Genomic DNA, 57,671 nt, shown 5'->3' with positions numbered 1-57,671 from the left:
TTATGAGTATCCGGGCATCTTCTATTCGGACAATGTCTCGTTGGTTGCATTCAGTGGCTTCACCAATAGCACCTCTAATATTGCCTTTTATGAAGAACAAAACTGGATCACGGCAGTGGGTGTGAACTGGGAGTTCTAATCACCTGACCAATCATTCACCACTCCACTATAAACAAGATAAATCAATGGTTTAGAATTAACAATCTAAGCCATTTTTTATTTTATAAATGTGACTAAAATCAATGGTAAATACCAACGAACGGCGTAATCTTAGCCCCCTTTGAACCGACCAGATCCCATATATGCCTCGCTCACACTGGATGATTATCGCCTTCATATCCTCAACCCTAACTATTCCAACTTATGCTGCACTGCGAGATACCTCAGGCTTTAGCGGTGAACTTTCTTTGAGCAACGCGATCATAGGAGAGAAGTCGAACCTTGTTGCCAGTAATGACCCGGCAATAACGTCAACGACCGAGGCTCATGATGAATTCTGGCTTCCTTTAGGGACATTACGGTATACCTACGGCACTCAATTAGACAAAGAATGGTTTATTGGTAGCTCACGGAATGACATCGCGGTGGGCACGTTCATCCTCGAAGGCGGATATCGGCAACAATTGCCAGACACTAGTGTCATGACGTTTTCTTATCTCCCAACCGTTATCGGAGAACCCATCTGGAGTAACCCTTATGTGGAGTCGAGCCAATTAAAAGCGGCAGAGGCCACTGGTGATGCATTTCGCTTTCAGTATGAAAATATTGCCGGCACCCCTTTCACTCTAGATATGGCCTATGGCAATCGAGTTATCGATGAAGAACGATCCGCCTATAACCTTACAAATGTGTACGCAAAAGACTTCAATCGGAACAGCGACCTTTACTATGCAAAGGGCTCTTATACCCTATCAGCCACGGAGCAGTGGACACTGTTTCCATCGTTGATTTACCTCAATGATGACAGTCAAGGTTCATCCTTAAGGAATCAAGGGGTTGGGACCGAGCTCACCACACTGTTTATTTATGATCAGCATAGTTTTGCTGCCACATTAAGCTACATGAATCACGAATATAAAGGTCAAAACACTATCTTCGAGCAATCAAGGCGAATCGATGAAAAGTACAGCGGGTTTTTCGCATACGAGTATTTATCATTGTGGAATATCGATACCCTTTCGCTCATTTCATTGTCTGGCTACAATGCGACAGACTCCTCGATCGCCTTTTATGATTCATCAGATTGGATCACCTCAATAGGTATGAACTTCTCTTTTTAACGTGTTAATTTTTAAATTAATAAACAAAAAAGACGATGTCTATTTTATACCGCTTGTGCCGTCAGTTGTTTTAATAGTCGGTCCATCGCTCGATACCCCAACGCTTCGGCTAAATGAGCCCGTTGAATATCCGGTTCATTCGATAGGTCAGCGATGGTTCGAGCGACTTTAATGATTCGATGATAGGCGCGAATAGACAATCCTAAACGGTGTAATGCATTTTCCAAAAACTCAGCGTCTGACTTGGCAAGATGACAGTAGCGTTCAATCTCTCGGCTTTGTAATAAGGCATTGGCTTTGCCAGAGCGAGTCACCATCTTAGTTCTGGCTTCCATCACTCGTGCTTTTACTTGTGTGGTTGATTCTCCCCGATCGCCCCCCTCCGCCAACACACCCTTGGGCAATAAGGGGATCTCAATCGACATATCAAAACGATCCAATAAGGGGCCGGATAATCGCCCTAAATAACGAAGTATTGCTTGCGGTGCCACCCTAGCTTGATTCTCATCGTAGTAGCCAGTTGGACTGGGGTTTAATGCCCCCACTAACTGAAAGCGAGCGGGAAAGCGAGTCTTCCCCTGCGCTCGGGAAATAACAATTTCACCCGATTCCAAAGGCTCTCGCAAGGAATCCAGCACCTTACGCTCAAACTCTGGCATTTCATCAAGAAACAACAACCCATTGTGTGCTAAAGATATTTCTCCTGGTCTTGGTATGGTTCCCCCGCCCACCAGCGCGGCCATTGAACTAGAGTGGTGTGGCGATCGGAAAGGCCTTTGCTTCCAATTATCCTCATTGATTTCTTGCTGAGTAAGAGAGCCAACAGAGGCCGTCTCGATCGCTTCTTCATCACTCATCATCGGCAATAAATCACGCAGTCGAGAAGCAAGCATCGTTTTACCTGTCCCTGGCGGTCCAAGAAACAATAGGTTGTGATTTCCTGCCGCCGCAATCTCCAGCGCCCGTTTACCTTGCTGCTGCCCAATAATGTCTTGTAGATCGCGTATATCCTCCGACTGCGTCTTGAGTGGCGGCGAAGTGGCCAGCGTCAAGGCTTGTTGTCCCATTAAATGAGCGCACACCTCTAGTAACCCGGACGCCGATTTATGCTTGTCTTTACCAACCAAAGCAGCTTGATTGGCATTCCCTTCCGGTACGATAAGTTGGCGAGCTGATTTATCCGAGGCCAATGCTGCAGGTAACACGCCTTTAACGGACCGCAACGAGCCCGACAATGCCAACTCACCAATAAACTCATGCTGTTGCAACAAGGTCTTGGGCAATTGATCCGAAGCAGCCAAAATACCCAATGCAATCGGCAGATCAAAACGCCCCCCTTCTTTGGGCAGATCAGCCGGCGCTAAATTAACGGTGATCCGTTTTGCAGGGAATTCAAAACGAGAATTAATAATGGCGCTACGAACCCTGTCTTTAGACTCTTTTACTGTTGTCTCAGGCAACCCAACCAAGGTAAAACCTGGCATACCATTACTGATATGCACCTCTACCGTTACTAGCGGTGCTTCCACCCCAACACTGGCACGGCTGTAAATAATCGATAATCCCATGAATTTCCTTTTTTCACCTAAATTAGTCAGTTAAACCCATCAAAAAGCAGAGTTTTATAAATAGAACATGTTATATAGCCTGATTTGATGCTGATTAAATGTGAAAAAAGAATGAGGTTTTGCTTGTCAGGTAACAGAAATATGTGATACCACTAAGGACGCAGACATTTTCGTTCAACATAAAGCAAACGATTAGATATTAGAAATGACTTTTAGTGCTTACGCTCACACTCTGATTACCCTGATTATTGTGGTCCTGATTAGGAACACACGGGGGAATATGGGCGGAAAATAGCCGCAAGATTCTAAAAACCCCCGCACTGAAAAGTCCGGGGGTTTTTTTACAAGTTGTAAAACAAAAATTTGATGACGATCACGAAAGCGAGTCCAGTCTCGTAAAGATGATAAAAACGGAAGAATATGGGGGCACACTATGTGCAGTCGAACGATAAAAAACCGCTACTCATTATGCGGTCTACAAGGAGGAAGCAATGACAGGAGCTGAATTAGTTGTTGCAGCGCTAGCGCAACAAGGTATTAAGACTGTGTTTGGTTATCCCGGTGGGGCAATAATGCCCATCTACGATGCGCTTTATGATGGCGGTGTAGAACACATTCTTTGCCGACACGAGCAAGGCGCAGCCATGGCAGCCATCGGAATGGCTAGAGCGACTAAGGATGTCGCTGTATGTATGGCCACTTCAGGCCCAGGCGCCACTAACCTCGTTACCGGCCTTGCCGATGCTTTCCTTGACTCCGTCCCTCTCGTCGCCATAACTGGCCAAGTAGCCAGCTCTCATATTGGTACCGATGCTTTCCAAGAAATGGATGTGATTGGTATGTCACTTTCTTGTACCAAGCATAGCTATCTAGTGACCGACATCCATGACCTTGCTCCTACACTTGCTGAAGCATTTGAGGTGGCAAAAACAGGACGACCTGGCCCGGTTATTGTTGATATAGCGAAAGATGTTCAACTTGCTCAAACGCCTGTTGATGTGCTGCCCGCTTTCACACCTCCAGCTATTCCCGTCGCAAGTCCGGAACAAATGCAACTGGCACAACAAATCCTCAACCAAAGTTCTCGTCCAGTATTGTACGTAGGCGGTGGGGTACAGTTAGCGGATGCCACAGAGTCGGTTCGTGAGTTTTTGCGCCTAAACCCGATGCCATGTGTGAGCACACTTAAAGGGTTGGGTACGGTTGAGCGACACGATCCACATTATCTAGGCATGCTCGGTATGCACGGCACCAAAGCGGCAAACCTAGTCGTACAAGAAAGCGACTTGCTTATCGTCGTCGGCGCGCGGTTTGATGATCGAGTGACAGGTAAGCTGGATACATTTGCACCACATGCTAAGGTCATTCACATCGATATCGATGCTGCTGAGTTTAATAAACTGAGAACAGCCCATGCCGCATTGCGTGGCGATATCAATGTTATTTTACTTCAGCTTGAGCTGTCGAAAGACCTGGCACCATGGGTTCACCATAGTGAAAGCCTACGCAGCGGATTTAAATGGCGCTATGACCACCCAGGCGACCTGATTTTTGCTCCACTACTTCTGAAGCAATTATCCGACATGATGCCAGAGTCTTCGATTGTCTCGACCGACGTAGGCCAACACCAGATGTGGGCTGCACAGCACATTCAGCCAAGAATGCCGGAGAACTTCATTACTTCTGCCGGGCTGGGCACCATGGGCTTTGGACTGCCAGCAGCTATGGGCGCAGCAGTAGGTCGACCTGACGATCAATCTATCCTAATCTCAGGTGATGGCTCATTCATGATGAATGTCCAAGAGCTAGGCACGCTTAAGCGTCGCCAAATCCCTGTAAAAATGGTGCTCTTGAATAACCACCGCTTGGGTATGGTAAGACAATGGCAGTCACTCTTTTTTGATGGTCGACACAGTGAAACCATCCTAGATGACAACCCTGATTTCGTGATGCTGGCTAAAGCGTTCGATATTCCAGGTAAAACCATTACTCGAAAAGAAGAAGTCGAGCCGGCATTGAAAGAAATGCTAGCAAGCAAGACCGCATACCTTCTTCATGTCCTCATCGATGAAGAAGAGAATGTATGGCCATTGGTACCACCAGGTGCCTCAAACAGCGAGATGTTGGAGAACACCTAATGAACCGATACCTACTAGACATTAAAGCCGATGATAAAAGCGTCCTACTTGAACGAGTACTGCGCGTCATTCGCCACCGCGGGTTTATCATCAAGCAAGTCGCTGCAACACAAAATCATGAAAGCAAGATTGCCAGTGTAGAGATTATCGTTGATAGTGATCGTCCTATTTCTACGCTGATTAATCAGATTGAAAAACTCTGGGATATTCGTACTGTTGACGTCACTGAGCTCAAAACTAACCAGCTGACCAATCACAACCTACAAGAACAAAGTGCATAAGGAAGAACGCTAAATGGCTACAAGTACAGCAGATTTTATTTGGTTTAATGGTGAAATGGTTCCATGGGCTGAGGCAAACGTTCACGTCCTGACTCATGCGATGCACTATGGTACGTCAGTTTTTGAAGGAGTGCGTTGTTACAACACACCGAAAGGTCCGGTTATTTTCCGTCACCCAGAGCATGCAAAGCGCCTTAAGAATTCAGCAAAAATTTACCGCTTCCCAATTCCTTATACGGAAGAAGAAATCATGGAAGCAACGCGCGAGACCGTGCGTCAGAATAAACTAGAATCAGCCTATATTCGCCCACTCGGGTTTGTTGGTAATGTCGGTTTAGGTGTCTGCCCTCCTGAAGACTCAGTGATGGAATTGATTATCGCAGCTTTCCCTTGGGGTTCTTACTTAGGTGAAGAAGCCCTAGCCAATGGCGTAGATGCTATGATCTCAAGCTGGAATCGCGCCGCGCCAAATACTATCCCAACCGCAGCAAAAGCTGGTGGTAACTACCTGTCTTCTTTACTTGTTGGTGGTGAAGCTCGTCGCCATGGTTATGATGAAGGCATCGCTCTCAGTGTCGATGGTTACCTATCTGAAGGTGCTGGCGAGAACATCTTCGTCATCAAAGATGGCATCATCATGACACCACCAGCCACCAGTGCGATCCTACCGGGTATTACACGCGACAGTATTATGACCATGGCCAAAGACATGGGCTATGACGTTCGCGAAACCAACATCGCTCGTGAAGCGCTGTATCTTGCTGATGAGATTTTCATGACCGGAACGGCGGCTGAAATTGTGCCCGTCCGCTCTGTCGATAAGATTGAGGTTGGCGAAGGCAAACGCGGTCCAATAACAAAAGTCATGCAAGACGCTTACTTTGGCCTATTCAATGGCACAACTGAAGATAAATGGGGTTGGCTTGACTACGTTTACCCTCAAGATGCCGACACCAGCAACGCAGCTGAAAAATAAGGAACGAGTACAATGCCTATCTATAGATCCGCGACCACAACACATGGACGCAACATGGCTGGTGCCCGCGCACTTTGGCGTGCCACTGGTGTAAAAGACGAAGATTTTGGCAAACCAATCATTGCCGTCGTGAACTCATTTACTCAATTTGTTCCTGGCCACGTTCACTTAAAAGACATGGGCCAACTGGTCGCCGGCGAAATTGAGAAAGCAGGCGGAATCGCCAAAGAATTCAACACGATAGCTGTCGATGACGGTATCGCGATGGGCCATGGTGGTATGTTGTATTCACTGCCATCACGTGAGCTTATTGCAGATTCTGTGGAATACATGGTGAATGCGCACTGTGCAGATGCGATGGTTTGTATCTCTAACTGCGACAAGATCACCCCAGGAATGATGATGGCGGCAATGCGCCTTAACATCCCTGTGATCTTTGTTTCCGGTGGCCCAATGGAAGCCGGTAAAACCAAGCTTTCTGATCAGATCATTAAGCTGGACCTGGTTGATGCCATGATCCAAGGTGCCGATCCAACTATTTCTGATGAGCAAAGTGAGCAAGTAGAGCGTTCTGCGTGTCCAACATGTGGATCATGCTCTGGCATGTTTACAGCCAACTCGATGAACTGTCTAACGGAAGCATTAGGCCTTTCTCAACCGGGTAACGGCTCCATGCTCGCGACTCACGCCGATCGTGAGCAGTTGTTTATCAATGCCGGTAAACGCGTCGTCGAATTGACGAAACGCTACTATGAGCAAGATGATGCCTCAGCATTGCCACGTAATATTGCGAATCGTGCTGCATTTGAAAACGCGATGGCTTTGGATATTGCCATGGGCGGTTCAAGTAATACGGTATTGCACCTGCTTGCTTCTGCTCAAGAAGGTGAGATTGCGTTCGATATGGATGATATCGATGAGATGTCTCGTCGTGTGCCTCATCTTTGTAAGGTGGCACCGTCCACACCGAAGTACCACATGGAAGATGTGCACCGTGCGGGTGGCGTGATGGCCATTCTTGGCGAACTCGATCGTGCAGGGTTATTGAACAGCGATACTCGTACCGTACTTGGTCTTTCAATGAAAGAACAACTGGCACAATACGACATCATGCAAACCGAAGATGAAGCGGTGCTTAAATTCTTCCGCGCAGGTCCTGCCGGCATTCGCACCACCAAAGCCTTTTCTCAAGATTGTCGCTGGGATCGTCTTGACGATGATCGTAAAGACGGCTGTATCCGCACCAAAGAAAATGCTTTCAGCCAAGAAGGTGGGCTGGCAGTGTTGAGCGGCAATATCGCTTTGGATGGCTGTATCGTCAAAACAGCCGGCGTGGATGAAGGAAGCTTAATATTCCGCGGTCCTGCCGTCGTATTTGAAAGCCAAGAAGATGCGGTAGACGGTATTTTAGGCGGTAAAGTCAAAGCCGGTGATGTCGTTATCATTCGCTATGAGGGACCGAAGGGTGGCCCTGGTATGCAAGAAATGTTGTATCCAACGACCTACCTAAAATCAATGGGACTAGGCAAAGAGTGTGCTTTGCTAACGGATGGACGCTTCTCAGGAGGCACATCGGGCCTTTCTATTGGTCATGCGTCACCAGAAGCCGCAAGCGGTGGCACTATTGGTCTCGTCAACGATGGCGATATCATTAATATTAATATTCCAGAACGTTCGATCACTCTGGATATTTCTGACGAAGAGCTGAGTGCTCGTCGTGCCGCTCAAGATAAGCTCGGCTGGAAGCCAGCGAATCGTGAACGTGTCGTTTCTCTCGCACTAAAAGCCTACGCAAGTATGGCTACCAGTGCAGATAAAGGCGCGGTAAGAGACAAGTCTAAGCTCGAGGGATAAGACATGAGTGAAGCCAACCATTACCCTAGCACTGGCGCAGAATACCTGCGACAAGTACTGCGGGCTCCTGTCTATGAAGTCGCGACCGTTACTCCGCTTCAAGACATGCCTCGACTCTCAGCGCGTATTAGCAACCACGTGCAGATCAAGCGAGAGGATCGCCAGCCGGTACACTCATTCAAGCTGCGTGGCGCTTACAATATGGTTGCCAACCTGACTGAGGCTCAAAAAAATGCTGGGGTGATCGCGGCTTCTGCGGGCAATCACGCACAAGGCATGGCGTTATCTGGTACAAAATTGGGCATCAGCACCACGATTGTGATGCCCAAGACCACACCCGATATTAAAGTCGATGCGGTAAGAAGCTTTGGCGGAAAAGTGGTCCTTCATGGTAACAACTTTGATGAAGCAAAAGCAGAAGCTGAACGCCTGTCGGCAGAGTATGGTTATACCTTTGTTCCTCCTTTTGATCACCCACTGGTGATTGCAGGGCAAGGAACGATTGGCATGGAAATGCTACAACAAAATGGCCACCTTGATTATATCTTTGTTCCTGTTGGAGGCGGCGGTTTAGCCGCTGGCGTTGCCGTACTCGTCAAGCAACTCATGCCAGAGATAAAGATTATTGCTGTCGAGCCGGAAGATTCAGCCTGCCTTAAAGCCGCGCTTGATGCTGGTGAGCCTGTCGCCTTGGATCGAGTGAGCATGTTTGCTGACGGTGTCGCGGTTAAAATTATTGGTCAGGAAACCTTCCGCTTATGCCAACAGTACATTGATGGCCATATCACGGTATCCAGTGATGAGATCTGCTCTGCGGTGAAGGATATTTTCGAAGATACCCGTGCCATCGCTGAGCCTTCGGGTGCCCTTGCATTAGCAGGCCTGAAAAAATTTGCTGAACAACATGCACTCAAAGATAAAAAGCTCGGCACGGTTTTATCCGGAGCTAACACCAACTTCCATGGTTTGCGTTATGTATCAGAACGTTGTGAGCTTGGTGAGAAACGTGAAGGGTTACTTGCCGTCACCATACCAGAGCGACAAGGTGCCTTCTTTGAGTTTTGTAACATCATCGGTGGCCGGGCGGTGACAGAGTTTAACTACCGCTACAATGACGACAAACTGGCAAATATCTTTGTCGGTGTGCGTCTTGCTGGGGGTCAGGAAGAACTGGCAGGCATCATTAAAGATTTAGACACTGGAGGATATCCAGTCGTCGACTTGTCTGATGATGAGATGGCGAAGCTGCATGTGCGTTATATGATTGGTGGTAAGCCTTCTAAGCCACTTAAAGAGCGATTGTATAGCTTTGAGTTCCCAGAATATCCTGGTGCGTTGCTGAAGTTTCTGAGCACACTGGGCACCCATTGGAACATCAGCCTGTTTAACTATCGCAACCACGGTGCGGACTATGGTCGAGTACTGTGTGGTTTTGAGTTGCAAGATAGCGATCTTGCGGAGTTCTCACAGCACCTCAGGGAGTTGGGCTATCAATGCAAAGATGAAACCGATAACTCATCGTATCAATTTTTCCTTTCTTAAAGGAAATAAGACCCGTTATTAGCATTGGGAATACACAAAAACGCCTCGTCTATCGAGGCGTTTTTTTATGGTTTTATCGGGCTACTGATTCTCAACCAATCCGAGCTCTGGAGACTTAAACTCATTGTACTGCTGATAATTCACCACCCTATCTCTACCTTGGTCTTTAGCTAAGTACAACGCTTTGTCGGCCATTTTAATCAATGCCTCGATATCAGAAGCGGGCTCAGGGTAGGTCGCGACACCAATAGAGACACTCAATTGCCCAAGTGATAATCCTTTATGCTCTAGGTGCATCGTTCTAATAAGGGTAACAATGTTATCGGCATATTGCGTTGCATCATTCATATCGCAATGCGGCAGTATCACCGCTAACTCTTCACCACCGAGTCGACAGGCTATTTCATCATCAGCTACGGTTCTTTTCAGTAGAGAACTGATCTCTTTAAGTACATAATCACCGGCATCATGACCGAAGTTGTCGTTAAAACGCTTAAAGTGGTCGAGATCTAACATCAATAGAGACAAAGACTCACTGCTAGTAGCTGAATTGTTGGTGTGTTCCGTTAGCTTTTGTTCGAAGAAGCGTCGGTTATACAAGCCGGTCAGTGGATCGCTCAGGGCTTGCGAGCGCAATTTTTCTTGCAAGCTCAGGTTTGCCAAGGCCAAGCCAAGGTGCTCTGCCACACTATACGCGAGCTGTGTCGTCAGCTCATCAACGCCAATGTCGCCCTGACCAAAGTACAAATGCATGATGCCAATCGTATTACCATGTGCCGTTAATGGGATGCACAGCGTCTGATTATTATCAATCGATGACATGTGTTCGCAGGAAAGATGGTGAAACTCTTCAATCGATAAATGACTGCGCCCTTTACGTAGTGACCAGCATTCATCTGGAGAAAAACTTTTGCTGCCGGGCCACGACTCCCCCCAATCGAGTTGATTCACAAGCTGGTTTCTTGATGAGCGCATCAACGAGATACTGCCATTAACCTTACCTAGAATACGCGGCACGATATCTTCTACCACCCGCTGAGCTTCAACTAGGTTATTACAAGCCGCCAGCATATTGGCTAATCGATGCATCAACTCTATCTCAAGCGTGCGCTGACGAATCCGTTCATCTTGTTTATTTTTCTCGGCTGTCACACTGAGTATAATTTGGCGGTGGCTTAGTAGCGACGTGCCAATAAGAATAGCAATACTGAGTAGCGCCAATCCAACTAAGATACTCATCAGTTGAAATGTCATACTTTTTAGGTGATGCATCGGCACGGATAACACCACAACATAGTCTTGCTGGTCGATGTTCACTTTTCGAGACGAATAAAGAAGGTCGACCGACAGTACAGAGCTGAATCGAACATCCTCTCCAGCCCCTGACTTCCATGCCTGAAGAAATTCAGGACGGTTGGCGTGACTATCAAGATCAACAAGCGCTCGGTCAGACAAAGCCGTATCCCCAACCACCACACCATCATGATTGATCACTTGTATGCGAGTATCCGTATCCGCTTGGGTCAGATCACCAATATAGTCATCAATTTGACCACTATTGGTAAAACTGGGATTGTCTTCATGGATCTCATAGATCACATCCGTCAGTAATGATTCCGTACTTCGGCTTACTGACTCATAAACTAAACGCTCTAAGGTTATACTGAACCCATATAAGCCCCCTACCATCACAACAGAGAGCGCGACAATCGGTAAAAGCTGCCATTTCCTATCGACCAACGTTGACATCTCACACCACCAACTTACAGAACACCATGTTAATAACTGACAAAGTAGCGGTATTTTTAATCAAGGGCAACTAGAATATTGAATCTATCAATACTTAAGCCAATCTGAGTGCAATTGCGATGATGAGCCGAGATAATCCAACATCCATTGGATCAGTTTATTACTCTCATCTTTACGCCAAACCAAACAACATTGACTATCTATCGAATCACCCGTTATTACGCGTTCCACCAGCAAGCCTTCGTTGATCAGCGGTACCGCGATGTGGCGAGGCATGTAACCGATACCCACTCCATTTTTAAGGCACTCTATCGCCGAATACCAGTTAGGCAATAATAATCGGCGCTGGCGATCGCTATGCCGCGTATGGCGCTTGGGTAAAACTCGCGAGGTATCATCAAGGCAAATCGCAGGAAACTGACTGGCAAACTCTTCATCTAGGTGGGTTGCCATCGCACACGGATGATTTGGTGCCATCACCAATGCCCATGTCAGGTCTCCCATCGGTCGCACGCCATACTCCCCACTAACAGGAATAGCAGAAGTCGCCCCAATAACAATATCGGCTCTTTGCTCTGATATCGCCTCCCATGAGCCATTGTAAACCTCCATATTGATCTGCAGTTCAGCTGACTCAAATTCTGCGTAAAAGTCTTCGATTAGCTCAGAGAGCTTGTCAACTTTCACGATGTTGTCCAAGGTCAGCTTTAACCGCTTTTGCCAGCCAGAAGCTGCACGACGGGTATGATGGGTCAACTCATCCATTTGCCGTAACAACCGCCTTGCTTCGGCGATAAACACCTCTCCTGCAGGCGTCAATTCAACGCGACGAGGAAGCCGTCTAAACAGCGGAGTGCCAATCTCTTGCTCTATCTGGCGTACACTGTAGCTGATCGCTGAAGGGACTTTATGAAGGGCGACAGCCGCCGCACTAAAGCTTCCAAGCCGAGCGATCATATCTAACATTTCGAGTGAGGGGCGAGAGTACACAACTTACCTTTCAAAAATTTTGATTCATAACCACAAAATATAGCGTTTTATTTTTAATTATTCCAAAAATAGAATACAGCACATAAACAGTATGGGCTGTATACAGCTCATTCCTGTGAAAATATTTCAAAGGAATAGTCATGAAAATCTCTAAGCTGCAACTTATCTACCTGTCGATCCTGTCTATGTTGGGCTTTATTGCCACTGATATGTATCTACCTGCCTTTAAATTAATTGAGCAGGATTTTTCAACAGGCCCAGAACAAATCGCCTTGTCTTTGACCGTATTCTTAGTCGGTATGGGATTAGGGCAATTCGTTTGGGGATTGGCCAGCGATCGCTTTGGTCACAGAAAAACCTTGTTTGCTGGTTTAGCGATTTTCTCCATCGCCTCTATCGGCCTTGCTTGGAGTCAAGAGGTGTGGCAACTATTGTCACTAAGAATGCTGCAAGCCGTAGGCGTATGTGCGCCAGCCGTGATTTGGCAATCGATGGTTATCGATAAATTTGATAAAAAAACCAGCCAACAAATATTCGCGACCATCATGCCACTCGTCGCGTTGTCTCCTGCGCTAGCACCGCAGCTGGGCGTACTGTTAACCGAGCTTTGGGGTTGGCACAGTATTTTTGTGGTACTGGCGATTACAGGCGCACTGCTTGCTGCTGTGACACTATCAATAAAAGATCACACCTCAACAAAGAAAAAATCAACCTCTGTATCAGCGGATCTTAAAAGCTTAATAGGATCAAGAGACTACGTGGGTAACGTCTTAATGTATGCGGTTGCATCTGCGGCATTCTTTGCATACCTAACAGGGATGCCTGAGATAATGAGTCAATTAGGCTACTCAGGTAAAGAGATTGGCTTAAGCTTTATCCCACAAACAATCGCCTTTATGGTGGGTGGTTATATGGGCAAGAAGCTGGTGGCGAAGCTTGGTGATGAAACAGTATTAAAGCAGTTACTTGGCCTAGAAACCGTTGCAATCTTACTTGTTTTTGTCGCTTGTCAGTGGCAACTCACCACTGTTTGGCCAATCCTAGCGCCATTTTGTTTACTTGCTGTTGCCAATGGTGCCCTGTATCCAATCGTTGTTAACCGAGCACTGTCAAGCGCCCCCCATTGCTCGGCAACAGCCGCTGGTCTGCAAAACAGTATTCAGATCGGTATTAGCAGCCTAGCGAGTGCTCTTGTTGCGACTTTTGCTATCGTGGCACAAACGGCCGTTGGCTATGTCATCTTAGGTTGCCTAGCGCTAATGTGGCTAGGGTACCTCATAGCAACGCCAGCTCTAACTAATGAGCTAACAATTCCTGATAACTCACGTGTCGTGAATGACGAGTAAATAAAAAAAGGGCGATAATATCGCCCTTTTTACTCTTGTTTCCTAAAGACTTTTCAAGCCCCACTTTTCTGCAGTTTCGTCAAAAAATCCTTGTGTCTTTTTCAACTCAACCCAATGGTTAACATAGTTTATCCACACCTGATCGGTTTGCGGCAATAACATCGAAATAGGCGTGGGTTTACGTGGCTCTTTTACCGGAACAATAGCCAGCTGCTTAAATTTAGTCACAAGTGTCGCCGCTTCGACATTAGAGGTTACGGACACATCCGCTCGGCGAGAGAGAAGTTCTTGGAAATCACGGGCAGGCGCTTCAATAACAATGTGCTCAGCGTTAGGGAAGAAATCCTTTACCATTTTTTCTTGTACCGTACCGAGCGTTGCTGCGACTTTGACATCAGGTTTATTAAAATCAGCCCAGTCTGAATATTTCTCAACATCTTTTTTCTGAACAACCGGCACGAATGCCAAATAAAAATACGGCTGGCTATAACCCGCGACTTTAGCTCGAGACATGTTTAGTGACGCACTACCGGTAATATCATATTTATTCGCGGTGATCCCGTTCACCAATGTTTTCCAATCTGTCGCAACGTACTCCACCTTCACGCCGAGATCCTTGGCAAGTTCAGTAGTCACATCAATATCAAACCCTTTGTATGAGTTAGTTGCTGGATCCTTCATTGTCATGGGGTTCCAATCACCCGTGGTACCCACGCGCAATACACCCGTGTCCAAAATAGCTTGTAACCGGCTGGTTTGCGCTGAAACCTGACCGATAGATAAAACGGCAATAACAACACCCAGTATCCACTTCTTCATTAAATCATCCCTAAATTTATTAAACACAAATGCTTCATCCTTGATAACATAGCAGTAACAGATGGATTTTTCAGGATATTTTAAGGACGATTGTGAGCTATCGAATACTTGTTATGGTGCTGTGCTTACCGTTGCTGTCAGGCTGTTCCGATTACGAATGGGGTTGGTATGTATTGAACCCGACCACCGAACAGGGTCAGATAAACATAAAATTCTTACTGGCTGGTTTTAAGGATACGATTTATGTTTCCTTACTCAGTATGCTCTTCGCGATGACGATTGGTCTACTGGTGGCCTTTCCCGCCTTGTCCAATAACACTTGGTTAAAATCCATTAATCGAGTGTATGTAGAAGTGGTACGTTCCATTCCAGTACTGGTGTTACTACTGTGGGTTTATTATGGTTTGCCGACACTGATGGATATCTCTCTCAATCATTTCTGGGCTGGCGTCATCGCCCTTACGATTGCAGAGAGTGCCTTTATGGCAGAGGTTTTTCGCGGCGGGATTCAAGCGATTAGTCGAGGTCAACATGAAGCTTCAGAGTCTCTTGGTCTTAATTATTGGCAAAAAATGCGCTTGGTGATATTGCCACAAGCTCTTCGGCAAATACTGCCGCCGCTAGGTAATCAGTTTGTCTATATATTGAAGATGTCGTCACTCGTCAGTGTTATCGGACTCAGTGACCTCACCCGCCGTGCCAATGAGCTGGTGGTAAATGAGTACTTACCTTTGGAAATTTATACCTTCCTTGTACTCGAATACCTAGTGTTGATCTTACTGGTATCTCAATCCGTGCGCTGGTTAGAAAAACGCATTGCGATCCCTAGTCATTAACGCTCATCAAGCCTTGCTCGTAAGGGATAAGTAAAAAAAATGGCCTCATAATGAGGCCATTTTTTACGATTAAGGAACGCTATTTCTTCTTAACTGGACGCAGCCAATTAGCAATTCTACGCTCTTTTGCGCGAGTGATGACTAACTCACCTTTTTCTACGTCTTTCGTTACCGTTGCTCCAGCACCGACCGTCGCACCCTCGGCGATCGTAACAGGTGCAATCAACTGAGCGTCAGAGCCCACAAATACGTCATCACCAATGATGGTCTTGAACTTATTTGCCCCATCATAGTTGCAGGTAATCACGCCAGCACCAACGTTTACGCGTTGGCCAATTTCAGCATCACCAAGATACGTCAAATGGTTGGCTTTAGAGCCCTCGCCTAGACAGGTATTCTTCACCTCAACAAAGTTACCCACATGAGCGTCATTACGTAAATCAGCACCCGGACGAAGGCGACTGAACGGACCGACAGTACATGCTTCACCCACCGTCGCACCTTCAATCACACTGTATGGACGGACGACTGTATTATCATCAATTTCACAGTCTTTTAAGACACAACCCGCGCCGATCACAACATTATCACCTAAGGAAACCGAGCCCTCGATAATCACATTAACGTCAATCTCCACATCCATACCACATTGAAGCTGACCGCGCAGGTCAAAGCGACTCGGGTCACGCAGCATCACGCCTTGTTCTAGTAAGGTTTGCGCTTGCATGGATTGGAATGCACGCTCTAGTCTAGCCAATTGTGCTCTGTCATTCACGCCTTCGACTTCAATCGGGTTAGCAGGGTGTACCGCTTCAACAGCACGCCCTTCTTCGTGTGCAGCGGCAATGACGTCAGTTAAGTAATACTCACCCTGAGCGTTTTCATTGCTTAAGCCCGATAACCAGCGCTTCAGATCCCCACCCGTTGCGACCATGACACCGGTGTTGATCTCTTTAATTAACTTCTGTTCTTCCGTTGCATCTTTTTGCTCAACAATGGCGACGACAGGGCCATTTTTACGCACAATACGTCCGTAGCCCATCGGATTATCAAGTACGACCGTGAGCAAGGCAATACCGCCTGTAGGCTGTGCATCAAGCAGGTTTTCAACCGTTTGCTCTGAGATCAACGGCACATCACCATACAAGACAAGGACTTTTTCATCGTCTTCAAAGTGCGGAGAAGCCTGATCAACCGCATGACCGGTACCAAGTTGATCGGCTTGTAGTACCCAGTTTACCGACTCTTCACGAAGCGTACTTTGCATAAGTTCGCCGCCATGCCCGTAAACCAAATGGACATTTTGTGACCCCAAATTCTGACAGGTATCGATGACATGTTTCACCATCGGTTTTCCCGCAAGGGTATGTAATACTTTTGGTTTGTTTGAATACATACGGGTACCTTTACCCGCCGCAAGCACAACTGCACTAAATTTCATTATTATTGACCATCTGACGTTAATTTAAGCTGAATCCATTCTAACGATGATTGAGCTGAATGTTAATTTTGTTGCGATACATTTTTGCTTTAAGTATTAAAACTAGTCATATAACGTAGTTGAATACGCAAAACAACAATGTATATAAGAAAGTGCTTATATAGCAGCCGCATACAAGGTCGTTGCATATAAAGCAAAAAGGCGACCAATCGGTCGCCTTTCTCATCGTGGCTAATCGAAATTAGCGACGTCTTTTTGTCAGTTCGATCACTCGAAGCTGAGCAATGGCCTTAGCCAATTCACTGGCCGCTTGTGCGAAGTCCATGTCGCCATGCTGATTAGAAATACTCTCTTCAGCTTTGCGTTTGGCTTCTTCTGCCTTTGCTGCGTCTAGCTCTTCAGCACGAATTGCAGTATCAGCCAGTACAGTCGCTGTACCAGGCTGAACTTCAACAATACCACCCGAGACATAAATGAACTCTTCGTGGCCGTGCTGTTTAACGATACGCACCATACCAGGCTGAATAGCGGTCAGCAGCGGCGTATGACCATGGAAAATACCAAGCTCACCTTCGCTACCGGACACCTGAAATGTCTCAACACGACCTGAGAAAAGCTTTTTCTCAGCGCTGACTACATCTAGGTGAAAGGTTATTGCTGCCATATCGCCTCCTATTTAGCCTTATAGCTTCTTAGCATTCTCGATAGCATCGTCGATAGTACCGCAGTACATAAACGCTTGCTCTGGAATGTCATCGTAGTCACCAGCTAGTAAGCCCTTGAATCCACGCAACGTCTCTGTAAGAGGTACATAGATGCCAGGGTCGCCAGTAAATACTTCAGCTACGTGATAAGGCTGAGTTAGGAAACGTTCAATCTTACGAGCACGAGATACAAGTTGCTTATCTTCTTCAGAAAGCTCGTCCATACCAAGAATCGCAATGATATCTTTCAGCTCTTTATAACGCTGAAGCGTTTGCTGAACACCACGAGCCACATCATAGTGCTCTTGACCAACAACAAGTGGGTCAAGTTGACGAGATGAAGAATCAAGTGGGTCGATTGCAGGGTACAAACCCATTGCAGCAATACTACGGTTAAGCGTAACTGTCGCATCCAAGTGAGCAAACGTTGTTGCTGGTGATGGATCCGTCAAGTCATCCGCTGGTACGTATACCGCTTGAATCGAAGTGATCGAGCCTGATTTCGTTGATGCAATACGCTCTTGTAGTACACCCATCTCTTCTGCAAGAGTTGGCTGATAACCTACCGCTGATGGCATACGACCTAGAAGTGCCGATACTTCTGTTCCCGCAAGGGTATAACGATAAATGTTATCGATAAACAGTAGTACATCACGACCTTCATCACGGAATCGCTCAGCCATTGTCAAACCAGTCAGGGCAACACGTAAACGGTTTCCTGGTGGCTCGTTCATTTGGCCGTAAACCATTGCTACTTTAGATTCTTCAGGGTTTTCAACGTTTACAACGCCTGCTTCCTGCATCTCAAAGTAGAAATCGTTACCTTCACGAGTACGCTCACCTACACCAGCAAATACTGATAAGCCTGAGTGTTGTAGTGCGATGTTGTTGATAAGTTCCATCATGTTGACGGTCTTACCTACACCAGCACCACCAAACAAACCAACTTTACCACCCTTCGCGAATGGGCAGATCAAGTCGATGACTTTTACACCCGTTTCGAGAAGCGAAGTTTCGCTAGATTGCTCTTCATAGCTTGGTGCACTACGGTGAATTGCATAACTTTCTTCTGCACCGATCTCGCCACACTCATCAATCGCGTCACCAAGGACGTTCATGATACGACCTAGGGTCTTAGTACCGACTGGAACTGAGATTGGAGCGCCAGAATTCTCAACTGTCAAACCACGACGTAAACCATCAGAGCTACCCATTACGATACAACGAACTACGCCACCGCCTAGCTGTTGCTGAACTTCAAGAACAAGACGTTCTTTTGATTCATTTACGTTCAGAGCGTCATATATATTAGGAACATCGCTCTGTGGGAACTCTACGTCGACTACCGCACCGATGATCTGTACGATCTTACCTGTAGCCATCGTTAATCCTCTATCTATTTCGTTTTACCTAAGCTAAACCGCAGATGCACCTGAAACGATTTCTGACAGCTCTTGTGTAATAGCCGCTTGACGCGCCTTGTTGTACACAAGCTCTAAGTCATCTATCAGGTTGCTCGCATTGTCTGTTGCAGCTTTCATTGCAATCATTCGAGCCGCTTGCTCACAGGCAAGGTTCTCTACCACACCTTGATACACTTGAGATTCGATATAACGAAGCAATAGTGCATCTAGTAATGGTTTAGGCTCTGGCTCATAAATGTAGCCCCAAGAATGTTCACGCTGCATTTCTTCGCTGTCTGATTTAGGCAAAGGTAGCAATTGATCGATCGTTGGTTCCTGTACCATAGTGTTAACAAAATGGTTATACACTACATACAGGCGATCTAATTCGCCGTCGTCATATTTCTTCAGCATAACGCCAACCGTACCGATTAGTTCTTCTAAGCTTGGGCTATCGCCCAGACCAGAGACCTGTGCCGCTACTTTTGCGCCGCTGTTATTGAAAAATGCTGTTGCTTTTGAGCCTATTACTGCCAGCTCAATCTCAGCACCTTTCTCTTTCCAATCCTTAAGTTCAAGGACGGTTTTTTTGAACAAGTTAATGTTCAAACCGCCACACAAACCACGGTCGGTAGAAATAATGACGTAACCAACACGCTTGGCTTCACGCTCTTCTAGGTACGGATGTTGGTACTCTAGATTTGCGTTTGCCAAATGACCGATCACTTTACGCATAGTTTCAGCGTATGGACGAGAAGCTTCGCGCAGTTCTTGCGAACGACGCATTTTTGAAGCTGCTACCATTTCCATCGCTTTCGTAATTTTCTGAGTGCTCTTCACACTACCGATTTTATTACGTATCTCTTTTGCGCCGGCCATCGTTACTCTCCATAAGCGGTGACCAAAAGGTCACCCACTAATTACCAAGTCTGGGTTGCTTTGAAATCGTCCGTCAGCGTTTTCAGCTGCGCTTCGATTTCTTTATTGTAAGCACCCGTTGTGTTGATCTCTGTAATAAGATCAGCATACTGGATTTGAGCGTACGATAGTAACGCAGCTTCGAAGTCTAGAATCTTATTGATTTCTACATCTTCCAAGTAACCACGTTCCGCCGCAAAGATCACTAGCGCTTGGTCAAATACTGACATAGGAGCGTATTGCTTCTGCTTCATTAGCTCAGTAACTTTTTGACCGTGGTTTAGCTGACGCTTAGTTGCTTCATCTAGATCAGATGAGAACTGAGCAAACGCCGCTAGCTCACGATAAGCCGCTAGTGCAGTACGAATACCACCCGATAGCTTCTTGATAATCTTAGTCTGAGCTGCACCACCTACACGAGAAACTGAAATACCAGGGTCAACGGCAGGGCGTACGCCCGAGTTGAATGCTTCAGTTTGTAGGAAGATCTGACCATCAGTAATCGAGATTACGTTTGTCGGTACGAATGCAGATACATCACCAGCTTGGGTTTCGATAATAGGAAGAGCGGTCAAAGAACCAGTCTTACCTTTTACTTCACCGTTTGTGAAACGCTCTACGTACTCTTCGCTTACACGAGCTGCACGCTCTAGAAGACGAGAGTGAAGGTAGAATACATCACCAGGGAAAGCCTCACGGCCAGGTGGACGTTTCAATAGTAGAGAGATCTGACGGTAAGCGACGGCTTGCTTAGATAAGTCATCATAAACAATCAGTGCATCTTCACCACGGTCACGGAAGTACTCACCCATTGCACAACCTGAGTATGGAGCCAGGTATTGAAGTGCTGCAGATTCAGATGCCGACGCAACAACCACAACTGTGTTTGCTAGCGCGCCATGCTCTTCCAGTTTGCGTACTACGTTTGCAATTGTTGATGCCTTTTGGCCAATCGCTACATAGATAGAGAAGATACCAGAATCTTTCTGGTTAATGATTGAGTCGATCGCCAGTGCTGTTTTACCAATCTGACGGTCACCGATAATAAGTTCACGTTGACCACGACCGATTGGGATCATTGAGTCAACAGACTTATAGCCGGTTTGTACTGGTTGATCGACCGATTTACGGTCGATTACGCCAGGTGCAATCACTTCTACTGGTGACGTAAGCTTCGCTTCAATTGGACCTTTACCGTCAATCGGCTCACCTAGTGTGTTAACAACACGACCAAGCATTTCAGGACCAACTGGTACTTCAAGAATACGACCAGTTCCGGTTACTTTCATGCCTTCTCTAAGGTTGGCATATGGTCCCATTACTACCGCACCAACCGAGTCACGCTCGAGGTTAAGTGCAAGTGCGTAACAGCCACCCGGTAGTTCAATCATTTCGCCTTGCATCACGTCCGCTAGGCCGTGGATGCGAATGATACCATCGCTTACCGAAACGATAGTACCTTCATTACGAGCTTCACTTACAACGTCGAACGATTCGATACGTTGCTTGATTAGGTCGCTAATTTCTGTGGAATTAAGTTGCATGCTCCATCCCCATCAAGACTGCATTGCATCACTCAGGCGGTTCAAACGACCGCGTGCTGAGTTATCAATTACAAGATCTCCGGCTCGAATAATAACCCCACCAAGTAGGGTCTCATCTACACTGCAATTCAGCTTAACTTTACGCTCAAAGCGTGTTTCAAGTTTGCTGCTGATCTCTGCGGTTTGCTCGTTGGTTAGCTCGCTTGCAGACACAACATCTACATCGATGAGTTTTTCGTGCTGTTTTTTCAGCACAACAAACTCAACTAACACAGCAGGCAATACTGCTAATCGACCATTTTCAGCCATCACTTTTACTAAGTTTTGGCCAAATTCATCAAACTGTTCACCGCCAACAGTGATAAAAATATCTGCAATTTTATTCGCAGTCACAGAACCTGACAGCAGGTCTGCAATATTTTCATTACTCGCGATTTCAGCGGCGAAAGTTAGCATATCGACCCATTGGTCTAGTGCATTCTTTTCCACCGCAAAGTCAAAGGCTGCTTTAGCATAGGGGCGTGCAATTGTTGTCAGTTCAGACATGTTCGCCCCTCGCTCTAAAGTTTTGCAGTAATGTTATCAAGAATATCTTTTTGCGCATCTTTATCGATACTGCGCTCAAGGATTTTCTCAGCACCAGCTACAGCCAGAGTTGCAACTTGTTTGCGCAGCTCATCGCGGGCACGGTTACGTTCAGCTTCAATTTCTGCATCGGCTTGCGTCAAGATGTTCTGACGTTCAGTCAGAGCTTCTTCACGAGCTTCATCAACAATTTGTGCTTTACGCTTATTTGCCTGCTCAATGATCTCAGTTGCAGTGCGCTTCGCTTCTTTCATTTGGTCAGAAGCGTTGGCTTGAGCTAGATCCAAGTCCTTTGCAGCTCTTTCAGCTGCCATAAGACCGTCAGCAATTTTTTTCTGACGCTCTTCAATCGCATTCATAATTGGTGGCCATACATATTTCATGCAGAACCAAACAAACATGGCGAATGAGATTGCTTGACCTAGCAGAGTTGCGTTCATATTCACAACAGCTACCCCTCTAAAGTTTCATTGACGAGCTAAAATTAATCAGGTGACAAGTCCAAAACCTGTCTGAGAAAAGCTGATTAACCTAGCTGACCAACGAATGGGTTCGCGAATGTGAATAGCAGTGCGATAACCACACCGATCATAGGAACCGCATCAAGTAGACCAGCGATGATAAACATCTTAACTTGAAGCATCGGAGCCATTTCAGGTTGACGAGCTGCGCCCTCAAGGAATTTACCACCCAAAAGACCGAAGCCGATCGCCGTACCAAATGCTGCCATACCGATCATGATACCTACGGCGATTGCAGAAAAGCTCAGTAAAGTTTCCATTACTATCTCCAATTTATAGTTGTTGGCTTAAAGTTGGCCAAATAAAAAGCGTTAATTAAATAATTAGTGATCACTGTCTTCGTGAGCCATTGATAGATAAACAATTGTTAACATCATGAACACGAAAGCTTGGATCAGAATAACTAGAATATGGAATATTGCCCATGGTAATGAGCCCATCCATTGTAAATACCACGGTAGCATTGCAGCACAAAGAATGAAGACAACCTCACCCGCAAACATGTTACCAAACAAACGCATACCTAGTGATAGTGGCTTCGAAAGCAAAGACACAACCTCGATAAGCATGTTAAATGGAATCATGATTGGATTGTTAAATGGGTGTAGCGTCAATTCCTTGATGAACGTTACTGGTCCTTTTACTTTGATGCTGTAATAAATCATCAGAGCAAAAACACCTAACGCCATAGCCATGGTGATATTGACATCTGCAGAAGGAACCACTTTCATATAAGGGATGCCCATCTGCTCTGCTGTGTATGGTAAGAAGTCAATTGGAACTAAATCCATGACGTTCATTAAAAATACCCAACAGAAGATAGTTAGTGCTAAAGGTGCTATAAGCGCATTGCGTCCATGAAACGTTTCTTTGACGTTTTCGTCAACGAATTCAACGACCATTTCAACAAAACACTGCAGCTTGCCCGGCACACCAGCTGTTGCTTTCTTAGCAACTGAGCGAAATACTCCTAAGAATATAAGTCCAGTCAACACAGAAAAAAACAGGCTATCGATATGTACGTTCCAGAAACTCGTCTCCTCCACTAAGCCTAAACTTCCTAACGAAAGGTTAGTTAAGTGGTGAGATATGTATCCGGCCGATGTTAGCGCTTCACCTGGCGCAGCCATAACTCATCCTATTTTTTGTTGTTAACGACAATTACTGGTGCCATAAGGTTAATTAAGAGAGCCAGTAAAAATGTGAAATTCAAGGGAAGTACTTCCACCTGAATATACATGTAAGCGATTGAAAATAGAGCCGCCGTAATGAGGATTTTCAATGCAGCTCCTGCATAGAACGACGCGGCTACCTTTTGAGCAGCACGAGCCCCACTAAACAGAAATGCACAAAACGCAAATGTTGCATTGGCGATAACAAAAATGCCACCTCCAATCAGCGCTGAAATTCCCCACTCAGCATTTACGGCAACTGTCATTCCAACAGCTACAAACGTAACCGCGCACACTTGAATCAGCAACAATCGCTTTGCGAGCTCTCGTCCTGGTTTAGCTAGCACTGCTACCATGTATTCTTTACCTTTATTATATTCGCAACACGCAATAGATATTGCGCCGCGAGATTCGCAAAAATTATACGTTCCAACAAAGTATTTGCAATCAAAGTGCATCAAAAAAACGCACTTTATTCACAAAAGCATAACTTTCGCACAAAAAACCAATTGTAATACAAATAACTTTCGCATAAAATCAATTGTCATACAATTGATCGATATCAAATATCTTTCATAAAAAATAACAGTAAGATATTTGATGTATATCAATTATCTCATTTAGCTTTCAAGCTTGGCAATAAGTTGCTCTAATTTGTGAGGCTCATCAAGACTTATCGTTACTTTCGCTTTTCCACTTGCATTTCTAGTCAAAAGTACCTTTGCTCCAAGCTTTTCACTCAAACGCAGCGATATTTCTTGTGCTGCGCTATCTTCTGACTGTTTATCATCTGAAACGTTCGGTTTTAAGCATTTTTTAACTAAAGCTTCTGTCTGACGCACTGTCAGATTCTTCTTTGCGACCGTATCCGCAGCTTCACATTGCACTTCACCTTCAAGAGCCAATAGCGCCCTCGCGTGTCCCATATCAATGTGTTTATTCTCTACTAGCGCTTTAACCGGCTGTTCGAGTTGATTAAGTCGCAATAAATTCGTTACGGCAGTACGAGATTTACCGATAACCTCTGCGACTTGTTGATGCGTCAGTTCAAACTCATCTTGAAGGCGCTCTAGTGCTTGAGCTTCTTCAATGGCATTTAAGTCTTCACGTTGAATATTCTCAATCAACGCCATGGCTATCGCGGCTTTGTCTTGCACATTTTTAATAATGCAAGGCACGCGCTTTAGTCCCGCTTGTCTGGCTGCCCGCCAGCGCCGTTCACCGGCAATAATCTCATACTGTTCGTGATCGACCTGACGCACCACGATAGGCTGAATAATACCTTGAGATTGAATCGATGCTGCAAGCTCTTCGAGTGCTTCAGGCGCCATGTCTTTGCGAGGCTGATAAACACCTGGCTTCAGACTATTAATGGGTAAATCCGTTAGATCACCATCAGAAGAAAGTGATTGGCTTTGACTGGCGACTTGCTGTTTTTCTCTTGCCATAGAGCTCGTTGACAGCAGTGCATCGAGTCCTTTTCCTAAACCACGTTTAGACATTCAATCAAATTCCCTTAAGAGTGTTATACCAGTGTTTCTTCACGTCTCAGCATCTCGCCCGCCAGGGCGAGGTAAGCCTTAGCTCCAGCCGAATACTTATCGTAATACATTGCTGGCTTACCATGACTAGGGGCTTCTGCGAGTCGAACATTCCTAGGGATGACAGTCCGGTACACTTTATCACCGAAGTGTTTTTTTAATTGATCGGACACCTCATTCGATAATCGATTGCGTGGGTCATACATGGTTCTCAGTAAACCTTCAATTTTGAGGTTTTCATTCACCACGGCTGCTAACTTACTAATGGTATCCATTAGTGCGGTTAGGCCCTCTAACGCAAAATACTCACATTGCATCGGTACCAGAACTGAATCTGCCGCTGCCATCGCGTTAATTGTAAGTAGGTTGAGAGAGGGAGGACAATCGATAAAGATGAAATCATAGTTATCGCGGATTGGTGCAAGTGCATGTTTTAGACGCACTTCTCTAGCAAATACTTCCATCAATTTGATTTCAGCCGCGGTAACGTCACCATTAGCCGCAATCAAGTCGTACTGGCCGGATGTGTGCTTACAGACTACTTGTTCAAAAGGAAGCTCATCAACTAACAAATCGTAAGCAGTTGTTTCGATTTGGTACTTGTCTACGCCACTCGCCATTGTAGCATTGCCTTGAGGATCTAAGTCGATCACCAACACTTTGCGCTTAGTGGCAGCCATTGATGCCGCCAGATTAATACATGTAGTTGTTTTTCCTACGCCACCTTTTTGGTTAGCGATAGCGACAATTTTTCCCACGACAACTTCTCCATCATCCCTGTTTGGACAAGATTACAAGATGACGGTCACCTTCTAACTCAGGAACTTGCAAAGGTTTGATATCGGTCACAGAACACCACTCAGGTAGGTCAGAAACTTCTTGTTCATGTACCTGACCTTTAAGCGCATAGAAGCGTCCTGACGTCTCTTTGGGCAAATGTTCACACCAATTAACCATATCGGTCATTGAAGCAAACGCTCGACTTAACACGCCGTCGAACCCACCTTCAGGGTCAAACTCTTCTACGCGAGACTGTACAGCGGTGACGTTTTTGATACCTAACTCATGAACGACCTGTTTGATGAAACGAATCCGTTTCCCCAAACTATCAAGTAAAACAAACGTTTTGTTAGGGTGCATGATGGCAAGAGGGACACCTGGCAGTCCAGGTCCCGTACCGACATCAATAAAGCGCTCACCTACAATATGCTCACCAACCACGATACTATCTAAGATATGTTTCACTAACATATCTTCAGGTTGACGAACCGAGGTTAGGTTATATGCCTTATTCCATTTATGCAGTAGTTCAACATAAGCGACAAGTTGTTTTTTTTGAATATCAGAAACTTGCAAAGATGTTTCTGATATTAATTGTTCTAATTTAGTTAGTAATGCGCTCACGCCGCTTCGCCTTTTTTAAGTAAGCCTTGCTTCTTGAGGTAAACAAGAATAATTGAGATTGCCGCCGGAGTAATACCTGAAATGCGTGAAGCAATGCCAACCGTTTCAGGTTTAGCTTCTGTCAATTTCGCCACCACTTCGTTAGATAAACCACTCACATCGCTGTAATCAATGTTATCTGGAATCACGGTATTTTCATGGCGCATAGCTTTGGTGATCTCATCTTGCTGCCTTTGAATATACCCCTCGTACTTCACTTGGATCTCAACTTGCTCTGCGGCTTGTTGATCTTCAATGGCTGGTGAGAACGCGTCAAGCGATGTCAGCAACGAATAGGTGATCTCAGGTCTTCTCAACAGATCTTCACCGCTTGCTTCTCGAGATATTGGCGACTTCAACAAGTTATTTAACGCATCAATACCTTCAGATTTTGGGTTAACCCAAGTTTCTTTCAAGCGCTGACGTTCTGTGGTGAGGTTTTCCATTTTTTCATTAAAACGCTGCCAACGATTGTCGTCGACAAGGCCTAGATTTCTTGCTTGCTCCGTGAGGCGCATATCGGCATTGTCTTCACGCAACAACAAACGATATTCCGCACGAGACGTAAACATACGGTAGGGTTCTTTCGTGCCCATTGTTGATAAATCATCAATCAATACGCCCATATAGGCTTGGTCACGACGAGGGCTCCAACCTTCTTTGCCTTGGCTAAATAAACTGGCATTGAGGCCGGCCATTAAACCTTGTGCGGCCGCTTCTTCATAACCGGTTGTGCCATTAATTTGTCCTGCAAAGAACAAACCTTGGATAAATTTGGTTTCGTAGGTTTGCTTTAAATCTCTAGGATCAAAGAAATCATACTCAATGGCATAGCCAGGGCGCACAATATGAGCATTTTCAAAACCTTTCATTGAACGCACAATCTGGATTTGTACATCAAACGGCAAACTTGTAGAAATGCCATTTGGGTATAATTCATGCGTCGTCAGTCCTTCAGGCTCGATGAAGATTTGATGGCTATTTTTATCAGCAAAACGCATGACTTTATCTTCAATCGAAGGACAGTAACGCGGTCCAATACCTTCAATCACACCAGCATACATAGGGCTGCGGTCAAGGTTAGCTCGAATAACATCATGTGTTTTTTCATTGGTATGCGTAATAAAACATGGTATTTGAGTCGGATGCTGTTCACGCTTACCAACAAATGAAAATACAGGTGTTGGGTTATCACCGTGTTGAGTTTCTAGCGTAGATAAGTCAACGCTACGAGCATCAATTCGAGGAGGAGTGCCGGTTTTAAGGCGATCGACTCTGAATGGCAAATCACGCAATCGATCCGCGAGCGCGATGGAAGGTTGATCCCCCATACGGCCACCAGATGAGCTTTCCATTCCAATGTGGATCTTACCGCCGAGGAATGTACCAACGGTTAATACGACCGCTTGAGAATGAAACTTCAAACCCATTTCAGTCACAACGCCACGTATTTGATCATTTTCGACAATTAAGTCATCCACCGACTGTTGAAACAACGTCAAATTCGGTGTGTTTTCGAGAGCGCTACGAACATAAGCTTTGTAAAGAGCGCGATCCGCTTGAGCCCTTGTAGCTCTAACCGCTGGGCCCTTTGAAGCGTTTAAGGTTCGAAATTGAATACCTGAATGATCAATAGCATTTGCCATCAAACCACCCATAGCATCGACCTCTTTGACTAAGTGTCCCTTACCAATACCGCCAATTGCGGGGTTACATGACATCTGCCCCAAGGTATCGATATTGTGAGTCAGTAAAAGAGTTTTTTGCCCTGTGCGGGCAGATGCGAGTGCGGCTTCCGTTCCTGCATGTCCGCCACCGACAATGATGACATCAAATGTTTCGTGATAAAGCATGAACCGACCTCAGTATTCAATCGACAAAGTAGACTTTCCAAAAGGAGACGTATTCTACCGCTTTTCTTGTGGCGAGGACATCGCTTTTCACAATTTTCGGATCAAAGGAATAAGTACTATTAAATAAGGATCTATATATATGATCTTTTATTAGATCTATTATTAGGATCGACCATTTCTGTGGATAAGTGGAAAATGATCAACAAAACCATGGATCTTTTTAAGATCGATTCTTGTGATCTTTCGTTGATCTGGTTCTGTATTAGCTGGGATCAAAATGGCTACTTATGCACAGGGCGATCCTGGCGATAAAGTTACTATTTGGATAAATATAGGTTTTACACTGGAAAGATCATGTTTTATCCACAGAAGTTTTTTGTTATTTGCTGCGAAAATGGATAAATAAAGAAGGGAAGTTATACACAATTAGAGAAAAAGCGGCCAAGGCCGCTTCTTTTTATTGGAATTTATTGAGGTTTTGGTTGAGCCAGGCTTCGGCAGTGTCTTCAGGAACTTGATCGCTTAGGATATCGATTTCTAAGCAATCGGTGATCGGTGTTGCGCCAATGTCTTCGAGTAGCTCAAACGCATGTTTACCAGCGGCGCAGAAAGTATCGTAACTGGAGTCTCCAATAGCAATGACCGCGTATTTTACTGATGACATGCGTGGTGGCGTATTTTGTAATCCGGCAATAAAGGGCTGAATATTATCCGGGTAATCTCCTGCTCCATGCGTCGAAGTGATGATGAGCCAAATATCATTGGCTTCTATTTCTGCTATTTGTGGCTGATTATGGATCGTGGTTTGTAGCCCTTTTTCTTGGAGTAGGTCGCTTAGGTGATCGCCGACATACTCTGCGCCGCCAAGTGTACTGCCTGTGATGATGTGGATCATTTGATGTCCTTATTTACCAATACAAAATGATGAGAAAATACGACCGAGCAGGTCATCTGAATTGAACTCACCAGTAATCTCATTAAGGTGTTGTTGGGTGATTCTGAGCTCTTCCGCTAAAATTTCGCCAGCCATATAGCCTTCAAGTTGCTGTTGACCAATATCCAAATGTTCTGCGGCGCGTTCCAATGCATCAAGATGGCGACGGCGAGCCATAAAGCCACCCTCGTTTGCGCCAGAAAAGCCCATGATAGACTTTAAGTGGTCTCGTAAAGCGTTAACCCCTTCACCCGTTCGTGCAGAAAGACGAATAAGGGTAGGGGCATTGACGTGGCAAATGCCGAGCGCTTCATTGGTTTCATCGACTTTATTGCGAATGACGGTAATACCAATAGACGCAGGGAGTCGGTCGATAAAGTCAGGCCAAATTTCTTTTGGGTCGGTAGCATCCGTCGTCGTGCCATCGACCATAAAGAGTACTCTGTCGGCTTGGGTTATCTCTTCCCATGCTCGTTCTATACCAATCTTCTCTACCTCATCTGAGGCTTCGCGTAGGCCTGCAGTATCAATGATATGCAGGGGCATTCCATCGATATGAATATGCTCTCTAAGTACATCTCTTGTTGTGCCGGCGATGTCGGTGACAATCGCAGATTGCTTACCTGACAAGGCATTGAGCAGGCTTGATTTGCCGGCATTTGGACGACCTGCGATCACCACTTTCATGCCTTCTCGCATGATGGCACCTTGGTTTGCCTCTTTGCGTACCGCTTCTAGGTTATCGATAATAGCTTGTAGCGCTTTCGATACTTTACCATCGGCGAGAAAGTCGATTTCTTCTTCTGGAAAATCAATCGCAGCCTCAACATAAATACGGAGGTGGATGAGTGAATCCACCAGCACATTAATACGTTTAGAAAACTCGCCCTGAAGCGATTGCAAGGCTGATTTCGCGGCTTCTTCAGAGCTGGCATCAATGAGATCAGCAATGGCCTCTGCTTGTGTCAGATCCATCTTGTCGTTCATAAAGGCGCGTTCAGAAAACTCACCGGGTCTTGCTGGTCGAACGCCGGGTATTAACAAGATTCGCTTTATCAACATATCCATGACGACTGGGCCACCGTGGCCTTGTAGCTCAAGTACGTCTTCGCCAGTAAACGAGTGCGGATTGGGGAAATAAAGCGCGATACCTTGATCGAGCTCGGTGCCATCGTCAGACTTGAATGCCAGGTATTCAGCGTAACGTGGCTTTAATGCTCGGCCCGTAACCTCAAGAGCGACTTGAGAGGCATTGGGGCCTGATACGCGGATTATACCGACGCCACCACGGCCGGGTGCAGTGGCTTGTGCCACGATAGTGTCTGTTGTCATTGGTTTTGCCTTAATCGCAATACGTTAGCCAAATTGTAATCATGGAGACGAAAAAAGGCGACCCTTAAGGTCGCCTTTTATTTGAATTGCTTCGTTCAGATTACTTAGTGTGTAATCCTTTCTTTTCCAGAGCACGATAAATCAGTGTTTGCTGGATAAGCGTAACAATGTTTGATACCAACCAGTAAAGAACAAGACCGGATGGGAACCAAAGGAAGAAGAAGGTAAACATAACCGGCATAAAGGTCATGATCTTCTGCTGCATTGGGTCAGTAACCGTTGTTGGGCTCATTTTTTGAATCATGAACATACTTGCACCCATCAATAGAGGAAGGATGTAGTACGGGTCTTGAGCTGAAAGGTCAGTGATCCAGCCAAAAAATGGCGAGTGACGTAGCTCAACAGATTCCATTAGTGCCCAATACAATGAAATGAAGATCGGCATCTGTAAGATAATCGGAAGACAACCACCAAGTGGGTTAACTTTCTCTTTCTTATAGAGCTCCATCATTTCTTGGCTCATACGTTGACGATCGTCGCCAATACGCTCACGCATTGCTTGCAGCTTAGGCTGTAGCATGCGCATTTTTGCCATTGATGTGTATTGTGCTTTCGTTAGTGGATACATTGCACCACGAACAATGAAGGTTAAGCAGATGATCGCTAGACCCCAGTTCACGACAATACCTTGAATAAACGAAAGTAATGTGTGAAGCGGTTTTGCGATAAACCATAACCAACCGTAATCCACTACAAGGTCAAGGTTTGGCGCGGTTGCTGCCATTTGGTCTTGAAGTTTTGGACCTGCCCAAAGCGTTGCTTTAAGCGTTGCGGTTTGGCCGTTTCCGATGGTTTGATTTGGCATACGAACGCCAATATCACCTAGGTTGCCAATCACACGAGTATAGAGGTTAGTCCCCGGTGCTTCACGTGGGATCCACGCTGCTGCGAAGTAATGCTGGATCATTGCTGCCCAACCTTGACCGTCGGTCAGGTTTAGAGACAAGTTGCGATCTTGCATGTCATCGAAGCTGTATTTTTTGTAGCGAGTATCTTGAGTTGAGTACGCACCGCCATTATAAGTTGGCATTGTGATGCTGCCGCCTTTGTCCTGAACATTTTGTCTCAGGTGAGCGTACATACCAAATGTGGCGTTTTGACCAGATTGGTTATCAACGTCGTATTCAACATCAACAGCGTAGCTACCGCGCTTAAGGACGAAGGTCTTAACATAGTTAATACCATTGGCAGTAAACGTCATAGGGATACGGAGTTCGTCTTGGCCATCTTGCAGCGTAAAGTTTTCTGTTGAAACATTATACGCCGGACGATCGGTACTACTTAGATCGATACCTTGAGGCCCAACAAGACCGCTTTGTGCGATAAATTGATGACCTTGGTCATCTTTTAGTAGTTCAAACGAATCGGCAGAATCTTGCTCAATCGCATATTCATTAAGATTTGCGGTTACTACATCGCCACCGATCGTATTGATGCCAAGTGTTAGCACATCAGTTTTCACTGTGATGATTTTCTCTGCAGCTGCAGTATGACCAGGTGCTGGATCATGCTCGTCAGCGAAAGACGGTGCAGGTAGGTTAGTACCTTGAGTCTGCTGTGTCGGAACTGGTGCTGGGTTCTTGTATGATTGCCATTGGTTAAATAGCAAAAAAGAAACTAACGCCAAGCCGATTAACAGAATATTACGTTGAGAATCCATCGTTATTTATCTCTGTCTTGTTTTTGGGCTGGTGGAATGGGGTCGTATCCCCCTTCATTCAAAGGATGACATCTTAATAGACGTTTGCCAGATAACCAACACCCTTTTACAAAACCGTGAGCTTGTAGAGCTTCTATGGCGTAACGGGAACACGTTGGAGTAAACCGACAGCGAGGTCCGATTAGGGGACTAATGGTCCATCTATAAAGATAGACAAGTCCGATAGCTAACCACGTGAAGGGCGAGACAGGCGATGCCATAGTTTATCGAGAAGTTGGAACATTTCATCATTGCTTAGAGTTTGAGCACTCTTCTTAGCAATTACAACAAAATCTTTATTTGGAAGCTCATGTTGTTTGTTACGAAAGCTTTCACGAGCAAGTCGTTTAAAGTGGTTTCTAGCGACAGCTGTTTTTATCTGCTTTTTAGGAACCGCAAGACCGAGACGAGGGTGTGAAAGAGAGTTTTTACGAGCAATGATGGTGAAATGAGGGGAGCCGGCTCGATGAGCTTGCTTAAATACGTTTTGATAATGCTCGGGAGTTAACAAACGTAACTCCCGAATAAAGGCGTGCTTCTTAGTCAAAATAGTCAATTATTTTGATAGACGCGCACGGCCTTTTGCACGACGTGCATTAATTGTTTTACGACCGTTCTTAGTCGCCATGCGTGCACGGAAACCGTGGGTACGCTTGCGCTTTAGAACTGAAGGTTGAAAAGTGCGTTTAGACATGGTTATTACCTTTACTGATCAGTAGTTTTAGGTTCTCGTTGAACCCGGCGTGGGAGAAATACCCTTCTCTATAAATAAAGAGGAAATCCGACGCCTCTCAACAAAGAGGCGGAATTGTAATCACTGTGACTCAAAGAGTCAATAATCAGTTCAATTTCAATTCCGGTCGGCGGATTATACGTTTTGTGAGCCAGAGCGCAAGGATCCTTATTCGATCCCGACCTGATTTAAGAATTTTTTTAACTGTATATCCTGTGGATCGTTAAAAATTTGCTCTGGGGGGCCTTGTTCTATGATGTGACCATCGGCCATAAAGATCACTTTATCAGCGACTTCGCGGGCAAATTGCATTTCGTGAGTGACCACTAACATGGTTTGATGTTGAGTGGCGAGTTTTTTCATTAAACTTAATACTTCGTTAACCCATTCTGGATCCAGCGCCGAGGTTGGCTCATCGAACAGCAATAATTCTGGCTGCAATGCCATCGCTCGACCAATACCCACTCGCTGTTGTTGGCCACCAGAGAGGGAGGCGGGGTATTGCTCACCCTTATCACCCAGACCAATATCATCCAATATTTGTTGGGCGCGTTGCAGTGCCTTGTCTTTTTTCCAACCTTTGACTGTAATTAGGCCTTCAGCAATATTCTGCCTAGCTGTCATGTGTGCAAACAAAGCGTAGTTTTGGAAAACAAAGCCTGTTTTGCGTCTAAGTGCGAGCACTTCGGCTTTGGTATGATTTTGACAATTAACCGTCACGTCATCGATGGTAATAATGCCTTGGTCAGCTTCTTCAAGAAAGTTAACGCAGCGTAATAGCGTTGACTTGCCTGTGCCGCTGGAACCGATGACCACAATAATCTCACCTTGTTTGATGTCGATATCGATGCCTTTCAATACCTCTGTATCACCAAAGCTTTTATGTATATTGTTGAGTTTAATCATCGTTGATATGCCTTATTAAGTCTTTTCTCCGCCCATACTTGAACACGAGTGAGTACTAACACTACGCCCCAATAGATGAGCGCGACAGCTAAGAAGGCTTCGAAAAATCGAAAACTTGATGAGGCCTCCATTTGTGCTTTTGCCATGATCTCTGCTACCCCTAACGTGAAAGCGAGCGATGTGGATTTGATCATATCGATGAAGTAGTTCATCAACGACGGCAGCGCGACTCGAGTCGCTTGTGGCAAGATGATACGACGCATCGCTTGGCTTTTCGTCATACCGACCGACAAGCTTGCTTCCATCTGACTGCGATCAATACCAATAATGGCAGCGCGAATACTCTCGGCCATATAAGCGGCAAAATGTAATGTGAGACCAATAACGGCGGCGCTAAACGCATTGAGACCCACCATCCATGGGAACACCTGAGGGAGCCCATAATAGAGTAGGAATAGTTGTACTAAGAGTGGTGTGCCGCGAAAAAAGCTGATGTATAACTGACTAAGTTGATCGAGCACCGGGATTTTAAATACACGGATATTGGCCAGTATGACTGACAGAATCAGTGAAAAAAACAAGCCCCATATTGCCATTTCCATCGTGGTACCGAGGTACTTAAATAGTATCGGCAATAGGTCTAGCATGTATTGAAAATCAAATCCCATAACGTATCCAAAACTTAAAAAAATAAACGCCCACTACTGATAAGAGTAGTGGGCGCATTAATAGTGATCACTTACTTTTTAGTGATATCGGCACCAAACCACTTTTCAGAGATTGAAGCTAATGTGCCATCAGCGCGCATTGCCGCCAATGCTGTGTTCACATCTTGTTGAAGCACTAATCCTTTTTCGTTATTGACGAAAGGCCAAGCGTTTTCGATGGTTTCAAACGGTTCGCCTGCTAATTGTAGAGGGAGACCTGTTTTTTTAATTAACTCGAGTGCAGATAGGCGGTCCATGACAAATGCGTCAGCGCGACCGAGAGCAACATCATGTTCGATTCCAGTGTCGTAGGTTTTGATGTTGATTTTTTCATCTTTATCGTAGCTACGAAGCAACTGTTCAAAGTTTGAGCCTAGGTTAACGGCAACCGTTTTGCCTGCTAAATCGTCAATACCTTGAATGCTATCATTACCTTTGCGAACCGTAATCTGAGCACCATCAACGACATACGGGTCTGCAAATAGGAATTTGGCTTTTCGCTCATCGGTAATGGTTATTTGGTTTGAAATGGTATCGATGCGGCCGGTATCTAATAACCCAAAGAGGCCGGAAAAACTGGCGGTTACGTATTCGACATTATAATCGTTACGTCGCGCAATCTCGTCCCATAAATCGACTTCAAAACCTTGCAGTTTATCTTGTTTAACAAAAGTAAAAGGGAAGTAGCGACCAGACATACCGACTTTAACTTCTTGGGTTGCAGCATAAGCTGCTTGAGATACTGTTGCAGAAAGCGCTAAGGCGGTCAATGCGCCTTTAATCCAGTTTTTCATTTTACTACTCCTTATATTTATAGAGTGAGATGTTACTGGTAAAGCTGTCGATAAGTTAAATAACTAGTTGTTATTAACCATAACAAACTCGTGGTTGAACGGTGAAGCCTTCGCCATTGTCTGGTTTTTGATTATTAAGCTGATGACAGATTGATCACTGATCTATACACAACTTAGATCATAGTGAGAAATTGTGGGTAGATCCTCACTTTGTGCATGACTGTGTGAGTAAAATAAGGGCAAATTGTGTGGATCCGCGGAAAAGAAGCCGAAAAAGTGTGAATAACTTCGATCTTATTCACTGGAAGCTCGATCAATTACTGGCGATCTTGGTTATCAACAGGTAAAATTAGCAGTCTTTTCCAATTCAAATAAATAGAGTGAGCGCAACGTGTCATCTTCGCTTTGGTTGCAATGCATGCAACAACTACAAGAAGAGCTACCAGCTACCGAATTCAGCATGTGGGTTAGACCACTGCAAGCTGAGCTTAATGACAACACTTTAACTCTATTTGCCCCAAATCGTTTTGTACTCGATTGGGTCAAAGACCGATATCTCAATAGCATTAATCGCTTACTGCAGGAATATTGTGGTAATGACGTGCCGACATTGCGTTTGGAGGTTGGAAGTCGCCGAGTATCTGCGCCACCACCACCCAAGCCAGTCAAAACCGCCGCCGATGTGGCTGCTGAGTCTTCTGCTCCAGCGCGAATGCAGGCAAGAAGACCGGTTCACAAAGTATGGGACAACGAGGTTGAAGTTGCTGATATCAACCATCGCTCGAATGTGAACATCAAACATAAGTTCAATAATTTTGTTGAGGGTAAGTCGAACCAACTTGGTTTGGCTGCCGCTCGTCAAGTCGCGGATAATCCAGGTGCTGCGTATAATCCACTGTTCCTTTATGGTGGCACGGGCCTTGGTAAAACGCACTTACTGCACGCCGTTGGTAACGCAATCATAGACAACAAGCCGGATGCAAAAGTGATTTATATGCATTCGGAACGTTTTGTTCAAGATATGGTGAAAGCGTTACAAAATAACGCCATTGAAGAGTTTAAGCGCTATTACCGCAGCGTTGATGCCTTGCTCATTGATGATATTCAATTTTTTGCCAACAAAGAGCGCTCGCAAGAAGAGTTCTTCCATACCTTTAATGCACTGCTCGAAGGTAACCAGCAGATCATCCTGACATCAGATCGTTATCCTAAAGAGATTAATGGGGTAGAAGATCGACTTAAGTCTCGGTTTGGTTGGGGTTTGACGGTAGCAATTGAGCCACCGGAACTTGAGACTCGTGTTGCGATCTTAATGAAGAAGGCAGAAGACCATCAAATTCACCTTGCGGATGAAGTGGCGTTCTTTATTGCTAAGCGTCTTCGCTCCAATGTTCGTGAGCTTGAAGGGGCGCTGAATCGAGTTATCGCCAATGCCAACTTTACTGGTCGTCCAATCACCATCGATTTTGTTCGTGAAGCTTTGCGTGATCTACTGGCACTTCAAGAGAAGTTGGTCACGATCGATAACATTCAAAAAACAGTGGCTGAGTATTACAAAATTAAGGTAGCGGACTTACTGTCTAAGCGTCGCTCTCGTTCGGTTGCACGCCCGCGTCAACTTGCGATGGCCTTGGCTAAAGAGCTCACGAACCATAGCTTGCCAGAAATCGGTGATGCGTTTGGTGGCCGTGACCACACGACGGTCCTTCATGCCTGTCGTAAAATTGCCCAGCTTCGAGAAGAAAGCCACGATATTAAGGAAGATTACTCTAACTTAATTCGTACACTTTCTTCCTAATAGTGTCAGAATCACTATAATTAGCATCAAACTATTGTATTTCGAATATAAGTGGCATGGATTGCCATCTTTACGAAGAGTTATCTATGAAATTTACTATCGAGCGTAACCACCTCCTCAAGCCCTTGCAGCAAGTCTCCGGTGCATTGGGTGGTAGACCCACTTTGCCTATTTTAGGTAACTTACTGCTAAAAGTCGCAGATGGCGTGCTTTCTATTACCGCCACCGACCTCGAAGTCGAGCTGATAAGCAAAGTAACGTTAGAAAGTGATTTTGAAGCAGGTAGCGTCACGGTTCCTTCTCGAAAGTTCCTTGATATCTGTCGTGGTCTTCCTGATGATGCAATGATTACGATTGTATTAGAAGGTGATCGCGTTCAATTACGTTCAGGACGCAGCCGTTTTTCATTGACGACATTGCCTGCGAGCGATTTTCCTAATATCGAAGACTGGCAGCAAGAAGTGGCGGTAACCGTTACTCAGGCTGAGCTTAAATCTTTGATTGAGAAAACACAGTTCTCAATGGCAAACCAAGATGTGCGCTATTATCTTAACGGTATGCTGTTTGAACTCGACGATACGACATTGCGTTCTGTCGCGACTGACGGTCACCGTATGGCCGTAGCGACCGTGGGTTTAGAGGGCAGTTTTGAAAATCAACAGATTATTGTTCCTCGTAAAGGCGTTCAAGAATTATCTAAGCTACTTGATGCTCCTGAACAACCCGTGACATTGCAAATTGGCAGTTCAAATATTAGAGCTGAAGTGAACAACTTTGTGTTCACATCGAAACTTGTCGATGGTCGATTCCCTGATTATCGTCGTGTTTTACCACAAAATACCGATAAGACACTCGAGGCTGATTGTAGCGAGTTGCGCCAAGCCTTCTCGCGTGCGGCTATTTTGTCGAACGAAAAGTTTAGAGGGGTTCGTGTCAATCTTGAAGGCGGTGAAATGCGAATTACCGCCAATAACCCTGAGCAAGAAGAAGCGGAAGAGGTGTTGGATGTTGAGTTTCAAGGCGATGCGCTTGAGATTGGTTTCAATGTCTCTTATGTATTAGATGTCCTAAATAGTCTTCGTTGTAATCAGATTCGTATTTCGATGTCGAACGCGAATGCGAGTGCTTTGATTGAGAACAGTGAAGATGAAAGCGCCATGTATGTGGTGATGCCAATCCGTCTCTAGCGAACACCAAACATTATTTTGTAAATTCTCAAACACAAGCCCATAATTTACATGGGCTTTTTTTGTTTTTCATGCTGAGAAGTGTAAAGTTTTTTTTGACTCATAGAGCTTATTTACTACCCTTATAAATGTAAAGTTTATAAAGTGGGAATCACGGTATGAGCGAGCTAGATCTTCAGGTCAAAACGAATGTGTTTCTGGATGGGGAAGAATACCCATTCCTGATTAATCGGGCGTCAGGTAAACCCACCTGGTATCCCACCCTGTTTGCCACTACCCAAGTGCGCAATGTCGCTAAGTCTGCCTCCACAATTAACCAAAACCTTCAAGCCATCCGGTTACTGCTGATGTGGGCGGATGCGCAGCGGCATCCTGTCGATCTCAAGCAACGTTTCCTGAAAAAAGAATGGCTGAACGAGGCCGAGCGCCACTCCCTATCTAACTTTCTGGCCACAAAGCGACCTCGAAACAAAGAGGTCGAAGAGGCTGACGACAACGTTGTCCCGATAAATAGAAGAAGCGAGGATGTCCGGCGCGGCAGGATAGCCAAAGTCAAATCTGTTTCGACCGAAACACTGGCTCAGCGATTGACCTATGTGGGTAACTACATAGGGTGGTTTGCAAAACATGTGCAGGAAGAAAGTGGGGAGCGGGTGTCAGCAAGCGATCTGAAGCAGATTGATCGCATGGTGAAATCTCTCAAGAAAATGCAAAAGCCCGCCAAAGGACGCAACCAGGAGAGAAAACGTCAGGGGTTAACTGAGGAGCAGCGTGTTGAGCTACTTGAAATCATCGAGGTTGGCCACCCCCGAAACCCATTCAGGCAAAAACGCCGGGTTAATAAGGAAGCACAAACAGGGCTGGAGATGCGTAACGAGCTGCTCATCTGGTTCGGTTATTACCTGGGCATGCGTGATGGCGAAATCCTTAGCGTCAAAATTAGCGATATTGATGGGGCGACCAAAACGATATTGGTGGCGCGACGCCCTGACGATCCTAATGACTCGCGTCAAAGAAAGGCAAAAACCAAAACCCATGACCGACGGTTACCGCTCAAATCGGTGTTTCTGGAGAAGATCTATGACTACATCACCCAGGTGAGGTCGAAGATTGGACCCGCAACACTGCATGATTTCTTGTTTGTGACTCACAAGCATGGCCCGTACTACGGTGAGCCACTGTCGATGGTCGCGGTAGAGAAAATGGTCAGACAGATCAGGGCGGCATCTCCGATCCTGAATAGCGATTTCACGATGCACGTTCTGCGGCATGACAGTAACGACCGCTTCTCCGAGACGATGGACGAGAAAGAAGTCCCTGCCGAAAAAGAGCAGAAAATGCGTTCTTACCACTATGGCTGGAAGCCAACCTCTAACACAGCGAAGGAATACACCAGACGGCATACCAGGAAGCAAGCTCACGAAGCATCCCTATTGATGCAGGAAAAACTGGAAAAAAGGAATAAAGGAATAAAGGAATAAAGAACGATGACCGATAAGACGATTCTCAGCAATCCCCGTCGTGCAGTTTCAAATGCTGGTTATGAGTTTGATGCCGATGGCTACAGATGGGTGCTATCCAGAAATACGAGTATAAGTGTTGAGTGGGTATACAAACGATTAACGCAACCCCTGAAAGAAGGCTATCTCAAAACCTTACGTTGGTATGCTGAGAATAAGTCTGATGCTCATACAAAAGCTGCAAATTATCAGTTTAGGAACTTTTGTCGTTTTAGTAAGGTTTCTTCAAAAATAACATCAAGCCAGATTCTAAATTATAGATCCAGCTTTAATGAAGAGCGGCGGTATCAAGTCGGCCGTTTTAGAACTCTGCTCAGGCACTGGGACGAATTGGGTCACCCTGGAATCCCCCAGGATGTTCTGGATTTAATGGATGAATGGAGAATAAAAGGCAACAGACAGGGCGAGGCTGTGGCAAACCGCTGTCCAATCTCTGGGCCGTTAACCCAATTCGAGTTGCAGAGTCTGTATGACGGTGCTGTTGATGCCTATGCTGCCAGCACCATTTCTCTGACTGAGTACCTATTGATCCGACTAATTGTAGCAACAGGACGCCGGCCGGCTCAGATTTCAGATCTTAAAGCGTGTGATTTTCAAAAGGTCTCCAGTAACGATGGCAAAAGCCATCAGTATTTTCTCAGTATCCCTCGTCGCAAGCAGCGTGGTATAGCGTGGCGTGGCAAGTTCAGGTGGTTCGCCATCACCCATGAGTTGGGATGTCTGATTGAGCAGCATATTCACAGCACGACTGCGGATTTCCTGAAAGCGACAGGTGGCGGGATTGGCTTCGACGCTGAAAAATTAGTCCCTCTTTTCCCTCGGTGGGATTACACAGCAAAAGAGTCCGCCGTGATTGTTACAGATTTACTGTCTACGGAGTATTACCACCTACCTAGTACTGAGGTTAGCAGGCGGTTTTCGAATGCTGCGAACAGCAAGGTACAAGCGTACTCTGAACGTACCAAGTCCCGCCTCAAGGTCACGCCACTGAGGTTGCGCAGGACTAAGGGAACATCCGCTGCCAGAGAGGGGTATGGTGTTTTGGCCATTGCCGAAATCCTGGATCACAGCGATGCTTCACATGCGCACATCTATACCGAAAACGGTCCGGAGACGGCTGCCAAGATCGACAAGAAAATCGCCGCACAGCTTGCTCCCTATGCTCAGGCATTCACTGGCAATATTGTCAAAGATGCGTCCGAAGCCCCGCGAGGCGATGATCCAGGTAGTGTGGTTCGCACCAGTTCTACACCAGTGGGCAATTGCGGAAAGTTTGGTTACTGCGGTGCTTATGCTCCCATTGCCTGCTATACCTGCCAGCGCTTCAACCCCTGGTTGTATGCCCCCCATCAAGAAGTACTAGATAGCTTGTTGAAAGACAGGGAAAAGGTGCTTCTGGATACCGGTGATGAGACCATCGCCTCCGCTAACGATAGAACCATTCTCGCGGTAACGCGGGTCATCCAGCTTTGTGAAGAGAAGAAGCAGAGTATGGAGGAGGCCGATAATGACTAAAGTCGTCAGTTTTATACCGCGTGATGAATGGGATGCCAGCCAGGCACTGAAAGCTTTCATTGATTTGGCCAAAAACGAACTAACAGTATTTGGTGATGACTTGGACTGGGATTCTAACTACTGGGAGGCCGCTGGTGTTAAGTTCGGTAAGCTTGGAGAGCGAACGGCAGGCAGACGCCAGCCCCGCACGCCTCTGTCTTCTCCCTATCTCGACTTTGCTAAGGCCTATCTGCGTTACGACCAAGCACAGAATCCTACAACAAACAAGAAAATGCAGGGTGTTAGGGCACTTGAGGCTGCATTAGTAGAGAGTAATGGCGTTGCTGATCTTAAGGATGTCACTCATACGACGTTTGATGACGCCCAGCAAAAATGCGTGGAGCTGTTGAGCAAAGATACGGCTGCACATGCAGGATATGAGCTACAAAGGTTGGCTGTGTTTTTAACCCAATATAAGCTCACCCCTTCACCGCTGGACTGGAAAACCAGTTTGAAAAAAGGGTCGTCCAAGGTTCGTACAGGCAAAAAAGCCCGGGAGACTGCCGACAAAAAAATGCCGAATACAGATGCGCTGGACGCTATGGGCGAGATCTTCTCCAAGGATTTGACTTACCCACGGGACATCCTGACTTCCTCGATAATGGCAATGCTAATGTGCGCCCCCTCGCGAATTAATGAAATCCTCAATTTGCCTGTTGATTGTGAAGTCGAGGAACCCGATGCCGATGGTGTTATGCAATATGGCTGGCGCTTCCGTGCCTTGAAAGGCGGGAATGATGAAATTAAGTGGATACCTGCCACGATGGTTGAGGTCGCCAAAAAAGCGGTATCGCGGCTCAAGACACTGGGCAAAAAAGCCCGAGAGTTGGCAGCATTCTACGAGAGCAATGACACCGATTTTTACAGGTTTGACGGTTGTCCGCAGGTTGAACAGGATGCCGAGTTAACTTGGGAGCAGGCGGCCAAAGCCCTCGGCGCGGTTTGGAGTGATGACAATGCAAATTACCGCCGCAATCCGGAAACATACTGTAGGAACCTTATGGTTCAGAAAGGCGTGGATTGCTCTAAGCCTGCCACATTGCGTTCGCTTCGCCAGTTTATTAACGAGAAACAGATGCCTAGAGGCTTTCCCGTACACAATGATGTATGGGGGATTAACTACTCGCAAGCTTTGTTCTGTTTCTTCTTCTATCAGTTTAAAGCCAATGCAGCAACTCAACCTATGCGTCTGGGGGCGCCTGTTTCACGCCAACAGTTCAACCATGACATTGTTTCCGATGCAGGGAATGACCACTGCATCTTTACTAGGCATGGTTCGATTGGTGCTGCTGGGCAGAATATTAAGCTTACCAGTCACCAGATGCGCCACTTGTTAAATACCATGGCGCAGCGCGGAGGACTGAGTCAGTACGATACTGCACGTTGGTCTGGCCGGGCGAACATTCACCAAAATAACGACTATGACCACATGGATGAGTGGGAGTTTGTCGGGATGCTCAAGTCGGTAGGTGATGGACGATTGTCGTTGTTTGGCCCTGACAAAGAGATAGCCATGAAGTTGCCAATGACGATACAAGAGTTCAACTCCCTGGTGATCCCCACCGCGCACATAACCGAGCTAGGCTTTTGCGTGCTGGACTGGACGATGCAGCCGTGCCAGAAGTTTCGTGATTGTATCAATTGTACTGATCACGTTTGCATTAAAGGAGACAAGCGCAAGGTGCGAATGGCAGAGGTGTATAAGGAAACGAAAAAGCAATTGGCACAGGCCGAGAAAGCCATTTCCGACGGTGCGTTTGGAGCGGATCGCCACTACGAACACTTGGTCGTGTCTGAAGCCAGACTGCGTGAGTTGTTGGGTATCGTGAACAACCCCACTATCGATGATGGCGCCGTGGTTAGGCTTTATAACCCCCAAGAATACAGTCCTCTGAAGAACGCGACTCAGGCCAGACTTAATCGTCCCGCCAACAAGCATGAGGAAGAGATGTTGTCAGACCTAATGAACTTGTTTGGAGATTAATATGGCCCAGCACTACACCGATAAAGAGATTGATATCGTCGTTGGCCTACTCGATGGTTGGGAGGGCAAGTTGAGTTGGAGTTTACTTTGCGAGCAGGCGCAAATAGCCCTCAACCGGGAGGTCGTTACCCGTCAAACCCTGAGTTCTTTTCCCAGAGTAAAAGATGCATTTGCAGATATGAAAGGCCGGGGCCTAGGATCCGGGAAATGGCAACCGAAGAACGGCCCAAGACCCCAATCATTGGAGAAGGCCACTAAGACCATCATCAGATTAACTGACGAAAATGAGCGACTTAAGCGTGAAGCCAGGGCGTTGCTTGAGCAGTTCGCTGTGTGGCAATACAACGCTTTTCGCTTGAGGATAAGTGGAGCCGAGTTAAATAAGCCACTACCTGCAATCGACAGAGAAACAACAAGGGACGAGGACTAGCATGACTACCTGTTTATTGGCTTAAAAACAGGTTCACGACTATCCGCTGACTCATGGACAACGTACATAAACTCATGGAAAAAAGAGCTTGGTATCGAGGGTGAGTTGCACCCACATTTGTGGAGGCATGCATTCATAACAGATAAGCTTAAAGAGCTTATCCTTGCCACTAAAGAAGTGAATGATAAGGACGACTACTTCACTCACAAACGTTTAAAATGCAGCTTCAGCAGTGGACAGGTCATACAAACCTCAGTTCTTTAGATACTTATATTGACCTCGCATTTGCAGACACTCACGGCTACACAGAGGTTTATAATGCAGTATCTCTAAGGTCGAGTGTTGACTTGGCAAGGTGTCAGATTGAGTTGTTAGAAGAACAGATAGCAAGGAAGGAGTTAACACCTACCGCAGCGCTCGGAGAGATAAAGAAGCTATTGGGAGCTTTTCAAACTGATATAGATAAAAGCATAGTACCTTCGTCACAGTAAAAGCTACAACCGCAATAGCGAGCGCTATCGGGTATGTCAGAGGCTCTCAAACTAGAAACCAAATGACGATGTATCACTAGCAGGTTTGGTAGATTGCTACTTATGACAATTTGAGAAACGTCTCTGGACAGAAATGCTCTACATCCCTTCATTTCTAACATGCCCCCTATAGCCGTCATCTTCACGAAAGTGAGGATCTCCTACCGCGTGTAGGTGACTGAAAATTGGCGACTAAGTCACGTAACTCGGCTGCAGGACGCGCTGAATGAGTTCCCCTTTTTCAGGGGATGACTGTAATTTTTGGGGATGCTGTGAACACGAAAATGGGCATATCTGGCGCTTCGGTGACCTACCCAGTCAGCACAGTTCAGGGCTGAAATGAGTCTACGACGCTTTTTTGTACACACACAAACAGTGTGGTGCGGCTGAATGAAACTATATTATTCATTAATGCTCAAAATGTGAAATCGCAGATTCACAAAAGCTACCGACTTTGTTCTGTTATTGGCAACGCGAGTATCTCGAAGTAAATTCTGAGTTTCTGAGTTTCTGAGGTGTTAAGATAATTTTCTAATATAATCAATATCTTATTCAAACTACTATCTTGTGGTGGTTGAGTGAACTGCTTTTAGTAGACAAAGCTCTTATTCAATATTGTTTAGCTATATTTGGCTAAACTGCTCGCTTCGCAGGCAGCCCCTACCAGAAAGGAGGGGATCTCGTGTTTGATAGCTGTGCTGTTTGCACATAGCGCTTCACCACGAACTGGTTGTCGTAGTGCTGACATCGTCTAACTGTTGGGTATCTTTGAGTTATAGATTTACATAAAAACGGCGCAGAGATACTAATTTACGCCAGCTGCGCCCAAAATGTGTATACACAAAAACGGCGCAGGACTACGATTGCAAAGCCACTGCGCCGAAAATATGTACTATTAACCACTTTACTTATCAGTTAAAAGCCACGGTAGTCATAATAAGCAGTGTGGTAAGAGATGAGCCAACAGGGATAGGTTTCTTACATGTCGCAAGCGCGCTTAGGGGCAGGATCTACATCATAGATGCTACGTTATAGATGCCATTCTGGATCGGGATGGCACGTCTCTGGACAAAAGTGTTTCAGGGATTTTGCTAAATTAGCGAAATACGGATTAGCTTATGGTATCGCAAAACATGTCGCTATGCCTATATATGGTATGTCAAATCAACCTTGCCTAAAGAAAGTTAAGTGTCTAGAGATTCTAGGCACTATTGTTTATAAGTATTCATTTGCTATAGCTTGCCAATTCTTTTCGCCAATAATTGTAGAAACAGTGTTAGTGAATTCCTTGGTAAGTGCAAAATGCTCACCACTTATTGACAGCAGAACAAATTCATCAAGTTGATGACCTTTTTGTTGCAATGCTAAATCGACCGACAACCAAAACGCCACGGGTTTAGTATAAAAAAGCACCATATTATGCTGCTCATTTTTGTTAACAAAAGCTTCATTTGCCGCCATTAATCCGGTTTTAGCAAAAGGTAAGTGAGTTGAAAGCTGTTGCCATTGAGCAACTGCGTCAAATGGTTCAGTCTTAGAAAGTTGCTTTACTTGCATCTGGTTAAACGACTTCTGCGCGTAATACTCCGCCAAGCCTTCACTGATCCACAAGTGGTTGATACGCGTATCTAATCCATGAATTGTTTCATGAGCCAGAATTTTCAGCATATACGGGTAAGTTTTATTACTTACCGTACCGTCTAATAATGGTACGTTTACTGTGATCGATTCAAATCCAGCTGCTCCACTAACATTACCTTGGCTCATTTCTCGTCCATAGAGAGTCATTGTCCAATCGAGATTGGCATCTTGATTAAATACGTCAAACAAATACCTCAATTGTGCTTCAAATGTTGGCAGCCAAAGTTCACGCTGATCAAGTATTATAGGGGTATCACTTTGAAGTAAAAATGAAGATCCATTAACGTCAATTTTTGTTCTTCGCATTCCCCAACTAGTTAAACTTGGTGCTTGAGTTGTAGGTAATCCCCCCTACAATTAACCCCATGCAAAAGTAGAATTTTCTCGTTTAGTTAACACAGGAGGTTCAGCATGAAAAATCACGTTACCAATCCCATTATATTTTTGGTCTTTTACTTACTGTGCTAAAACACTTAGCTTTAGGAAGGGGTCGCAGTTATTAATGGTCTAATGACAAGAGTTATGGCGACAAGATTTGTGTTTTAGTCAAACAAAAGTGATCAATCAATTATTGTGGTTGGTATTACTAAATGGGCCTACCGCAACAAAATGCATATATAGGACGGTTCAATCGCACGATGAGGTTCGGCTTAGTGAGTAAGTGTTTGTTCAATACTCTTTAAGAGAAGCAAGAGTGGACGACTCAAGGGTTATGTTTCTAAAATCCTCAATGACCAAACTTGGAAAAAGAGGTTCCCCACAACTAAAACAGCAGCATGAATTCTACGAATAAATTCAGCTATTAATGGAATGATTTCACATATGGACCGGCTTTTAAGAAGCGAATGATTGATTTTCCCTTCCTTGAAAAGCCATCACAAAACATCCCAAATACCGAAAAATCAAGGCTGATGGTGATGGCTTAAACCAATCTTAGATTAATTAAACATTAAATTAGAAGCTATTAGTCGACTATCTCAACATCGTTTAATTGCCATTCTTTAGTAAATACAGTGTTTTCGGCACCGTAGAATCTAAACAATATGTAGAACTGCTCACCAGCTTTGGTAGGTACCCAGTTATTTTCCATACCTTTTGGTGCTTTTGGTCCCATGTATAGGTCCACAGTACCATCATCATTAACTTTCATACCTTTTTCGATAGAGCTTACACCCGCTTTAGGCATATCACGAATGAAAGCAGCCGTTTTTAAGTTGTACGCTGTTAATGCCCAGAAACGCTTAGCGGGTACATCCGCTGGCACTGTCATCTTATTAGTTTTTCTACCATCGAACCAATTTCCATTTTTGTCCTGAGCAACATCAAGGTAGAAACTACCGGGTCCGTAGTGCTTGATACTGCTGAAAATGGCATAGTATAAGCTGCCACGACGATCGTAATCTAGGTGACTTGCATACTCAAAATCAAAGTGGTGTGAACCAAATGTTGGCGGTAACAAAGAACCCCATTGTTTACCTTCGTAAAATGGCGGAATCATGCCAGGGTAATGATAAGTAGTCACCATGTACTCATGTGCTGATTTTGCAGCATGTGTTAATATTTCGTCACAACGAGGGGTTGTTTTGTATTCTTGTCCCTTAGTGATGCCCATCGCTTCAAGCATGCCCATCATTGCAAGGTCTATATCTTCTAAGAATTCATCTGCTAAAATCGTATGCATTTTCTTATAAAGATCAGCATCAAACTGAACAATACCATTTACATCTTTCCCTGCAACATCAAGGTGACGAGAAGGTGTTGGTTTTTCTGTTTGACTATATGGGTAAACATGTACCTGTTTAACTAAGTCAGTTGCTTGTTGGATCGATTTTTCGCTAAGATCGCTCACTAATGGGCGCATCAACGTAAAACCTTTATTGGATTTTTGATAAAACACTTGATAACCCTCATGAGGAATATAACCGGTATACCCCGGAGGTACCATTAAGTATTTACCACCTCGCCCGCCATCAGCACCACGTACACCGTATTCTTCAATGGGGCGATGCCAAGAATCCATTAATGTACCGTATAACGCCAAACCGTTATCTGCCGTAGGAGGAATATCTACAACAACTGGCCCGTCTGCTAAATCCCAAAAGAAAAATACATACGGTGTTGTATCATTCGGTGTTGGTAATGCACGTTTCCAATCTTGCATTGTCGAATGGTAAGCGATATCACCATTGTATTCTAAGCCAACCGCTTTATTTAATGCATCGTACATCGCTTCAAAATTCATTAAAGGCTGAGCCCAAATAGCAACTTCTGTTGCTTTACGGTGTAGCGACTCTTCTGTGATATTCATATCAGCAGGTTTTTCATAGGGAGCATAAATTTCGAGTTTTGGCAGTGCTTGCTCAGCTTAAGCCGATAGCGAAGCACCAAGTAGAGCAACACCTAGTAGCTTAGATAATTTATTTTTTAACATATTGCTTCCTCATAAAAATTTAATATATGAAAACCTAGGCTTAAACAAATACGCTTAAGTCTAGGCAGAGATAGTTTCAATTGTAGTTGTTTAAGAGTGTTTAGCGAATAACAACGCGATTTGCTGATACTTTCTCGTCGAAATAACCCCAAAACTCGTTATAGGTATCGATATCACCCTTGGAGATCTTCACCTTTCCAGCTTTGAATGATGTTTCGAAGTCCACTTCATCAGCTGCAATTTCGTTGAACGCATTGCGACTAAGCTCAACGGTCAAGTCAGCATTGGTGCTGGCGCCATTATAATCAATGAGAACACCATTTCGTAATTCAAGAGTCACGTCTTGGTTTTGCTCATCAGTAATCTTATACGTTAAGGTAATATGACGGTTTTCTGCTTTTTCAGAGTTCACGCTGTAGCGATAATTTTTAAAGAAATCTTGCACCGCTACATTGCGTGGATCGATTTTTATCAACCATTCTGTCGCTTTTGCAACGTCTGCAATATCAAGTGAACCATCAAGCTCTTTAGCTGAGGTTAAGAACCAAGAGCGCCATGTTGTATTGACTTCTGCATACCCTAGTTTACGAAAAGACTCTGCTTTAAGCTTGCGAGCGTCCATATCTTGATGGTCAACTCGGATCAAGTAGGTTAGTAGCTCTGCTGCAAACTGCGGGTCATTGTCGTTAAACGATTTTTGCGCTTCTGCTAATACTTTATCGCGGCCGCCCATTAAATCGATGTGCCGTTGGGCCAATTCAACTGGCGCTGTGGGCTTGTATTCAATTGGGTCACCTTGGAAGTAACCGACATAACCGGTATACATTTGTGGTGCAATGTGTGCCAGGGTTCCGTAAAGTTCCTGCGAGTAAGGTTTGTTTTCAAACCAATCCGGCAAAGCTTGAAATTGCTCTTTGAGTTCGTTCTGAGTATAGCCTTTGTTGATGTAACGCAGCGACTGATCATGGATCCACTGCACCATATCACGGTATAAAGTAACGGTTTTGGTGATTTCTTTTTCACCTTCAATCGGCACTAAGTGTGTACCCAGCAAGTGGTCTACATCTAGATTTAGAACCGCATCCATCGCACGAACATAACCATTGGCATCACGGAATTTAGCACCGCGCAATGTGTATAGATTAGGGATAGATGGGAACATTTCATCCGCAACAACCGCTATTTTGCTCTCGGGTAGATAAAGTCCAAACTCAGAAGCCGCTTCTCCACCGGTTAAAAATGCGCGCATTTTTACACCATCAATTTCAACATCAGTATCGGTTGAGAAAGTGTGCGTCGGTGGAATGTAACCCGATTGACCGCCATATTTAGGGCCACAACAGCCGTGATGGTGGTCATCTTCTTTGGGCAGTAAGGCACCAATATAGTAACTTAAACGTGTTGCTTGGCTTGGTCCGGTTGCTCCAAACTCGTGGTCTTTACCGTGCTCAAAATTATCCCAGGCATAGATTTTTACTTTGCCCGATTTTACATCTTCAAGGCTAACCATCGCATCAGTACCGTTATAATGGTCTGGGTGATGGTGTGAATAAAATATAGTGTGGATAGGTTTATCTGAAATCTTGCGAATTTCTTTTAGGAAGGCCTTTCCGTTTTCGCGAGATATACCTGTATCGTATACAATAAGGCCCGTTTCACCTTCAATTAGGATCGTGTTCGCAGCCCAGTTATCGGTATTATTGATTGACCAAACCTTGTTATCACCAATTTTATAAACTTTGGGTTCGAAATACTTTTTGTGTTCAACAAACTCTTGAGGGAACGATCGTTGAACTTGTTCTTGCGCTGACGCGCTTGCAATTGATCCGCCTAAAATGCTCGCTATCGCGCAGCTCAGTGCAAAAGTTTTGGCCAATTTTTTAACTGTCATTGCTTACTCCGTCTCTATAATTGAAGAGGTAAAGTTATCTTTATTTCTAAACTTTATGTCTATCTGGAGTAAATTATAGGGTGGAGCGGGGTTGTTTTACTACGACTTAAAATGTATACGAGTTATGCCAAAAACGTTATAAATAAAAGTGGGCTAGATTTTATAGATGAGGTTTCTCTACCAACTATCGTGCTTCAGTAAATCTTCTATGGTTGATGTTAGCCACTTAAACACCGAACTATTCCGATTAAGGTAGTGGGTATAAACGTCAATTTCTTTGGTAGATCCCGATATCTTCGACAATATGTTGTCTGAAAGCGCAACCTTGTTCAGGTTTTGGGTGCGTTTTTGATCAATGAAAAAGGAAGTTGGGAATAGTGCATTGGTTTTTTCTGTGACATCGAGTAAGGAGCTTATCGACTCGGTTCTAAACGGAGAGGCAACATTTACTTGATTCTGATTCGCCAGCTTGGTGATGTGGGATAGTTCTTCGTTCCAGCTTGGTACAATCGCAGTGACCATTGGGTATCTCTCAAAATCAGTCATTTCGACGACTTTCCCTTCTAGGGGGTGACCTTGACGAACCAAAATTTGGAAAACATCAAAGGCAACCTGTTTTCTGGTTAGTTCTTTTGGAAAGTCATTTAGGTTGTAATTGATACCTAAATCAATTTCATTATTTACAAGTTTTTCTAGTGTTGAAGGACCCCAGGTTTCAATACTTAAGGTGATATTTGGCGCAAGCGTTAAAAGCTCTAAATAGAGTCTTGCAGGGAAGGAAATATTTAGAAAGCTGTTAATTGCAATTTTGAAATGGGCTTTATATTCGGTGGGGTTAAATTCATCAAACTCATTAAAAAGGGTCGATAAGTCGTTCATAATTGCAGGTAATCTCTCCCCCAACAATTCGCCTTTCTCGGTTGCTCTTAAACCATGGCGAGTTCGAACAAATAACTCGTCATCAAAAAAATCCCTTAAACGGGATAAGGCTCGGCTAACTGCGGGCTGAGTCATATTGAGTCGTTTGGCTGCTGTGATTGTCTTTTTCTCTTCAATAAGAACTTTAAATACTTTAAGTAAATTAAGGTCAAGTTGAGCTAAGGAGCGTTGCTGCTGCTTGCTTTTGTTAATTCCCATTGCCTCGTTCCCCTAAACCTTAGTTCTTGTAAAATCAAAATATAACAACTTTCGCTCTTAGCCCTAGCAGCATTTCGGCTTTGCTTAAACGCAACAAAAGTTGATGCTTAGCTTGATGTTCCGTACAAACGGTAAATAACGAAGCCTAATGTAAATTTCAAAAAAAGCTAATCTAAATTAAAACAAGTCATGCTATAGTTCTACTTGGATTAAGCATTTCACTATTTGTAACCAGATAGTTGCGTTTTCACCCCATCTATCTGAATTTATAGCATAAAAAAGGACGTTATTATGCAAAAAAAGTCACTACTCTCTGCTACGTCTGGTATAGCTATTGGCTTAGCCTTTAGCTCGTTACTGTCATTTTCAGCGACTGCCGATGACGGTGGGGATCTTCGATCTGCGGTACAAAACCCTATCAGCTCATTGATCAGCTTGCCTTTCAAGTTCAATTTTGATTCTGGTGCTCAAAATGGCGATGGTTACTACGTGAATATTCAACCTGTTATTCCGGTTGATATTGGTGAGTGGACTATTGTTAATCGTTTGATTGTACCGATCGGCGGAGTTGATGGCCCTTACCCAAATTCAAACAATCCAAGCCCTGGTATTGGAGATAGCAAAGGCGCAAGTGGCTTAGGCGATATAAACTATTCGGCCTTTTTGTCTCCAAATGAAGTGGGAAGTCTCATCTGGGGCGCAGGCCTATCTCTAGGTATGCCAACTGCCTCTGATGAACAACTTGGCGGCGGTCAATGGAGCGCAGGCCCAACAGCGGTCATACTTACGCAACCTAAATGGGGTTCTATGGGCTTGCTGGGTCGCCATCTTTGGTCTTTTTCTGGGGATAATAATCGAGCAGATGTAAACCAGACCTTATTAGAACCCTTTTTGAACTATAACTTAGATGATGGTTGGTTCTTAATCTCAGACATGATCCTGACCGCAAATTGGGAAGCGGATAGTTCGAATACTTGGACTGTACCTCTTGGTGGTGGTGTCGGACGAGTTTTCAAAATTGGAGAGCAGCCGATTAACTCGCGTATTGAAGCCTATTACAACGTTGTACAACCCGTTGGTGCTCCAAAATGGAACTTAGCCTGGACCATCCAATTTTTATTCCCTAAGTAAACAGCGGCGTTTTAGGGCAAACAGTGTTTTTAGACGGGCTTAAAAGTGCCTGTTCATAATATGCAATACAAACGGAGATAGTTTGAATGGAAAAATTTACTTCTTTTGTTGGTGCAATCGCACTAACTTCAATATTAAGCGCTAGTGCGTTTGCTGTTGACGACGATGGTGTTTTGCAAAGTGAAGAAGATTTTGCAAAACTTATGGCAACAACAGGAACCGTGAATACTTTTTTCGGTGATTTCGAATTAGATCATAGCTTTCCAGCCGAAGGGGAAGGCGATCGTATCTATGATATTATCGACCATCAACGTGCTTCTCAGCTTTATTTGTGGGGTTTACCTCTCGTTGCTATGCAGCGTTGGCACGAAGGCTATGCCAAACAGTTAAAAGACTATGATTACAATACGATAGTCCACGCCAGTACCTATAACGAACGCCGCGGAATTTTAACTCCGAATGAAACCGTTGAGTATTTTTGGGGCTTTACCAATACCCGCCATGAAGCGTCTGTTCTAACTGTCCCCAAAGGTATAGCTGTAGGTATGATTGCCGATATGTGGTACCAAGGGCCGAGTGATTTAGGAATTTTTGGGCCAAATAATGGTGAAGGTGGAACCTTTGTTATTGTAGGGCCAAATACACCTAAAGATACCATCCCATTCCCTACTGACGACCAACGCGTAGTTAATGTTGATACCGACCAAGCATTTGTTTTAGCACGCCTGATTGGAGAGCCCGACGAAGTTACAGCACTCAGTAAACAATTGATGTTTTATAATGCTGGTAGCGAAGCTCAAAATAAAATTGTCTCAGGCGAAGATAAATTTGTTCCCAACTTTCAACCCAGAGGGCTCGATTATTGGAAACTACTTCACCTCGCAATAAACAAAGAAACCGTTCGTGAAGTTGATCGCCACTTTATGTACTGGCTTAAAACTTTAGGCATCGAAAAAGGCAAACCATTTAACCCAACCGAGAAGCAGAAAGAGGCGTTAATCGATGGCGCTAAGATGGGCGAGCTTATGGCAAAAGCCTTCGTTTATGATGAACGCATAGAAGGTGTTTTACGCCAAAATGATTGGCGCATGGTATTGGGTGGCCCTTGGGGAGAAGGGATTAAATACGATCAAAGTGTGGGGCATTACGAAACCTTCGATCCTCGAGCACGTTATGCTTATGAGGCCTGTGTGACCTCACCTGCAATGACCATTCCTTATACGGGTAAAGCGCAAGCCTATATTGTCAAATTTAAAGATGATGACGGGAACCGCATGAAGGGTAGCAATAATTATATTGTTGATATTGCTCCTAACCCACCAGCTGAACTTTTCTGGTCAATCGTCGTTTACGATGCAGATACCCGAACCATTTTGGATAACCGCAAAGTGACCGAAGGTGGTAAAGCAACCGTTGGTAGTCGAACCCCTGGACTGCGTAAAAATGCAGACGGCTCCATTACTATGCTGGTTGGCCCAGATGCTCCGCCAAAAGGTTGGGAAGCAAATCATGTGCGTAGCCTTCCAAATCGTGGTTGGTTCCCCTACTTTCGTGGTTTTGGCGCAGGTCCCGGCTTCTTTAACGATGAATACAAACTTCCAATTGTTACGCAAGTCGAAGACTTTAGTAACGTGAAATAGTCATATTTCTTAACACAACACGGGCTCTTTTAACCTCTTGGTAAAAGGGCTCGTGTTCCTTTACATTAATTAGCTAGCAGCGGCATTTTTGATTAAATACCCACATTTTTAGAAACTAGGCCAACGAAATACAAATCTACTGAGTTAATCAAAGGAATGATATTAAACATGATTTATAGCCAGATAAAAATCGTGACCTCAGCTCACCGCTTGCCAACCCTTTTAAGTATGTTATTCGTTAATTGCCTTCTGAGTAGTTTTGCTTTAGCAGACAATGCGGCTGAAATGGCCAAAAAAATCCAAGATCCACTTGCTGATCTCGCCGCACTTCAAGTCGACTTCAATGCCAAATTTAACGTCGGTGAAAACAAAGACACCAGTTACTCCGCTATCATTCAACCGCTTTATACCATCGATACAGAGAACTACAATCTCGTAACAAGACAACTTATCCCAGCACTCTACGTCCCAGAAGTTACTGACGGCAATACTAACTATTCTTTTGAGTTAGGCGACATTGTAAGTTCAGCATTTATTTCACCAAAAACTGACAGTGATTGGAAATGGGGCCTTGGCCCTCAAGTATCGTTAAAAACGAGAACCAACGACCAATTAGCCGCAGGAGCAGGTTGGGGAGGAGGGGTGACTTCGGTAGCAACAGGTGCAGCCGGGGCTTGGTCTTTTGCCACATTTTTAAGTCATTTGTGGATTTTGAAGGTCAGTACAGTACAACTACTTTTCAACCTCTAGTCTTTTTCAATATCGATTCAATGCCAGGTGTTATGTTGAGTTATCAAGGTGAAATCACCTACGATTGGAAGACAGGTGGTGAAGACGGATTGCGTTTACCACTGGGACTTCAAACCGGAAAAATGTTCGATTTAGGCGGAGGCTGGGGAGTTCAGTTCGACTTTGGTGGCTATATTGCGCCTCAATCAGATGCAAACCAACCCATAGACTGGGAGCTCAAAGCCACAACTTTTCTTGTCATCCCGTAAGGTGTCGAGCAAAGGCTGAAAAGTCCAGGTATGGAAAAGTCTCCTAGCTTGGTCTCCAGTATTGATGGTAGAGGTCAGTATGAGCAGCTTACTAACAGTCTTCAGTAGCAATTAAGACCCTTGGTAATTCACCTTCCACTTCAGCTCTTTCATATTGGATATGACATAGAAAACTCTGGTCATGCTCACCATAATCTGCAAAATAAATTCTGGTATTCCAGTTGCGTGATATATTCAGATCATCTTCTAAAACCCATTCCGTATCATCATCAAAGCCTTGAACGAACTCTTCTAGTGTTGATGTATTAGACCACATGTAACCAAACGTTATCTTAGTACCGGGGTAACCAATTTCTTCACCATCGAGTTACGTTGTTAGATCAAAAACAGGCGGCTCGGATTAGATTGAGTACGGCTGGATCGGAGTTAACGCCCAATTAAGTAGCTGACAACGCTACCAGTACTCTCAAACTTACCACCTAAATCACTGAAGCTAAACCGAGCTAAAAATGCCAAGCGTTGACAGTTTGCTTAAATTGCTTGTTAGTTTCATTGCTGGCGGCTTAGTAACAAGCTTGCTCCAGACATAGCTAAAAAAGTTGCACAGCCTCTATTGAAGCGCTTTGCCATTTTCGGCTTCGTGAACCACTGCCTTAAATATATTCCGAATATGGAATAAATTGATATTGCACCTATTTCTAGTATTAGGAACGTAGCGCCTAAAACGAAGAACTGTTCATTTACACGAGCCGAAACATCAACGAACTGTGGGAGAAAGGCTGTAAATATTAAGATTGCCTTTGGATTACCAGCAGCTAACAAAAACTCTTGCTTAGCTAAACCTAGCCGGTTATGAGTGCTTTCTAATTCAGCGACTGGGCTTGACACCGAACGCCAAAGATTCAAGGCAATCCACAACAAGTACGCCGCCCCCACAACTTTAATGACTAGAAATAGAGTCTCAGATGCGTAGAGAACGACAGCTAAGCCTGAAGCTGCCAAAGCAATCATTACAGAGAATGCAGCTATTCGACCCAAACCAGCAATGAAAGCAGACTTAAAGTCGTAACAACGAGCATTATTCATAGACAATAGGTTGTTTGGACCAGGAGTCATATTGAGCGCAAAGCACGCTGGTATAAAGAACAATAATTTCCAGATTTCCACAATATTTCCTCCATGAAAACTAACGCCGCCATAAAAGGCGAGCAACTTGTTGCGAGTCCAGCGCGTGATACGCGCGATTTTTGATGGCCTTGTTAGCTGACGCCATTGAATTGATAATAAATATCAAATTCATCTTCCTGCGTTTTAACGAAGCCCTGCTTTGTATAGAAATCATTTGACCTGCTACCACGCAGTGCGCCCAAGCTAATAGGCTTGCTTAGGCCTTGAGCAATTGATTTTATATGATTGATCACCTCGGCACCAAACCTCAGACCTTGATGCTTTGGAAGTATATAGAGGTGATTGATGTAAATGCAGTCATCATTGTAGGAAACGGCGTAAAACCCTAGCACAGCGCCCTCTAGAGAGATTTTATAGGTATTACTAGGCTCAAAATTGTCGAGAAATCTATTGCGCACGCGGTTTTCATCGAACCGACCAAGTTCAAGTAGACTGGGCTTCATCGAAATCGCTCTGATCTCGGCTAAGCTTTCACCTTCATCCAGCTTGGCCTGAATAAACTCCATTTATCGGATTCCTGTACAGCTAACGCTAAGTAGGCCGCACGTGCGGCCTATCCCATTCAATGAGCGCGCGTCCTATCACAAAAAACATGATCTTCATCACGTTCACTCGTCGATTTATGATTTGATATTAACCCATTGTCTACCTTAGTTTTTTACACGGAATCAATCAATCGTCGATCCAAAGCTTTTATTGATTGCTTTGACAAATGACGCAAACGAAACCGGAAATACTGTGTAAATACACAGTTAGAAAGTGCGCAAACCAAGAAAGCAAAACTAATTCCAAAATTCGCTCGTTATCAACTAGCAAAGTCGAGAAGCAAAACCATTAGTTTTGGGGCTCTTCTCCGCTTTGTTGAGTCTGAGAGCAACAACGACTCACTCTACTATACTGACCAGTAACCTTTTTTAGTCAGCATGGATGGTTCCTATTTTG

Annotated in this window: 53 protein-coding genes and 1 pseudogene (1 of these 54 running past the window's edge); 20 read left to right on the top strand and 34 right to left on the bottom strand. The window is 44.9% G+C overall.

Annotated features, from left to right (window positions below; translation table 11 throughout):
- A protein-coding gene (locus tag ACE1OE_RS20165) for a DUF2860 domain-containing protein (RefSeq protein WP_372059818.1) crosses the window boundary here: on the top strand, positions 1-139 show its 3' portion. It extends 851 nt beyond the left edge of the window; the window shows 139 of its 990 coding nt (coding positions 852-990); the start codon falls outside the window, past its left edge; it ends in the stop codon at positions 137-139.
- A 163-nt stretch (positions 140-302) separates the two neighbouring features.
- A complete protein-coding gene (locus ACE1OE_RS20160) occupies positions 303-1,280 on the top strand; it encodes a DUF2860 family protein (protein ID WP_449212110.1) in 978 nt (325 codons plus the stop codon).
- 44 nt (positions 1,281-1,324) lie between these two features.
- On the opposite strand, the gene ACE1OE_RS20155 is transcribed toward ACE1OE_RS20160, so the two are convergent.
- Complete coding sequence (locus tag ACE1OE_RS20155) at positions 1,325-2,848, bottom strand: YifB family Mg chelatase-like AAA ATPase (RefSeq protein WP_449212109.1); 1,524 nt, start codon at positions 2,846-2,848, stop codon at positions 1,325-1,327.
- Positions 2,849-3,339: 491 nt separating this feature from the next.
- Between ACE1OE_RS20155 and ilvG the strand changes: the two genes are divergently transcribed.
- The 5 genes from ilvG to ilvA are packed head-to-tail and all read left to right on the top strand — an operon-like array spanning position 3,340 to position 9,639.
- Positions 3,340-4,986: an acetolactate synthase 2 catalytic subunit gene (ilvG, locus tag ACE1OE_RS20150; RefSeq protein ID WP_449212108.1), complete on the top strand. Its 1,647-nt coding sequence runs from the start codon at positions 3,340-3,342 to the stop codon at positions 4,984-4,986.
- The gene (gene ilvM / locus ACE1OE_RS20145) at positions 4,986-5,267 is read left to right on the top strand and encodes an acetolactate synthase 2 small subunit (RefSeq protein ID WP_102470035.1); all 282 of its coding nucleotides are present in this window, start codon (positions 4,986-4,988) and stop codon (positions 5,265-5,267) included. The genes ilvG and ilvM overlap by 1 nt, the downstream gene beginning before the upstream one ends.
- A 13-nt stretch (positions 5,268-5,280) precedes the next feature.
- A complete protein-coding gene (locus ACE1OE_RS20140; protein ID WP_102470034.1) occupies positions 5,281-6,243 on the top strand; it encodes a branched-chain amino acid transaminase in 963 nt (320 codons plus the stop codon).
- 12 nt (positions 6,244-6,255) lie between these two features.
- A complete protein-coding gene (ilvD, locus tag ACE1OE_RS20135) occupies positions 6,256-8,097 on the top strand; it encodes a dihydroxy-acid dehydratase (RefSeq protein ID WP_449212107.1) in 1,842 nt (613 codons plus the stop codon).
- A 3-nt stretch (positions 8,098-8,100) separates the two neighbouring features.
- Positions 8,101-9,639: a threonine ammonia-lyase, biosynthetic gene (gene ilvA, locus ACE1OE_RS20130; RefSeq protein WP_449212106.1), complete on the top strand. Its 1,539-nt coding sequence runs from the start codon at positions 8,101-8,103 to the stop codon at positions 9,637-9,639.
- Between the two features lie 81 nt (positions 9,640-9,720).
- Here the strand turns inward: ilvA and ACE1OE_RS20125 are convergent, their stop codons facing one another.
- A complete protein-coding gene (locus tag ACE1OE_RS20125) occupies positions 9,721-11,388 on the bottom strand; it encodes a sensor domain-containing diguanylate cyclase (RefSeq protein WP_449212105.1) in 1,668 nt (555 codons plus the stop codon).
- 87 nt (positions 11,389-11,475) lie between these two features.
- A complete protein-coding gene (gene punR / locus ACE1OE_RS20120; protein ID WP_449212104.1) occupies positions 11,476-12,378 on the bottom strand; it encodes a DNA-binding transcriptional activator PunR in 903 nt (300 codons plus the stop codon).
- Positions 12,379-12,518: 140 nt separating this feature from the next.
- Between punR and punC the strand changes: the two genes are divergently transcribed.
- Complete coding sequence (punC, locus tag ACE1OE_RS20115; protein ID WP_102470029.1) at positions 12,519-13,724, top strand: purine nucleoside transporter PunC; 1,206 nt, start codon at positions 12,519-12,521, stop codon at positions 13,722-13,724.
- 42 nt (positions 13,725-13,766) lie between these two features.
- Here punC and ACE1OE_RS20110 read toward each other — a convergent pair whose 3' ends face one another.
- On the bottom strand, positions 13,767-14,543 hold the full coding sequence (locus tag ACE1OE_RS20110) for a transporter substrate-binding domain-containing protein (RefSeq protein ID WP_102470028.1): 777 nt from the start codon (positions 14,541-14,543) through the stop codon (positions 13,767-13,769).
- 92 nt (positions 14,544-14,635) lie between these two features.
- Between ACE1OE_RS20110 and ACE1OE_RS20105 the strand changes: the two genes are divergently transcribed.
- Positions 14,636-15,379 carry an amino acid ABC transporter permease gene (locus tag ACE1OE_RS20105; protein WP_102470027.1) on the top strand — a complete coding sequence of 248 codons (744 nt, stop codon included), beginning with the start codon at positions 14,636-14,638 and terminating at the stop codon, positions 15,377-15,379.
- Positions 15,380-15,458: 79 nt separating this feature from the next.
- Here ACE1OE_RS20105 and glmU read toward each other — a convergent pair whose 3' ends face one another.
- The 23 genes from glmU to ACE1OE_RS19990 form a co-directional block, all read right to left on the bottom strand.
- Positions 15,459-16,820, bottom strand: coding sequence for a bifunctional UDP-N-acetylglucosamine diphosphorylase/glucosamine-1-phosphate N-acetyltransferase GlmU (gene glmU, locus ACE1OE_RS20100; protein ID WP_449212103.1), 1,362 nt, complete (start codon positions 16,818-16,820; stop codon positions 15,459-15,461).
- Between the two features lie 241 nt (positions 16,821-17,061).
- The gene (locus ACE1OE_RS20095; protein ID WP_102470025.1) at positions 17,062-17,484 is read right to left on the bottom strand and encodes a F0F1 ATP synthase subunit epsilon; all 423 of its coding nucleotides are present in this window, start codon (positions 17,482-17,484) and stop codon (positions 17,062-17,064) included.
- Between the two features lie 18 nt (positions 17,485-17,502).
- On the bottom strand, positions 17,503-18,906 hold the full coding sequence (gene atpD, locus ACE1OE_RS20090) for a F0F1 ATP synthase subunit beta (protein WP_449212102.1): 1,404 nt from the start codon (positions 18,904-18,906) through the stop codon (positions 17,503-17,505).
- A 33-nt stretch (positions 18,907-18,939) separates the two neighbouring features.
- A complete protein-coding gene (atpG, locus tag ACE1OE_RS20085) occupies positions 18,940-19,806 on the bottom strand; it encodes a F0F1 ATP synthase subunit gamma (protein ID WP_449212101.1) in 867 nt (288 codons plus the stop codon).
- Between the two features lie 41 nt (positions 19,807-19,847).
- Complete coding sequence (gene atpA / locus ACE1OE_RS20080; protein ID WP_102470022.1) at positions 19,848-21,389, bottom strand: F0F1 ATP synthase subunit alpha; 1,542 nt, start codon at positions 21,387-21,389, stop codon at positions 19,848-19,850.
- A gap of 12 nt (positions 21,390-21,401) precedes the next feature.
- Positions 21,402-21,935: a F0F1 ATP synthase subunit delta gene (gene atpH / locus ACE1OE_RS20075; RefSeq protein WP_102470021.1), complete on the bottom strand. Its 534-nt coding sequence runs from the start codon at positions 21,933-21,935 to the stop codon at positions 21,402-21,404.
- Positions 21,936-21,949: 14 nt separating this feature from the next.
- Positions 21,950-22,420 carry a F0F1 ATP synthase subunit B gene (gene atpF / locus ACE1OE_RS20070; RefSeq protein WP_102470020.1) on the bottom strand — a complete coding sequence of 157 codons (471 nt, stop codon included), beginning with the start codon at positions 22,418-22,420 and terminating at the stop codon, positions 21,950-21,952.
- An 80-nt stretch (positions 22,421-22,500) separates the two neighbouring features.
- On the bottom strand, positions 22,501-22,755 hold the full coding sequence (gene atpE / locus ACE1OE_RS20065) for a F0F1 ATP synthase subunit C (protein WP_102470019.1): 255 nt from the start codon (positions 22,753-22,755) through the stop codon (positions 22,501-22,503).
- A 63-nt stretch (positions 22,756-22,818) separates the two neighbouring features.
- Entirely contained in the window at positions 22,819-23,625 is an 807-nt protein-coding gene (gene atpB / locus ACE1OE_RS20060) for a F0F1 ATP synthase subunit A (protein ID WP_102470018.1), read from the bottom strand.
- Positions 23,626-23,633: 8 nt separating this feature from the next.
- Positions 23,634-24,023: a F0F1 ATP synthase subunit I gene (locus ACE1OE_RS20055; RefSeq protein ID WP_102470062.1), complete on the bottom strand. Its 390-nt coding sequence runs from the start codon at positions 24,021-24,023 to the stop codon at positions 23,634-23,636.
- Between the two features lie 264 nt (positions 24,024-24,287).
- A complete protein-coding gene (locus ACE1OE_RS20050) occupies positions 24,288-25,169 on the bottom strand; it encodes a ParB/RepB/Spo0J family partition protein (RefSeq protein WP_102470017.1) in 882 nt (293 codons plus the stop codon).
- A gap of 23 nt (positions 25,170-25,192) precedes the next feature.
- A complete protein-coding gene (locus ACE1OE_RS20045) occupies positions 25,193-25,966 on the bottom strand; it encodes a ParA family protein (protein WP_102470016.1) in 774 nt (257 codons plus the stop codon).
- Between the two features lie 13 nt (positions 25,967-25,979).
- A complete protein-coding gene (gene rsmG / locus ACE1OE_RS20040; RefSeq protein WP_102470015.1) occupies positions 25,980-26,612 on the bottom strand; it encodes a 16S rRNA (guanine(527)-N(7))-methyltransferase RsmG in 633 nt (210 codons plus the stop codon).
- Positions 26,609-28,504 (bottom strand): tRNA uridine-5-carboxymethylaminomethyl(34) synthesis enzyme MnmG, encoded by a 1,896-nt coding sequence (gene mnmG / locus ACE1OE_RS20035; protein WP_449212100.1) that lies wholly within the window; start codon positions 28,502-28,504, stop codon positions 26,609-26,611. Before mnmG ends, rsmG begins: the two co-directional genes overlap by 4 nt.
- A 457-nt stretch (positions 28,505-28,961) precedes the next feature.
- The gene (gene mioC, locus ACE1OE_RS20030; protein ID WP_372059828.1) at positions 28,962-29,399 is read right to left on the bottom strand and encodes an FMN-binding protein MioC; all 438 of its coding nucleotides are present in this window, start codon (positions 29,397-29,399) and stop codon (positions 28,962-28,964) included.
- Positions 29,400-29,408: 9 nt separating this feature from the next.
- Positions 29,409-30,770: a tRNA uridine-5-carboxymethylaminomethyl(34) synthesis GTPase MnmE gene (gene mnmE, locus ACE1OE_RS20025; RefSeq protein WP_102470012.1), complete on the bottom strand. Its 1,362-nt coding sequence runs from the start codon at positions 30,768-30,770 to the stop codon at positions 29,409-29,411.
- Positions 30,771-30,870: 100 nt separating this feature from the next.
- Positions 30,871-32,490: a membrane protein insertase YidC gene (gene yidC, locus ACE1OE_RS20020; RefSeq protein WP_449212099.1), complete on the bottom strand. Its 1,620-nt coding sequence runs from the start codon at positions 32,488-32,490 to the stop codon at positions 30,871-30,873.
- Between the two features lie 2 nt (positions 32,491-32,492).
- The gene (gene yidD, locus ACE1OE_RS20015) at positions 32,493-32,750 is read right to left on the bottom strand and encodes a membrane protein insertion efficiency factor YidD (protein WP_102470010.1); all 258 of its coding nucleotides are present in this window, start codon (positions 32,748-32,750) and stop codon (positions 32,493-32,495) included.
- The gene (gene rnpA, locus ACE1OE_RS20010) at positions 32,717-33,040 is read right to left on the bottom strand and encodes a ribonuclease P protein component (protein WP_241903179.1); all 324 of its coding nucleotides are present in this window, start codon (positions 33,038-33,040) and stop codon (positions 32,717-32,719) included. Before rnpA ends, yidD begins: the two co-directional genes overlap by 34 nt.
- Positions 33,041-33,085: 45 nt before the next feature.
- Positions 33,086-33,223 (bottom strand): 50S ribosomal protein L34, encoded by a 138-nt coding sequence (gene rpmH / locus ACE1OE_RS20005; RefSeq protein ID WP_102470009.1) that lies wholly within the window; start codon positions 33,221-33,223, stop codon positions 33,086-33,088.
- 207 nt (positions 33,224-33,430) lie between these two features.
- A complete protein-coding gene (locus ACE1OE_RS20000; protein WP_449212098.1) occupies positions 33,431-34,168 on the bottom strand; it encodes an amino acid ABC transporter ATP-binding protein in 738 nt (245 codons plus the stop codon).
- Positions 34,165-34,836 carry an amino acid ABC transporter permease gene (locus ACE1OE_RS19995; protein ID WP_102470007.1) on the bottom strand — a complete coding sequence of 224 codons (672 nt, stop codon included), beginning with the start codon at positions 34,834-34,836 and terminating at the stop codon, positions 34,165-34,167. Before ACE1OE_RS19995 ends, ACE1OE_RS20000 begins: the two co-directional genes overlap by 4 nt.
- A gap of 71 nt (positions 34,837-34,907) precedes the next feature.
- On the bottom strand, positions 34,908-35,669 hold the full coding sequence (locus ACE1OE_RS19990; protein WP_449212097.1) for an amino acid ABC transporter substrate-binding protein: 762 nt from the start codon (positions 35,667-35,669) through the stop codon (positions 34,908-34,910).
- A gap of 391 nt (positions 35,670-36,060) precedes the next feature.
- Between ACE1OE_RS19990 and dnaA the strand changes: the two genes are divergently transcribed.
- The 7 genes and pseudogenes from dnaA to ACE1OE_RS19955 form a co-directional block, all read left to right on the top strand.
- On the top strand, positions 36,061-37,467 hold the full coding sequence (gene dnaA / locus ACE1OE_RS19985) for a chromosomal replication initiator protein DnaA (RefSeq protein WP_102470005.1): 1,407 nt from the start codon (positions 36,061-36,063) through the stop codon (positions 37,465-37,467).
- Positions 37,468-37,553: 86 nt separating this feature from the next.
- A complete protein-coding gene (dnaN, locus tag ACE1OE_RS19980) occupies positions 37,554-38,654 on the top strand; it encodes a DNA polymerase III subunit beta (RefSeq protein ID WP_102470004.1) in 1,101 nt (366 codons plus the stop codon).
- A 158-nt stretch (positions 38,655-38,812) separates the two neighbouring features.
- Positions 38,813-40,135, top strand: coding sequence for a tyrosine-type recombinase/integrase (locus ACE1OE_RS19975; protein ID WP_449212096.1), 1,323 nt, complete (start codon positions 38,813-38,815; stop codon positions 40,133-40,135).
- A 6-nt stretch (positions 40,136-40,141) separates the two neighbouring features.
- On the top strand, positions 40,142-41,689 hold the full coding sequence (locus tag ACE1OE_RS19970) for a site-specific integrase (protein ID WP_449212095.1): 1,548 nt from the start codon (positions 40,142-40,144) through the stop codon (positions 41,687-41,689).
- Positions 41,682-43,712 (top strand): integrase, encoded by a 2,031-nt coding sequence (locus ACE1OE_RS19965; RefSeq protein ID WP_449212094.1) that lies wholly within the window; start codon positions 41,682-41,684, stop codon positions 43,710-43,712. The genes ACE1OE_RS19970 and ACE1OE_RS19965 overlap by 8 nt, the downstream gene beginning before the upstream one ends.
- 1 nt (position 43,713) lies before the next feature.
- A complete protein-coding gene (locus ACE1OE_RS19960; RefSeq protein WP_449212093.1) occupies positions 43,714-44,142 on the top strand; it encodes a hypothetical protein in 429 nt (142 codons plus the stop codon).
- Positions 44,143-44,633, top strand: a pseudogene (locus ACE1OE_RS19955) (site-specific integrase); the annotation flags it as partial. It lies immediately after the preceding gene.
- A gap of 1,254 nt (positions 44,634-45,887) precedes the next feature.
- Here the strand turns inward: ACE1OE_RS19955 and ACE1OE_RS19950 are convergent.
- The 4 genes from ACE1OE_RS19950 to ACE1OE_RS19935 form a co-directional block, all read right to left on the bottom strand.
- Entirely contained in the window at positions 45,888-46,619 is a 732-nt protein-coding gene (locus ACE1OE_RS19950) for a hypothetical protein (protein WP_449212092.1), read from the bottom strand.
- A 658-nt stretch (positions 46,620-47,277) separates the two neighbouring features.
- Entirely contained in the window at positions 47,278-48,621 is a 1,344-nt protein-coding gene (locus ACE1OE_RS19945; RefSeq protein WP_449212091.1) for a DUF1214 domain-containing protein, read from the bottom strand.
- 223 nt (positions 48,622-48,844) lie between these two features.
- The gene (locus ACE1OE_RS19940; protein WP_449212090.1) at positions 48,845-50,635 is read right to left on the bottom strand and encodes an alkyl sulfatase dimerization domain-containing protein; all 1,791 of its coding nucleotides are present in this window, start codon (positions 50,633-50,635) and stop codon (positions 48,845-48,847) included.
- A 177-nt stretch (positions 50,636-50,812) separates the two neighbouring features.
- Positions 50,813-51,772: a LysR family transcriptional regulator gene (locus tag ACE1OE_RS19935; RefSeq protein WP_449212089.1), complete on the bottom strand. Its 960-nt coding sequence runs from the start codon at positions 51,770-51,772 to the stop codon at positions 50,813-50,815.
- A 291-nt stretch (positions 51,773-52,063) separates the two neighbouring features.
- Between ACE1OE_RS19935 and ACE1OE_RS19930 the strand changes: the two genes are divergently transcribed.
- From ACE1OE_RS19930 to ACE1OE_RS19915, 4 genes are all read left to right on the top strand, one after another.
- Entirely contained in the window at positions 52,064-52,903 is an 840-nt protein-coding gene (locus ACE1OE_RS19930) for a hypothetical protein (protein ID WP_449212088.1), read from the top strand.
- A gap of 86 nt (positions 52,904-52,989) precedes the next feature.
- Entirely contained in the window at positions 52,990-54,543 is a 1,554-nt protein-coding gene (locus ACE1OE_RS19925; RefSeq protein WP_449212087.1) for a DUF1214 domain-containing protein, read from the top strand.
- Between the two features lie 285 nt (positions 54,544-54,828).
- Positions 54,829-55,293, top strand: a complete 465-nt coding sequence (locus ACE1OE_RS19920; RefSeq protein WP_449212086.1) for a hypothetical protein — start codon at positions 54,829-54,831, stop codon at positions 55,291-55,293.
- 32 nt (positions 55,294-55,325) lie between these two features.
- Complete coding sequence (locus ACE1OE_RS19915; RefSeq protein ID WP_449212085.1) at positions 55,326-55,541, top strand: hypothetical protein; 216 nt, start codon at positions 55,326-55,328, stop codon at positions 55,539-55,541.
- Between the two features lie 91 nt (positions 55,542-55,632).
- Here the strand turns inward: ACE1OE_RS19915 and ACE1OE_RS19910 are convergent, their stop codons facing one another.
- From ACE1OE_RS19910 to ACE1OE_RS19900, 3 genes are all read right to left on the bottom strand, one after another.
- Positions 55,633-55,857 (bottom strand): hypothetical protein, encoded by a 225-nt coding sequence (locus ACE1OE_RS19910; protein ID WP_449212084.1) that lies wholly within the window; start codon positions 55,855-55,857, stop codon positions 55,633-55,635.
- Positions 55,858-56,090: 233 nt separating this feature from the next.
- Positions 56,091-56,708: a LysE family translocator gene (locus ACE1OE_RS19905; RefSeq protein ID WP_449212083.1), complete on the bottom strand. Its 618-nt coding sequence runs from the start codon at positions 56,706-56,708 to the stop codon at positions 56,091-56,093.
- Between the two features lie 92 nt (positions 56,709-56,800).
- Positions 56,801-57,235, bottom strand: coding sequence for a GNAT family N-acetyltransferase (locus ACE1OE_RS19900; protein ID WP_449212082.1), 435 nt, complete (start codon positions 57,233-57,235; stop codon positions 56,801-56,803).
- Positions 57,236-57,671: the final 436 nt, after the last annotated feature.

It is taken from the genome of Vibrio sp. E150_011 (assembly GCF_053544015.1).
Note: the sequence above shows the minus strand (reverse complement) of the source record. Positions and strands in the feature narration are given on the sequence as shown.

What these genes read in the sequence shown, in the direction of transcription:
- ACE1OE_RS20160 (WP_449212110.1), top strand. Translation starts at nt 303, where the DNA reads ATGCCTCGCTCACACTGGATGATTATCGCCTTCATATCCTCAACCCTA.
- ACE1OE_RS20155 (WP_449212109.1), bottom strand. Translation starts at nt 2,848, where the DNA reads ATGGGATTATCGATTATTTACAGCCGTGCCAGTGTTGGGGTGGAAGCA.
- ilvG (WP_449212108.1), top strand. Translation starts at nt 3,340, where the DNA reads ATGACAGGAGCTGAATTAGTTGTTGCAGCGCTAGCGCAACAAGGTATT.
- ilvM (WP_102470035.1), top strand. Translation starts at nt 4,986, where the DNA reads ATGAACCGATACCTACTAGACATTAAAGCCGATGATAAAAGCGTCCTA.
- ACE1OE_RS20140 (WP_102470034.1), top strand. Translation starts at nt 5,281, where the DNA reads ATGGCTACAAGTACAGCAGATTTTATTTGGTTTAATGGTGAAATGGTT.
- ilvD (WP_449212107.1), top strand. Translation starts at nt 6,256, where the DNA reads ATGCCTATCTATAGATCCGCGACCACAACACATGGACGCAACATGGCT.
- ilvA (WP_449212106.1), top strand. Translation starts at nt 8,101, where the DNA reads ATGAGTGAAGCCAACCATTACCCTAGCACTGGCGCAGAATACCTGCGA.
- ACE1OE_RS20125 (WP_449212105.1), bottom strand. Translation starts at nt 11,388, where the DNA reads ATGTCAACGTTGGTCGATAGGAAATGGCAGCTTTTACCGATTGTCGCG.
- punC (WP_102470029.1), top strand. Translation starts at nt 12,519, where the DNA reads ATGAAAATCTCTAAGCTGCAACTTATCTACCTGTCGATCCTGTCTATG.
- ACE1OE_RS20110 (WP_102470028.1), bottom strand. Translation starts at nt 14,543, where the DNA reads ATGAAGAAGTGGATACTGGGTGTTGTTATTGCCGTTTTATCTATCGGT.
- glmU (WP_449212103.1), bottom strand. Translation starts at nt 16,820, where the DNA reads ATGAAATTTAGTGCAGTTGTGCTTGCGGCGGGTAAAGGTACCCGTATG.
- ACE1OE_RS20095 (WP_102470025.1), bottom strand. Translation starts at nt 17,484, where the DNA reads ATGGCAGCAATAACCTTTCACCTAGATGTAGTCAGCGCTGAGAAAAAG.
- atpD (WP_449212102.1), bottom strand. Translation starts at nt 18,906, where the DNA reads ATGGCTACAGGTAAGATCGTACAGATCATCGGTGCGGTAGTCGACGTA.
- atpG (WP_449212101.1), bottom strand. Translation starts at nt 19,806, where the DNA reads ATGGCCGGCGCAAAAGAGATACGTAATAAAATCGGTAGTGTGAAGAGC.
- atpA (WP_102470022.1), bottom strand. Translation starts at nt 21,389, where the DNA reads ATGCAACTTAATTCCACAGAAATTAGCGACCTAATCAAGCAACGTATC.
- atpH (WP_102470021.1), bottom strand. Translation starts at nt 21,935, where the DNA reads ATGTCTGAACTGACAACAATTGCACGCCCCTATGCTAAAGCAGCCTTT.
- atpE (WP_102470019.1), bottom strand. Translation starts at nt 22,755, where the DNA reads ATGGAAACTTTACTGAGCTTTTCTGCAATCGCCGTAGGTATCATGATC.
- atpB (WP_102470018.1), bottom strand. Translation starts at nt 23,625, where the DNA reads ATGGCTGCGCCAGGTGAAGCGCTAACATCGGCCGGATACATATCTCAC.
- ACE1OE_RS20055 (WP_102470062.1), bottom strand. Translation starts at nt 24,023, where the DNA reads ATGGTAGCAGTGCTAGCTAAACCAGGACGAGAGCTCGCAAAGCGATTG.
- ACE1OE_RS20050 (WP_102470017.1), bottom strand. Translation starts at nt 25,169, where the DNA reads ATGTCTAAACGTGGTTTAGGAAAAGGACTCGATGCACTGCTGTCAACG.
- mnmG (WP_449212100.1), bottom strand. Translation starts at nt 28,504, where the DNA reads ATGCTTTATCACGAAACATTTGATGTCATCATTGTCGGTGGCGGACAT.
- mioC (WP_372059828.1), bottom strand. Translation starts at nt 29,399, where the DNA reads ATGATCCACATCATCACAGGCAGTACACTTGGCGGCGCAGAGTATGTC.
- mnmE (WP_102470012.1), bottom strand. Translation starts at nt 30,770, where the DNA reads ATGACAACAGACACTATCGTGGCACAAGCCACTGCACCCGGCCGTGGT.
- yidC (WP_449212099.1), bottom strand. Translation starts at nt 32,490, where the DNA reads ATGGATTCTCAACGTAATATTCTGTTAATCGGCTTGGCGTTAGTTTCT.
- yidD (WP_102470010.1), bottom strand. Translation starts at nt 32,750, where the DNA reads ATGGCATCGCCTGTCTCGCCCTTCACGTGGTTAGCTATCGGACTTGTC.
- rpmH (WP_102470009.1), bottom strand. Translation starts at nt 33,223, where the DNA reads ATGTCTAAACGCACTTTTCAACCTTCAGTTCTAAAGCGCAAGCGTACC.
- ACE1OE_RS20000 (WP_449212098.1), bottom strand. Translation starts at nt 34,168, where the DNA reads ATGATTAAACTCAACAATATACATAAAAGCTTTGGTGATACAGAGGTA.
- ACE1OE_RS19995 (WP_102470007.1), bottom strand. Translation starts at nt 34,836, where the DNA reads ATGGGATTTGATTTTCAATACATGCTAGACCTATTGCCGATACTATTT.
- ACE1OE_RS19990 (WP_449212097.1), bottom strand. Translation starts at nt 35,669, where the DNA reads ATGAAAAACTGGATTAAAGGCGCATTGACCGCCTTAGCGCTTTCTGCA.
- dnaN (WP_102470004.1), top strand. Translation starts at nt 37,554, where the DNA reads ATGAAATTTACTATCGAGCGTAACCACCTCCTCAAGCCCTTGCAGCAA.
- ACE1OE_RS19975 (WP_449212096.1), top strand. Translation starts at nt 38,813, where the DNA reads ATGAGCGAGCTAGATCTTCAGGTCAAAACGAATGTGTTTCTGGATGGG.
- ACE1OE_RS19970 (WP_449212095.1), top strand. Translation starts at nt 40,142, where the DNA reads ATGACCGATAAGACGATTCTCAGCAATCCCCGTCGTGCAGTTTCAAAT.
- ACE1OE_RS19965 (WP_449212094.1), top strand. Translation starts at nt 41,682, where the DNA reads ATGACTAAAGTCGTCAGTTTTATACCGCGTGATGAATGGGATGCCAGC.
- ACE1OE_RS19960 (WP_449212093.1), top strand. Translation starts at nt 43,714, where the DNA reads ATGGCCCAGCACTACACCGATAAAGAGATTGATATCGTCGTTGGCCTA.
- ACE1OE_RS19950 (WP_449212092.1), bottom strand. Translation starts at nt 46,619, where the DNA reads ATGCGAAGAACAAAAATTGACGTTAATGGATCTTCATTTTTACTTCAA.
- ACE1OE_RS19945 (WP_449212091.1), bottom strand. Translation starts at nt 48,621, where the DNA reads ATGAATATCACAGAAGAGTCGCTACACCGTAAAGCAACAGAAGTTGCT.
- ACE1OE_RS19940 (WP_449212090.1), bottom strand. Translation starts at nt 50,635, where the DNA reads ATGACAGTTAAAAAATTGGCCAAAACTTTTGCACTGAGCTGCGCGATA.
- ACE1OE_RS19935 (WP_449212089.1), bottom strand. Translation starts at nt 51,772, where the DNA reads ATGGGAATTAACAAAAGCAAGCAGCAGCAACGCTCCTTAGCTCAACTT.
- ACE1OE_RS19930 (WP_449212088.1), top strand. Translation starts at nt 52,064, where the DNA reads ATGCAAAAAAAGTCACTACTCTCTGCTACGTCTGGTATAGCTATTGGC.
- ACE1OE_RS19925 (WP_449212087.1), top strand. Translation starts at nt 52,990, where the DNA reads ATGGAAAAATTTACTTCTTTTGTTGGTGCAATCGCACTAACTTCAATA.
- ACE1OE_RS19920 (WP_449212086.1), top strand. Translation starts at nt 54,829, where the DNA reads ATGGCCAAAAAAATCCAAGATCCACTTGCTGATCTCGCCGCACTTCAA.
- ACE1OE_RS19915 (WP_449212085.1), top strand. Translation starts at nt 55,326, where the DNA reads ATGTTGAGTTATCAAGGTGAAATCACCTACGATTGGAAGACAGGTGGT.
- ACE1OE_RS19910 (WP_449212084.1), bottom strand. Translation starts at nt 55,857, where the DNA reads ATGTGGTCTAATACATCAACACTAGAAGAGTTCGTTCAAGGCTTTGAT.
- ACE1OE_RS19900 (WP_449212082.1), bottom strand. Translation starts at nt 57,235, where the DNA reads ATGGAGTTTATTCAGGCCAAGCTGGATGAAGGTGAAAGCTTAGCCGAG.